Source organism: Anaerococcus porci, from assembly GCF_034090325.1.
GTDB lineage: Bacteria > Bacillota > Clostridia > Tissierellales > Peptoniphilaceae > Anaerococcus > Anaerococcus porci.
Map to the genome: position 1 here is coordinate 1 of NZ_JAXDSU010000006.1, position 42,865 is coordinate 42,865.

At 31.0% G+C, this 42,865-nt stretch carries 40 protein-coding genes, 1 pseudogene and 1 CRISPR repeat array; of the genes and pseudogenes, 31 read left to right on the forward strand and 10 right to left on the reverse strand.

Annotation, left to right across the window (positions count from 1 at the left end; all coding sequences use genetic code 11):
• The first annotated feature begins 31 nt into the window (after positions 1-31).
• Positions 32-1,284: a CRISPR direct-repeat array (repeat unit 32 nt; unit sequence GTCACTCCCTTCATGGGAGTGTGGATTGAAAT).
• 281 nt (positions 1,285-1,565) lie between these two features.
• A complete protein-coding gene (locus SOR60_RS00745; RefSeq protein WP_154541897.1) occupies positions 1,566-3,527 on the reverse strand; it encodes a sodium-translocating pyrophosphatase in 1,962 nt (653 codons plus the stop codon).
• Positions 3,528-3,698: 171 nt separating this feature from the next.
• Here SOR60_RS00745 and SOR60_RS00750 point away from each other — a divergent pair, with 171 nt between their 5' ends.
• Positions 3,699-5,072, forward strand: a complete 1,374-nt coding sequence (locus tag SOR60_RS00750; RefSeq protein WP_154541895.1) for a leucyl aminopeptidase — start codon at positions 3,699-3,701, stop codon at positions 5,070-5,072.
• Positions 5,073-5,573: 501 nt separating this feature from the next.
• Here SOR60_RS00750 and SOR60_RS00755 read toward each other — a convergent pair.
• From SOR60_RS00755 to SOR60_RS00765, 3 genes are all read right to left on the reverse strand, one after another.
• Positions 5,574-5,912, reverse strand: a complete 339-nt coding sequence (locus SOR60_RS00755; protein ID WP_154541893.1) for a helix-turn-helix domain-containing protein — start codon at positions 5,910-5,912, stop codon at positions 5,574-5,576.
• 290 nt (positions 5,913-6,202) lie between these two features.
• Positions 6,203-6,592 (reverse strand): DUF5633 domain-containing protein, encoded by a 390-nt coding sequence (locus tag SOR60_RS00760; RefSeq protein ID WP_154541891.1) that lies wholly within the window; start codon positions 6,590-6,592, stop codon positions 6,203-6,205.
• 111 nt (positions 6,593-6,703) lie between these two features.
• Positions 6,704-6,844 carry a hypothetical protein gene (locus SOR60_RS00765; RefSeq protein WP_154541889.1) on the reverse strand — a complete coding sequence of 47 codons (141 nt, stop codon included), beginning with the start codon at positions 6,842-6,844 and terminating at the stop codon, positions 6,704-6,706.
• Positions 6,845-7,056: 212 nt separating this feature from the next.
• On the opposite strand from SOR60_RS00765, the pseudogene SOR60_RS00770 reads away from it, so the two are divergent.
• From SOR60_RS00770 to SOR60_RS00865, 20 genes and pseudogenes are all read left to right on the forward strand, one after another.
• A pseudogene (locus SOR60_RS00770) lies at positions 7,057-7,289 on the forward strand (transposase); the annotation flags it as partial.
• A gap of 145 nt (positions 7,290-7,434) precedes the next feature.
• Entirely contained in the window at positions 7,435-7,839 is a 405-nt protein-coding gene (gene tsaE, locus SOR60_RS00775) for a tRNA (adenosine(37)-N6)-threonylcarbamoyltransferase complex ATPase subunit type 1 TsaE (protein WP_154541887.1), read from the forward strand.
• 13 nt (positions 7,840-7,852) lie between these two features.
• A complete protein-coding gene (tsaB, locus tag SOR60_RS00780) occupies positions 7,853-8,521 on the forward strand; it encodes a tRNA (adenosine(37)-N6)-threonylcarbamoyltransferase complex dimerization subunit type 1 TsaB (RefSeq protein WP_154541885.1) in 669 nt (222 codons plus the stop codon).
• Positions 8,514-8,951, forward strand: coding sequence for a ribosomal protein S18-alanine N-acetyltransferase (gene rimI / locus SOR60_RS00785; protein WP_154541883.1), 438 nt, complete (start codon positions 8,514-8,516; stop codon positions 8,949-8,951). The genes tsaB and rimI overlap by 8 nt, the downstream gene beginning before the upstream one ends.
• Positions 8,951-9,961, forward strand: a complete 1,011-nt coding sequence (gene tsaD / locus SOR60_RS00790) for a tRNA (adenosine(37)-N6)-threonylcarbamoyltransferase complex transferase subunit TsaD (RefSeq protein WP_154541881.1) — start codon at positions 8,951-8,953, stop codon at positions 9,959-9,961. The genes rimI and tsaD overlap by 1 nt, the downstream gene beginning before the upstream one ends.
• Before the next feature lie 15 nt (positions 9,962-9,976).
• Positions 9,977-10,339: a hypothetical protein gene (locus SOR60_RS00795; RefSeq protein WP_154541879.1), complete on the forward strand. Its 363-nt coding sequence runs from the start codon at positions 9,977-9,979 to the stop codon at positions 10,337-10,339.
• Positions 10,323-11,717 (forward strand): S41 family peptidase, encoded by a 1,395-nt coding sequence (locus SOR60_RS00800; RefSeq protein WP_320594962.1) that lies wholly within the window; start codon positions 10,323-10,325, stop codon positions 11,715-11,717. The genes SOR60_RS00795 and SOR60_RS00800 overlap by 17 nt, the downstream gene beginning before the upstream one ends.
• Before the next feature lies 1 nt (position 11,718).
• The gene (locus tag SOR60_RS00805; RefSeq protein WP_154541875.1) at positions 11,719-12,570 is read left to right on the forward strand and encodes an ROK family protein; all 852 of its coding nucleotides are present in this window, start codon (positions 11,719-11,721) and stop codon (positions 12,568-12,570) included.
• 518 nt (positions 12,571-13,088) lie between these two features.
• Positions 13,089-14,315, forward strand: a complete 1,227-nt coding sequence (gene hemA, locus SOR60_RS00810; protein WP_154541873.1) for a glutamyl-tRNA reductase — start codon at positions 13,089-13,091, stop codon at positions 14,313-14,315.
• On the forward strand, positions 14,312-14,911 hold the full coding sequence (locus SOR60_RS00815; RefSeq protein WP_154541871.1) for a precorrin-2 dehydrogenase/sirohydrochlorin ferrochelatase family protein: 600 nt from the start codon (positions 14,312-14,314) through the stop codon (positions 14,909-14,911). The genes hemA and SOR60_RS00815 overlap by 4 nt, the downstream gene beginning before the upstream one ends.
• Entirely contained in the window at positions 14,904-17,246 is a 2,343-nt protein-coding gene (gene hemC / locus SOR60_RS00820) for a hydroxymethylbilane synthase (RefSeq protein WP_320594963.1), read from the forward strand. Before SOR60_RS00815 ends, hemC begins: the two co-directional genes overlap by 8 nt.
• Positions 17,243-18,208, forward strand: coding sequence for a porphobilinogen synthase (gene hemB, locus SOR60_RS00825; protein WP_154541867.1), 966 nt, complete (start codon positions 17,243-17,245; stop codon positions 18,206-18,208). Before hemC ends, hemB begins: the two co-directional genes overlap by 4 nt.
• On the forward strand, positions 18,208-19,485 hold the full coding sequence (hemL, locus tag SOR60_RS00830) for a glutamate-1-semialdehyde 2,1-aminomutase (RefSeq protein ID WP_320594964.1): 1,278 nt from the start codon (positions 18,208-18,210) through the stop codon (positions 19,483-19,485). Before hemB ends, hemL begins: the two co-directional genes overlap by 1 nt.
• A gap of 417 nt (positions 19,486-19,902) precedes the next feature.
• On the forward strand, positions 19,903-20,943 hold the full coding sequence (asrA, locus tag SOR60_RS00835) for an anaerobic sulfite reductase subunit AsrA (RefSeq protein WP_320594965.1): 1,041 nt from the start codon (positions 19,903-19,905) through the stop codon (positions 20,941-20,943).
• Positions 20,943-21,779, forward strand: coding sequence for an anaerobic sulfite reductase subunit AsrB (gene asrB / locus SOR60_RS00840; protein ID WP_320594966.1), 837 nt, complete (start codon positions 20,943-20,945; stop codon positions 21,777-21,779). Before asrA ends, asrB begins: the two co-directional genes overlap by 1 nt.
• 9 nt (positions 21,780-21,788) lie before the next feature.
• Positions 21,789-22,814 carry a sulfite reductase subunit C gene (gene asrC, locus SOR60_RS00845; RefSeq protein ID WP_320594967.1) on the forward strand — a complete coding sequence of 342 codons (1,026 nt, stop codon included), beginning with the start codon at positions 21,789-21,791 and terminating at the stop codon, positions 22,812-22,814.
• Between the two features lie 9 nt (positions 22,815-22,823).
• Entirely contained in the window at positions 22,824-23,303 is a 480-nt protein-coding gene (locus SOR60_RS00850; RefSeq protein WP_320594968.1) for a ferritin-like domain-containing protein, read from the forward strand.
• Between the two features lie 111 nt (positions 23,304-23,414).
• The gene (locus tag SOR60_RS00855; RefSeq protein WP_154541855.1) at positions 23,415-23,618 is read left to right on the forward strand and encodes a helix-turn-helix transcriptional regulator; all 204 of its coding nucleotides are present in this window, start codon (positions 23,415-23,417) and stop codon (positions 23,616-23,618) included.
• Between the two features lie 6 nt (positions 23,619-23,624).
• A complete protein-coding gene (locus tag SOR60_RS00860; RefSeq protein ID WP_154541853.1) occupies positions 23,625-24,041 on the forward strand; it encodes a histidine kinase in 417 nt (138 codons plus the stop codon).
• Positions 24,042-24,207: 166 nt separating this feature from the next.
• Positions 24,208-25,158 (forward strand): magnesium transporter CorA family protein, encoded by a 951-nt coding sequence (locus SOR60_RS00865; protein ID WP_154541851.1) that lies wholly within the window; start codon positions 24,208-24,210, stop codon positions 25,156-25,158.
• 309 nt (positions 25,159-25,467) lie between these two features.
• Here the strand turns inward: SOR60_RS00865 and SOR60_RS00870 are convergent, their stop codons facing one another.
• From SOR60_RS00870 to SOR60_RS00895, 6 genes are all read right to left on the reverse strand, one after another.
• Positions 25,468-25,728, reverse strand: a complete 261-nt coding sequence (locus SOR60_RS00870; RefSeq protein WP_154541849.1) for a kinase to dihydroxyacetone kinase — start codon at positions 25,726-25,728, stop codon at positions 25,468-25,470.
• A 15-nt stretch (positions 25,729-25,743) separates the two neighbouring features.
• Entirely contained in the window at positions 25,744-26,853 is a 1,110-nt protein-coding gene (locus SOR60_RS00875; protein WP_154541847.1) for a toxic anion resistance protein, read from the reverse strand.
• Positions 26,846-27,961 carry a 5-bromo-4-chloroindolyl phosphate hydrolysis family protein gene (locus SOR60_RS00880; protein ID WP_154541845.1) on the reverse strand — a complete coding sequence of 372 codons (1,116 nt, stop codon included), beginning with the start codon at positions 27,959-27,961 and terminating at the stop codon, positions 26,846-26,848. Before SOR60_RS00880 ends, SOR60_RS00875 begins: the two co-directional genes overlap by 8 nt.
• 128 nt (positions 27,962-28,089) lie before the next feature.
• Positions 28,090-28,602: an IS630 family transposase gene (locus SOR60_RS00885; protein WP_320594969.1), complete on the reverse strand. Its 513-nt coding sequence runs from the start codon at positions 28,600-28,602 to the stop codon at positions 28,090-28,092.
• Positions 28,603-28,607: 5 nt separating this feature from the next.
• Positions 28,608-29,141, reverse strand: coding sequence for a helix-turn-helix domain-containing protein (locus SOR60_RS00890; RefSeq protein ID WP_320594970.1), 534 nt, complete (start codon positions 29,139-29,141; stop codon positions 28,608-28,610).
• A 21-nt stretch (positions 29,142-29,162) separates the two neighbouring features.
• Positions 29,163-32,024 (reverse strand): insulinase family protein, encoded by a 2,862-nt coding sequence (locus tag SOR60_RS00895; protein ID WP_154541839.1) that lies wholly within the window; start codon positions 32,022-32,024, stop codon positions 29,163-29,165.
• A gap of 167 nt (positions 32,025-32,191) precedes the next feature.
• On the opposite strand from SOR60_RS00895, the gene SOR60_RS00900 reads away from it, so the two are divergent.
• The 10 genes from SOR60_RS00900 to SOR60_RS00945 all read left to right on the forward strand — a co-directional run bounded on the left by SOR60_RS00900 (position 32,192) and on the right by SOR60_RS00945 (position 42,631).
• The gene (locus SOR60_RS00900) at positions 32,192-33,196 is read left to right on the forward strand and encodes a PTS sugar transporter subunit IIB (RefSeq protein WP_176270255.1); all 1,005 of its coding nucleotides are present in this window, start codon (positions 32,192-32,194) and stop codon (positions 33,194-33,196) included.
• A gap of 9 nt (positions 33,197-33,205) precedes the next feature.
• Positions 33,206-34,018 (forward strand): PTS mannose/fructose/sorbose transporter subunit IIC, encoded by an 813-nt coding sequence (locus SOR60_RS00905; RefSeq protein ID WP_154541835.1) that lies wholly within the window; start codon positions 33,206-33,208, stop codon positions 34,016-34,018.
• A gap of 8 nt (positions 34,019-34,026) precedes the next feature.
• Positions 34,027-34,956 (forward strand): PTS system mannose/fructose/sorbose family transporter subunit IID, encoded by a 930-nt coding sequence (locus SOR60_RS00910; RefSeq protein ID WP_176270256.1) that lies wholly within the window; start codon positions 34,027-34,029, stop codon positions 34,954-34,956.
• A complete protein-coding gene (locus SOR60_RS00915; protein WP_154541831.1) occupies positions 34,957-35,343 on the forward strand; it encodes a DUF956 family protein in 387 nt (128 codons plus the stop codon).
• Between the two features lie 310 nt (positions 35,344-35,653).
• Positions 35,654-37,717 carry an elongation factor G gene (gene fusA, locus SOR60_RS00920; RefSeq protein ID WP_320594971.1) on the forward strand — a complete coding sequence of 688 codons (2,064 nt, stop codon included), beginning with the start codon at positions 35,654-35,656 and terminating at the stop codon, positions 37,715-37,717.
• 31 nt (positions 37,718-37,748) lie between these two features.
• On the forward strand, positions 37,749-39,740 hold the full coding sequence (locus SOR60_RS00925) for an alpha-amylase family glycosyl hydrolase (RefSeq protein WP_320594972.1): 1,992 nt from the start codon (positions 37,749-37,751) through the stop codon (positions 39,738-39,740).
• Complete coding sequence (locus tag SOR60_RS00930) at positions 39,740-40,279, forward strand: SGNH/GDSL hydrolase family protein (RefSeq protein WP_154541825.1); 540 nt, start codon at positions 39,740-39,742, stop codon at positions 40,277-40,279. Before SOR60_RS00925 ends, SOR60_RS00930 begins: the two co-directional genes overlap by 1 nt.
• Positions 40,242-41,069: a mechanosensitive ion channel family protein gene (locus SOR60_RS00935; RefSeq protein WP_154541823.1), complete on the forward strand. Its 828-nt coding sequence runs from the start codon at positions 40,242-40,244 to the stop codon at positions 41,067-41,069. Before SOR60_RS00930 ends, SOR60_RS00935 begins: the two co-directional genes overlap by 38 nt.
• A 1-nt stretch (position 41,070) precedes the next feature.
• Positions 41,071-41,298, forward strand: coding sequence for a DUF951 domain-containing protein (locus tag SOR60_RS00940; protein WP_154541821.1), 228 nt, complete (start codon positions 41,071-41,073; stop codon positions 41,296-41,298).
• A 13-nt stretch (positions 41,299-41,311) separates the two neighbouring features.
• Positions 41,312-42,631, forward strand: coding sequence for a glutathionylspermidine synthase family protein (locus tag SOR60_RS00945; protein ID WP_320594973.1), 1,320 nt, complete (start codon positions 41,312-41,314; stop codon positions 42,629-42,631).
• Positions 42,632-42,865 lie beyond the last annotated feature (234 nt).

Genomic DNA, 42,865 nt, shown 5'->3' on the forward strand with positions numbered 1-42,865 from the left:
AATGTGTTCAAGTTCGTTATATAAAATATGGGTCACTCCCTTCATGGGAGTGTGGATTGAAATTAAGTGGAGATAGTTTGAGAAAAAAATTATAAAAGTCACTCCCTTCATGGGAGTGTGGATTGAAATTTGCTTTTGACTACTTGTTAAATCATAAATAATAGGTCACTCCCTTCATGGGAGTGTGGATTGAAATTTAGTATTATATAATTATCTTGGTAAATACATTATATAGTCACTCCCTTCATGGGAGTGTGGATTGAAATTATACTATAGCCGTATTTTTCTATTGCTTCATTTAGTCACTCCCTTCATGGGAGTGTGGATTGAAATATAATTTTTAGTCAAAGCTATAAGATACATTTCTGTCACTCCCTTCATGGGAGTGTGGATTGAAATATTCTCCTTCTAGGGTTTTGATGAACCTAGGTTCGTCACTCCCTTCATGGGAGTGTGGATTGAAATTTTGCTCAGCATCGCAAATTGGGTTATGAGATTATTTTGTCACTCCCTTCATGGGAGTGTGGATTGAAATGTCAAGGGCTTTAGTACCTTCTAAAACTGTATCGGTGTCACTCCCTTCATGGGAGTGTGGATTGAAATACTTCCTTTCTATTTTATAGTAGAAACATAATGTGTCACTCCCTTCATGGGAGTGTGGATTGAAATTAATGGAAATTGAAGTATTAGGGACTGGATCAAGTGGTCACTCCCTTCATGGGAGTGTGGATTGAAAGACGGGGATGGATTGTATAAAATTTGATGATTTTAGTATGTCACTCCCTTCATGGGAGTGTGGATTGAAATTTTTTTTTGTCTCCTTTTATCCAATTTATCATATAGTCACTCCCTTCATGGGAGTGTGGATTGAAATTCCTAACTCGAAATACTCTATTAATGTTATTAGTTTATGTCACTCCCTTCATGGGAGTGTGGATTGAAATACTTGCAAAAAATTCACTTTTACCATTAATTTTATGTCACTCCCTTCATGGGAGTGTGGATTGAAATTCCTTTGTTTTTGTCTTACCTAATAGGCTATCAGTTAGTCACTCCCTTCATGGGAGTGTGGATTGAAATCAAAAAGAAAAGTCCCGGTTGTTGTTATTAAATTGTCACTCCCTTCATGGGAGTGTGGATTGAAATACTTGCATGACTAACAGGCATTAAAACAAAACCTAAGTGTCACTCCCTTCATGGGAGTGTGGATTGAAATAAATTTGGAGCATGTAAAATTGGATAATGGTAACTTGTCACTCCCTTCATGGGAGTGTGGATTGAAATTTTTTGTTTGTTGTATGATATTTTTTAAAAAATCATCTATATTTAATAAGAAACATATGATATATAAGAAAAGTATTATACTATATAGTGAAAGATAAAATATTTAGTCTTAGCTTTAAACTGTAAAGAATAGTATTAGGTAATTAGTAAGCTAATTTTGTATAAAAATAATTTTAATCATCAAATTAAAGGCAAATGAAAAGATATTTAAATGACTTATTTCTCCTTTTTTTCTTATAATAGGCTAAAAAAAGAAAGCCCTAGGGCTTTCTTTAATATAATTAGATAAATAATCCTGCACAGACTACAGATACTACTGTAATAAGTTTTATAAGGATATTTAATGATGGACCTGAAGTATCTTTGAATGGATCACCTACTGTATCACCTACTACTGCTGCGTGGTGAGCTGGTGAGTTTTTACCACCTTCTTCTCCAGATTCTATGAATTTCTTAGCATTATCCCAAGCACCACCAGCATTTGACATGAATATTGCCATTAGTACACCAGTTACAAGGGATCCTGCTAGAAGACCTCCTAATGTTTCTGGTCCGAATACTTTTCCTACAAATAGTGGAACTATTATTGCAAGAGCTCCAGGGATAATCATTTCTTTTAGTGATGCTTTTGTAGAAATATCAACACATGAAGCATAGTCTGGGTGCTCAATTCCTTCAAGGATACCTGGTTTTTCTCTAAATTGTCTTCTTACTTCATTTATCATTTCTGTTGCAGCTTTTCCAACTGAATTCATTGTTAAAGCTGAAAATAAGAAAGGAAGCATACCACCGATAAACATTCCTGCTACTACTTTTGAGTCAAGTAGGGAAAGTGTGTCAAGATTTACTGTTTCTGTATATGTTACGAATAGTGAAAGTGCAGTTAAAGCTGCAGATCCTATTGCAAATCCTTTACCAATAGCTGCTGTTGTATTTCCTACTGAGTCAAGTTCATCTGTAATTTCTCTTACTGATTCATCAAGTCCACTCATTTCAGCAATACCACCAGCGTTATCTGAGATTGGACCATAAGCATCTACTGTTACTGTTGTTGCTGTAATTGAAAGCATACCTACTGCTGCAAGTGCTATACCATACATTTGCATTGTGTGATATGAAACAAGTATTCCTATGGATATAAGGATAATTGGTCCTACTGTTGAAAGCATACCACTTGAAAGACCTGCTATGATGTTTGTGGCAGCTCCTGTTTGGCTTTCTTCTGCTATTCTTTTGACTTGGTTGAATTTTTCAGATGTAAAGACCTCTGATAAAAATCCTATTAATATTCCTACAAGTATTCCGACAACTACACATATAGCTGCTTTCATATTACCAAAATACATACTTGAAAGTATAAATGATGCTATTAGTACAATTGCCCCTGATATATAGATTGTAAACATAAGGGCAGATTGTGGTGAATTTTGTCTTTTTCTTAAGAAAATGAAAGCTGCCAAAATTGATGAAAATATGCCTATAGATGATAGTACAAGTGGAAATTTGATACCATTATCTCCAAATAAGGCAAAACCTAATACCATAGCTGAAAGAATTGCTCCAGCGTATGATTCAAAAAGGTCAGCCCCCATTCCAGCTACATCTCCTACATTATCTCCTACGTTATCAGCGATTACAGCTGGATTTCTTGGGTCATCTTCTGGGATTCCCTCTTCTACTTTTCCTACAAGATCAGCTCCAACATCTGCAGCTTTAGTATAAATTCCTCCGCCTACTCTTGCAAAGAGTGCTACAGAACTTGCACCAAATGAGTATCCCATAAGTGTTGCAGGATCTCTAAAGATTAGATAAACCAAACCTACTCCAAAAAGTCCAAATCCTGTTACTGCAAATCCCATTACAGAACCTCCAGCAAAAGCAACTTTCAAAGCGTCAGGAAGTCCCTTACTCATTGCTTCGTTTGTACATCTAGCGTTTGATGCGGTTGATATTCTCATACCTACGTATCCTGCTAGCATTGATAATAAAGAACCAAAGATATAGCAAATCATAGTGTTTATATCAATAAAAACAGCTATAAGAATTGCAACTATGACTACAAATAAGATTACATATTTATATTCACGAGATATAAAAGCCATGGCTCCTTCTTTGATATTTCCTGATATAGCCTTCATTCTTTCATTGCCTTCGCTTACTGGAAGAATATTTGATTTAATTTGAAATAACATAAATAAAACTGCAATGATTGCTGCTATAACAGGTAAAAATTCTGAAAACATAAACTCCTCCTATTATTTAATAAGTTTTACTTATCTATTATATAACATATTAATAGTGAAAACAATTTATTTTAAAAAAATTCACATAATAAAATTAAAAAAGCAAATAAGCAAGGTAATAATAACTTAAAAATTTCTAAAATTGGCGTATGATAAAAAAGGGAGGATATTATGAATTATAAATACAATGATAGTAATAGAAATCTAATAGAATTTGTTTTCGAAAATGAAAAAGGAAATCCATTTTTTAAGGGAAATATGGGAGAAATCTTTCCAAATATTGGAGAAGATAAAATTCTTTTAGGGCTAGGAAAAAAGAATGAATTTAGTAAAGAAGTTCTAAAAGAAGCAGTGTATAAGTTAATAAGATATATAAAATCAAAAGATATAGAAGAGATAAGCTTTATTGAAAATCAATTTAACTTTAAAGATAAGGAATATCTTTTAAGTATAGTTGAGGCGATAGAATCTGGTATTTATGAATTTGACCATTACAAAAAAGAAAAAAGTCTAGTAAAGCTTGAGAATATAAATCTTCCTAAAAACTTAGAAGAATATAAGGAAGACTTAGATGAACTTTTAAATGTACTTTTAGGACAAAAACTTGCTAAGGATTTAGTAAATTTAAGATCTAATGATATTTACCCAGAAACTTTAGCAAATTACGCTAAAAAAGAGCTAGAAGATCTTGGTGTTGATGTAAAAATATATCAAAAAGATGAGATTCTTAATATGGGTCTTACTGCCTACTACAATGTTGCTAAAGGCTCAGATAATGAACCAAGATTTATAGTAATGGAATACCTACATGGAAAAGATGATGAAAGACCTTATGTATATGTAGGAAAGGGTCTAACTTATGATTCAGGTGGATATTCTATAAAAACAAGTGATGGAATGAAAACAATGAATTCTGATATGGGTGGATCTGGTACAGTTATTGGAGCAATGAAGGCCATATCGAAAAATAAACTTAAGAAGAATATAGTTGGCATAGTTGCAGCTTGTGAAAATTCGATTTCTGGAAGATCCTATAAGCCTGGTGATATAATAAAGGCAAGAAATGGGATGACCATAGAGGTTGACAATACAGATGCTGAAGGAAGAATAACTCTTGCTGATGCGGTAAACTATGGTGCTACAGAATATAATCCAGAGCTAATGATTGACCTTGCAACCCTTACAGGAGCAGTTTTAGTAGCTCTTGCAGAAACCTATACAGGAGCTATAACAAACAATGATGAAGCCTTTGCTAAGGTTATAGAAGCAAGTAAAGTTAGTGATGAAAAAGTTTGGCAACTTCCAAATGATCCATTTATTAGAAAATACAATGAATCAGAAAATGCCGACATCAAAAACACAGGCGGAAGGATGGCAGGTTCAATTACTGCTGGACAATTTATAGAAAACTTTGTGGAAAACACTCCTTGGGTTCACTTAGATATAGCAGGAACAGCTTATCTTTCAGCTCCACAAGGTCTAAATCAAAAAGGAGCAACAGGAGTTCTTGTAAAAACTCTTTATAATCTAGCAAAAAATAAATAATCATAGAAAAAAGCTTGTTGCAAGGACTAATTATCCTGCAACAGCTTTTTTACGTTCATGAATAAGCGGAATCAGACTACTTACTTCGAACGCAGTGAGATAAAACCCCTATCACAATTGAGGAATTGAATTGATGAAGGTGTTATGTAGTAGCAGTCTTTGTATAGTTAGACTGAGGTTTTGTCTAGGAAAGTAGATTAGGTTAATACAGCTATTCACTAAATATAAAAGCTAAACATATAGGTATTATAAAAATCACGGAGACTTCTCCTTACAGTCGAAGTAAGGGGTGTGACCATAGCTTATTTCAATATAAATAAGCCATAGACTCTCTAAGACAACCCCAAAAAGTTGTACCAAATACCAGATTGAGTTTTTACTTACTCTGGTATTTATTTGCCTTTCCTACCCCTAGGGGTAGGAAAATTTTCATGCTGAATTCTTCTTTCTAAACTCTACTGGACTTAAATATCCTAATTTTTCTATTATTCTTTTAATTCTTCATATGAATAGAATTTTCTTCCATAATATATTTCTTGTTTTAAAATTCCAAATTAAAGTTGGATTATTGAATTTAAGTTCATTTGCTAGGCTTTGATAGGACATTCCTCCTATTATATACAAGTTTACTACTTTTAGTTTAAATTCTAAAGTATATTTGTTATTTTTTCTTGATACTTTTAGCCCTTTATAGCCTTGTGTTTGATAAGAGTTTACCCATCTTCTAACAATAGATTCTTGTGGTATTTTATATTTTTTAGCTAATTGATTGTATCCTATTGTGTTTTTTAGATACTCTTTTACGACCATCACTTTAAATTCTGTACTGTATTTTGCCATTAAAAAACTGACCTACTTAAGTTGGTTTTTAGATCCAACTTTTGGGGGTCAGTTCACAAATGGGAGATCTTCTTTTTTTGATTATGGTAAATTTACGAGCAGTAAGAATTAAGTTTAATTCTAAAGTATATTCGATAATTGACACTATTAGTATAACAAAAACAATAAACTTTTTCACAGTAAATACTTACCTATATGAAATAATAAAAAAATGATACTACAAAGAAATAGGGAATTTGTAGCATCATTTTCTTTTTTTATTCTCGAATGTGAAAGATTATATAAGGCAATTATTTATTTTTCTTTTTTGTAGCTAAAAATTCAGCTAAGCTTAGGCCTAACATACCACCAATACCAGCTATAGAGCCAACACCTGTTCTTACATTGTTAGATCTATTAGTAGGATTGTTTACTTTTTTAACTTCATTTTCGTTTTCTACTCTTCTAACTTTTTTATCATCTTTATTATGATCATCTTCGGTTTTTTGAACGATTTTAGTATCTTTACTGTGATATTTTTCCTTATTTTCCTTATCTTCTTCTACAGCTTCAACTGGAGAAAGGGCTACATAATATTTACCATCTTTTTCTTTAGATATAGAATAAGACTTATTAATTTCATCATTTTCTAAAACTTTCTTAGCAGCATTTTCAGCTTCCTTTTTAGTAGCAAAGCCCATATCTGTAAGATCAGCTGCAGTTAAAGGTTTATTTTCTTCTTCCTTTTTACCATCTTGAGGATTTTTAGGATTTACTTTAGTACCATCATCCTTTTTACCATCACTAGGGTTTTATGGATTTACTTCAGTATTATCACCCTTTTTATCATCGCTAGGATTTTCAGGATTTGCTTCAGTTTTATCGTCTTTTTTATCTTCTTTAGGTTTTTCAGGATTAGCTACAGCTTCACCTTCTTCATTTATTTTATACATAACAACTGTTACATTATCTAAATTGTTATAACCTACTACTGGAACATCAAATACTCCCTCAACGAAATACTTTGAGCCTCTTTCGGATGTAGGTTTTATTTTAAAAGTAACTGTTGTCCCTCTTTTAGCTTCATAATCTACAACACTATGTGGATTAAAAGATTGGTCTACTCCATTTACACTTACAACAAGGTTCTCATTATTCTTTAGACACCTTAGATGAAGGCTTTGAAGATGCTTTTTCCTATTTATTAATGGAGTAATTCATAGTAGACTTAAATCAACCAATTGCTTAGAAAGACTAAACGAAGAAGTTAGAAGGCGTGAAAAAGTGATTAGAATATTTCCAAATCAAGAATCGGCTATTAGACTAATAGGAGCAATCCTCATTGATATCAATGAGGATTGGATAACTTCTTCTAAATTGTATATTAGAATGAAATAGTAAATATTGGACTAGTAATTTTTACACAATATTATGGACTTGACTGTAAATTTTTCTTGATTTTTTAATCTACTTGTATAATAATATATTACTATTAAGCTTTAATTTGAACTTCTTGTAGTATAATGAAAGTTAAGGAGTAAGTATGAGAATTAATTCTTTAAATGAAATGAGAGATTTTGCCTTTGATTTTGCTAAAAAGCTTAGGCCAGGTCAGGTTATAAATTTAGTTGGAGATATGGGAGCAGGTAAGACTACTTTTGTATCTTTTGTAGGTGAATATTTAGAAGTTTCTGATACTTCATCACCTACTTTTGCTATTGTAAATATTTACAATGTCAAGGATTTTGATATATACCATCTAGATCTTTATAGGTTTGAAAATGAGGATGATATTTTGGATATAGATTTTGAGACTTATTTTTATCCGGAAGATGCCATTACATTTATTGAATGGGCCGATAGGGCTAAGTCTTATCTACCAGATGATATGATTGAAGTTAGAATTGAAAAAATCAACGAGAACACAAGAGATATTAGTATAATTTAGTATAGGAGATAAAATGCGAGTTTTAGCCATTGATACATCTACTATGATTTCTACTGTAAGTATTAGTGAAGATGGTAAAATTATAGGAGATTTTAATGTAAATCAAGAAAAAACTCATTCCGAATCCCTTGTTCCTATGATTGAAAGTTTACTTTCATTTTTAGGACTTAGGCTTTCAGATATAGATATATTTGCTGTTGCAAAGGGACCTGGATCTTTTACAGGTCTTAGGATTGGGATGACTATAGCAAAGACATTTGCCCAAGTAAGGAATAAAAAGTTGATTCCTATTTCAACTCTTAAGGCACTAGCTTTAAATTCTTCAAGTAAGTACAAGGCAAGCATGTTAGATGCTAGGGGAAATAGGGTTTATGGAGCACTTTACGGTGAAAATTTAGAAGAAATTGTTAAGGAAGATCTATATAATATAGATGATTTTTCAAATTTTTGTAATGATTCAGGACTTTCTTTTGATCTAGTTTCAGAAATATCTATCAAGTATAAGGATAAGTTTAAAAGAGCTAATATCTTAGATTTTTCTTATACCTCGTGTATAGGTAGGAACTTATGTAAGCTTGCCATAGATATGAAAGATGAGGAATTTGAATTATTTAAACTTGTTCCTAATTATATGAGAAAGTCCCAAGCTGAAATAGATAGAAAGAAGAAGTTGAATGATTAGAAATATGACTTTGGCTGATTGTGATAATGTTTATAGGATAGAAAATGACTCATTCTACGAGCCTTGGAGTAAAAAAGACCTTATAAAAGATTTACAAATGAATAAACACAAAAGACACTTTGTCTACGATAAGGGTGGAGAAGCTGTTGGTTTTTACATAGTATCTGTAATTTTGGACGAGGCTGAAATATATACTATAGCTGTAGATGAGGCTTTTAGAGGTCAAAATATAGGTTCTTTTATGCTTGAAAGACTTATAAATGATTCTATAAGAACCGGAGTAAAAAAGATTTGGCTTGAGGTTTCTACTGAAAATGTCCCTGCCTTAAATCTTTATGAAAAATTTGGCTTTGAGAAGATAAGACTTAGGAAAAATTATTATTCTAAGATAAATGAAGATGCTTATATAATGTTAAAGGAATTAAAGTAATGAAAGACTTTTATACAATGGGAATCGAAACTTCTTGTGATGATTCTTCTGTAGCTATTTTAAAAAATGATAGGGAAGTTTTATGTAATTTAATATCTTCCCAAATTGATATACACAAGATATTTGGAGGGGTTGTTCCAGAGATTGCATCAAGAAAGCACCTTGAGGCTATAAATCCACTTATAGAAAAGGCCCTTATGGATACTGGACTTTCTTATGATGATATAGATTTAATATCAGTAACCAAAGGTCCAGGTCTTATAGGTTCACTTTTGGTTGGAATTTCTGCAGCCAAGGCCCTTTCTCTTTCAACCAATACTCCAATGATTGGAACAAATCATATGCAAGGTCATATTTGTGCAAACTATCTTTCAAATAAAAAATTAAAACCTCCTTTTATATCTTTAGTTGTAAGTGGAGGACATACTTATCTTGTAAGAGTTGATGATTATACAGATTATGAAATAATAGGACAAACTAGAGATGATGCCGCTGGAGAGTCTTATGATAAGGTGGCAAGGGCAATAGGTCTTGGATATCCAGGTGGACCAAAGATTGATAAACTTTCCAAAGAAGGAGATAAGGAAGCTATAGACTTTCCAAGGGTAATGCTTGAAAAAGACTCCTATGATTTTTCGTTTTCAGGACTTAAGACTTCAGTTTTAAATTATTTAAACCAAAAAAGCCAAAAAAATGAAGAAATAAATAAGGCGGATGTCGCTGCAAGCTTCCAAGAAGCTGTAGTAGATGTTTTAGTAGCAAAATCTATGAGATTGCTTGATGAAACAGGTCTTAAAACTTTGGCTGTTTCAGGTGGAGTTGCTGCAAACTCAAGACTTAAGGAAAGACTTAAAGAAGAATGTGACAAAAGAGATATCAGATTTTATAATCCAGATATAATCCTTTGTACAGATAATGCAGCCATGATTGCCATGGCAGGATATTTAAATTACAAGGCAGGGGAAAGATCTGACTCTTATTTGAAAGTATATCCAAACCTTGGTTTATAATGTTATAATATAGATATGAAAAAAGATGAGAAAAAACTAGTTTCACAAAAACTGAGAAATTATAATAAAAAAAATAAAATAATGTACTTTCTTTACTTTTTATCATCTATATCAGTTTTTGCTTTTGGTCTTTATTATAGAGAAGTTCTCGAACTTGTAGGAGGTGTATTTTTGGCCTTAAGATGTATTTATTTAATGAACAGGCACAGGGCCAATACAAGCTCTCTTATAAGGTTTGAAAGAAGGAAATTGTCATTTTTATTACTTATGATAATAATTTTTTCTCTCATTAATCCTATAGGTATTCTTCCATTTATAATGGAGATAGGAAAAAGAGATTGGGTTATAAATGGAGGATTAAATGAAGAAAAGAAGTAAACTAAGTCTTTTAGTCTTAAGCTTTTTAATTATTTTTTCATCTTGTGCCCAAAGAAGGATATCCTATCTTGAAAATAGAAGAGAAACATTTATCCAAAAAGAAAATAAGGATAAAAATGAGATAGTTAATTTTAATCCAGATGATTTAAATAAATTTAAAAATATGGAAGATTATTTATCTTGGTATAGGAAACTTAAAGGACCAGCAAAATTAAGCTTTGAAGATAAAAAGGAGAAAAAAGCCTTAAGTCAAGAGGAAATGGTAGAAGACTTTAATTATTTTTTTAAGCAAATTAAGGAAAATTATCCTTTTTTTGGTGTAATTAAAAGACAATATGGTATCGATTTTTTAGCAAATTACTCTTCCTACTTAAATGAGATAAAGTTTTGTAAAAATGACGATGAATTTATAAAAATCATGCAAAAAATAGTTAAAGACTTGAAAAATGACCATGCAAACATAGCAGACAAGAACTATGTAGAAGATAGCCTTGACTACTACTCTCATTTTTGGAAAGATCCTTCCATGTACTATGAATTCTTGGCTATGAACCAAGAATCTGTAAGAGATAGGTACAATATAAAAGGACTTCAGTCAAGTGAGTTAAGTGATGGAAATAGGAAAAGAAGTGATGGAAATTTAATATATGAAAATGACAATATAAGAATTGAAAATATAGCAAATGGCATAGGAATGATAAGGATAAAAGAGATGCTTGCAGAATATGAGCTAGATGATGATATGAATGCAATTGATAAATACCTCAATGATAATCCAGACCTCAAAGCTATTGTCATAGATATAAGAGATAATTCTGGTGGAAATATAGAATATTGGAAAAACTATCTTCTCCCAAGACTTATAAATAAAAAAGTAAGCTTAGACAATCATATGTTCTTTAAAGATGGAATGAGATCTAGAATGCTTTTAGAAAGTGAAGGAGTAGTATTTGAAAATATTTCAAATATAAATCTTGAAAAAATGAATATTAAACATAAGGAAGATTTAAAAGACTTTACTTACTATAGCAAAGATAGGGTGGAAGTTATACCATTAGAGGGAGTTAAATTTAAGGGAAAATTATATCTTTTGGTAAATAAGGGAGTATATTCGGCAGCAGAAGGGCTTGCAAATTTTTGCAAAAATACTCATATAGCAAGTATTATTGGAGAAAAAACAGGTGGAGATGGAATAACCTTAGGGATTATAAATGATGTCATGCCAAACTCAGGTCTTGTATTTACCTACACAAATACTTTAGGATATGCCCCAGATGGAAGCATAAATGAAGAAAGTAAGACTGAGCCTGATATAAAAGCAGAAAGTTTCAATGAGTCATTAGAATTTATAAAGAAGGAAGAAAATATAGGTAACTAATATGTATGGATCAATAGAATTTGGTGGAACCAAGATAAAGTGTGCTGCATTTGATGAGAATGGAAAGATGACTTCTGATATTTGGATTGATACAGGAAATCCTACTAATAATCTTAAAAAAATAGGAGAATTTTTTAAGAAAAATCCAGTAGAAAAAGCAGGAGTTGGAGCATTTGGACCAATAGACTTAAATGAGAAATCAAAAACTTATGGCCATATACAAAATACCCCAAAAAAACTATGGGTTGACTTTAATCTTTTAGAAAATCTCAAAAAAGAAGTATGTGAGAAGATAGGACTAGTAACAGATGTAGGACTATCTTTGATAGGAGAAAGTCAAAAGGGAGCTGGATTAGATACTAACTCAAGTTTATATCTTACCGTTGGTACAGGAATAGGAGGAGCATATGTCCAAGACGGAAAACTTTTAAATGGATACTCTCATCCAGAAATGGGACATATAAGTGTAGAAAGATTAAAAGATGATGATTTCAAATCAAGCTGTACCTACCATAAAAATTGCCTAGAAGGACTTGCATCAGGGCCAAGCATAAACAAGAGACTAGGTAAAAACCCAAAAGATGCAGACCTTAAAGAAAAACCATTTAAAATAGCAGCAAACTACATAGCCAAAGCAATCTACACCTATACTTTAGTACTTAGACCAGAAGTTGTAATAATAGGTGGTGGACTTATAAACAAAGAAGGCTTTATAGAGCTAATAAGAGAAGAATTTGACAAAATAAAAGGCGATTACGTAGAAGTAAAGACAAGCGAAAAATATATAGTAAAGCCAAAGCTTGGAAATGATTCAGCCCTTATAGGTGGGTATTTATTGGCGAAGTCTTTGTAGATAAGGCTTAAAAATTAAGGTGTTATGCCGATTTCATAATATTGATAAGATTGATTAATTGTTAGTTTTTCAATGCTTTAAAAACTTTGCTTTAAACTTCAATAAAAAGCACAATCATTATTAATAAACGCAGGTATTACTGGGATAATATGCTCAATAAGTTTTTCTGCTTTAATAATAAGTTATTTTAATTTTAGTGAAACTTTTTGGATTGATGCTATTTTTTGATGATTGATTTGTTAAAATTTATTAAGATTTTATTTTAAAAAAAATTATTAAAGTTATTTACTTTTTTACTTTGCTATGATAGAATTTATAGCAAGAAGTACTTTTATTTATTGTACTTTTTGAAAAGGGCCTTTCTTTAGTTAATCCCCGAAATTATTAAAATTATATCTTTATATTGGCTCTTTCCTAGCTCGCTTACGGCGGGCTTTTTTTGTTTATCATTTTTAATGCTATAATAATAATATCAGTAATAATGCTGATAATAATATCAGTAATAAGGAGGGATTTTATTGTTTTTTTATTCTTTTGGTCTAAATCACCACAAAGCAGATATAGAAATTCGTGAGAAGGTTCACTTTAGGGACTCTGAGATTATTGATGCAAGTGAAATTTTAGAAAATAAGGGTATGGAGGAGGTCTTGATTCTTTCAACCTGCAATAGGTCAGAGATTTTTCTTGTAAGTCAGAGAAATATTGTTGACAGGAACTTTGCTATAAGCTTTTTTGAAGACTTTTTTAAGCTTAGAGGACTTTCTGAATTTATTACTTTCAGGAAAGATTTTGTAGCTATAAATCATTTATTTAGACTTGCAGCAGGTCTTGATTCGTTAATTGTAGGAGAAGACCAAATTCTAGGTCAAATTTCTGATTCATTTGAAACTTCTCTTTCTTTAGGATATGCAAAAAAAATTTTAAGTGAGATTTTTAGAAGAGCTATCAATCTTTCAAAAAACATTAAAACTGATTCAAATATTTCTCATATACCCTTGTCTTTACCATATATAGCTGTAAAAAAGGCTGGGGAGATTATGGACCTATCTAATAAAAATGCCCTTGTTGTTGGTATTGGATCAATTGGAGAGCTTACTATTAAAAACCTTTTAGAAACTGGGGCAAATATTTATATTTCAAATTGGCATATGGAGAAGTCTTTTGAGTTTAAAAGAAAGTATCCTGAGATTTCTATAATTGATTATGAAAAAAGAGTAGATTCTATAAAGGATATGGATTTTATTTTTTCATCAACTGCATCACCCCACCTTGTTTTTAAGAAAAATCAATTTAAGGACATAGATAAGAAAGTTTACATATTTGACTTGGCCCTACCTCGTGACTGTGAGCCGAGTATTGGAGATTTAGAAAATGTATTTTTAAAAGACATAGACTCTATTAAGGATATATCGAAGAAAAATTTGAACAAAAGAAGGGATATTTTAAATTCTTATATTCCAGAGATAGAAGACAAGGCAAAGGATACTTTGAAGTGGATGAAAGAAGTTAAGATTGACTATATTTTAAAATCTTTAAATGAAAGGTGCGATGAATTGGCAGATAAGACCTTAGACTATATTTTTAGAAAGACCGATATGACTACTGCTCAAAAGATTAAGGTTGATAAGGCTGTAAGAAATGCCTTAAAAAAGGTCGCAAGAGAGCCTATTTTAAGTCTTAAGGAAAACTATTATGAAGATTTTGATAGTGCTTTAAAAATTTTGACAAAGGTGTATAAAAAATGAGATATTTTCCAATTTCTATTGATTCTAAGGATAAGATATGCCTATTTTTAGGAGCAGGTAAGATTGCCTTTAGAAAGATTAGGTCTCTTTTAAAGGGAAACTTTGACTTTCTTGTTTTTGCTAAGGATATAAATGAGAATATTAAGCTCTTAAGTGAAACATACCCAGAAAGATTTGTAATAAATATAGGAGAATTTGATGAAAATTTCATCTTTCCTTCATGTGATTTTGTATTTTTGGCAAGTGGAGATGAAGTTTTGAACAAAAAACTTTTTAAAAAAGCCCAAGATAGAAATCTTTGGGTCCTAGATTTAACAAATTCTTCTGATAGCGACTTTTATTTAAGAAATAATATTAAAAAAGATTTTATAGATATTTCTATTTCAACCAATGGAAAGCTACCATTTTTATCAAAGATGATTGGAGATGATATAAAAAAGTACCTTGACGGGCTTGATATGGAAAAAATTTCTCTAATTATTAATATTAGGGATAAACTTAAGGTTAAGGGAGTCAATAGTAGGGGATTTTTACAAGATCTTTATAGAAAAGATAGAAAATTCTTGGATAAGTATTTGGAGAGTTTAGATGAATAGAGTAATAAAGATTGGGACTAGGGCAAGTAATCTTGCTATAAAACAGACCAACATTATTAAGGAGATTTTAGATTTGGAAGGAATCTCCACTAAAATTGTAAAGATTTCAACCAAGGGAGATAGGATTCAAGATAGAAGAATAGATGAGATTAATTCTAAGGGAGTTTTTGTAAAAGAGATTGAAAAGGCTCTTCTTGAAAAAGAAATTGACATAGCAGTTCATTCTCTAAAAGATATGCCATCTAGAATTGATGATAGGCTGATTTTTGCTCCACCTTTAAAGGCAGAAGATCCAAGGGATTCTTTTGTAGGTCGTGACTTTATTAAAAGTATGGATGATATGGAAAATACTCTGGTTGGGACAGGATCAAATAGGAGAACATGTCAGGGGATAAATTATTTTTCTAACATAGATTTTAAGCCAATAAGGGGGAATGTAGAAACAAGGATAAAAAAGATAGAAGATGAAAATCTTGATGGGATAATCCTTGCAAAAGCTGGTCTTATTAGGTCAAATTTAACTCATCTTATAAATTTTGACCTTGACCCTAAAATTTTTACTCCCTCAGTCTGCCAAGGTATTTTGGGTATTGAGATTAGAAAAGAAGATAGGGATATTTTTCAAATATTTAAAAAGCACTCAGACTTTAATACTCTTGTAAGGATGGAGACTGAAAGAGCATTTCAAGAGGAGCTTGGTGCAGATTGTTCAACCCCTATGGGGATTTTTACTGAAATTGATGGTGACAATATAAAACTTACTGGATCTATGGCCTATGATAGAGAAGGTAAAATATTTTATAGGGAAATTTCCGGAAAAATTGATCAAAGAATTAATCTTGGGAAAAAACTTGCAAGAAATTTGAAAAAGGCCCACTATAAAAAAATCATTATTGCAGGAGCTGGAATTGGCTCAAGAGATAATATTACTATAGCTTGTAAAAAGGCTTTAGATGATTCTGATGTCATAATATATGATAGGTTATTAAATCAAACAATTCTTGACCCTTATAGAAATAAAGAACTTTACTATGTTGGAAAGTCTATGGGAGAGCATATATTAAGTCAAGATAAGATAAATGAACTTATGGTGGCTAAGGCAAAGGAAGGAAAAAAAGTAGTAAGACTTAAGGGAGGAGATCCTTATGTTTTTGCAAGAGGGTCAGAAGAGGCAATCTTCATTAAAGAAAATGGACTTGAATTTGAAACTATACCTGGTCTTACATCAGGTATAGTTTGCCTTAATACTGCAGGAATCCCAGCAAGTCATAGAAATATATCAACATCTATATCTTTTATAACAGGACATAGGCAAAATGATAGTTCAGAAGATTTCAAGAAATTTGCTAAACTTCCAGGGACTCTTGTTTTTTATATGGGACTTAAAAATCTTCCAAACATTTTAGGTGAGCTTAAAAAAGGTGGTATTGATATGAAAAAAAAGCTTGCTATAATATCAATGGGCTCATCAAATCAGCAAAAAACCTATGTATCAACAATAGGAAATTGCCTTGATAAGATAGACTTAGGAAAAATAAAAAGACCAGCCCTTATAGTAATTTCAGATACAGTTGGACTTAGGGAGAGTTTAAATTACTTTGAAAAAAAAGTTCATTTTGGTAAAAAAATCGCCCTAACTCGTGACTATGAATCAGGGATAAAAGATAGGGAAATGTTTGAAAAACTAGGTTTTAGAACAATCATAATTCCAACTATAAAGATAAAACCTATAAACTTAGATAAGCTTGATGAGAAAATAAACGAGTTTTCCTATGACTATTTGCTATTTACATCTGTAAATGCTGTAAAAATATTTTTTAAAAGATTAACTTGTAAACATGATATAAGAAGACTCGGTCAAGTTAAGATTTGTGCAATAGGTGAAAAAACTAAAAAAGAGATAGAAAACTACCATCTTAAAGTAGAAATTATTCCGAAATCTTTTCTTGGAGAAAATTTAGTAGAAGAGATGAAAAAAAGGGTGAATAAAGATGATAGGATATTTTTTCCACACTCAAACCTATCTAGAGCAAAGATTATAGATAAGCTGAGAGAAATAGCTGATTTGGACGAGATGGTAATTTATGATAACCTAGTAGCAAAAAAAATAAAAGATGTTGATCTTGATTTTGATGCCATAATTTTTACATCATCATCAACTGTCAACAATTTTATAAAACTCTATGGAAAAGATTCACTTAAGGATACAAAGATATTTTCTATAGGAGAGATTACAAGTAGGACCATAAGAAATTACGGACTTGAAGTGTTTAAAGAAAGTAAAAAACAAACTGTAGACTCTCTTGTAGAAACGATAGGAGAAAGCAAAATATGAGAATGAGAAGAATAAGAGAAAAAAAGTTACTAAGAGAGATGACAAGAGAAACCACTCTATCAATTTCTGATTTTATATATCCGCTTTTTGTAGTTGAAGGTGAGAATATTAAAAAGGAAATTCCATCTATGCCAGACTGTTTCCATTTCTCAATTGATATGCTTGAAGATGAGATAAATGAGATAGTTAACTTGGGTATAAGGGCAGTTATTTTATTTGGAATTCCAGGACATAAAGATGCTTGTGGAAGCGGGGCTTATGCTGATGATGGGATAATACAAAAGGCTATAAGAAAGATAAAAGAGATAAATAAAGATCTTATAGTTATAACAGATGTTTGTATGTGTGAGTACACAGATCATGGTCATTGTGGAATTCTTGATGATGAAGGTCATGTTAAAAACGATGAGACAGTAAAATATATTGCAAAAATTGCCCTATCACATGCAAAGGCAGGGGCTGATGTTATAGCACCATCAGATATGATGGACTTTAGGATAAGGGCAATAAGAGAAATACTAGATAAAAATTGCTTTAAAAATATACCGATAATGGCTTATTCTGCAAAATATGCATCAAACTTTTATGGACCATTTAGGGAGGCGGCGGATTCTGCTCCAAGCTTTGGAGATAGAAAATCTTATCAAATGGATTATCATAATTCTGATGAAGCAATGAGAGAAATTGCTTTGGATATAGATGAAGATGCAGATTTCATAATAGTAAAACCTGCTCTATCATTTTTAGATATAATCCAAAGAACTAAAGAAAATTTCAACACTAATGTTGTAGCTTACAATGTAAGTGGCGAATATTCTATGGTTAAAAATGCTATAAAAATTGGCCTTGTAAATGAAGAGATAATATATGAAATCTTAATTTCTATTAAAAGAGCAGGTGCCAAGATGATAATAACATATCACGCAAAGGAAATGGCAAAATTTTTAAGGGAGATGAAATAATGACTTTATTTGATGAGGCTAAAAAATATATACCTGGAGGGGTAAATTCACCAGTCAGGGCTTTTGCTGCAGTTGGTGGTCATCCGATTTTTGCTAAATATGGAAAGGGTCACAATATAGTAGATGAAAACAATGATGCTTATATTGACTTTATCTCATCATGGGGACCCATGATTCTAGGACATGGAAAGGATGAGTTGATAGAAAAAGCCAAGGGATACCTTGAAGAAGGGTTAACTTTTGGACTTCCTACAAAAGTAGAAGTTGAAATAGCAGAGTTTCTAAGTAAAGCTTTTGATACAGATATGGTAAGGATGGTAAACTCTGGAACAGAGGCAACCATGTCTGCTATAAGGCTTGCAAGAGGATTTACCAATAAGTCAAAGATTATTAAGTTTGAAGGTTGCTATCATGGACACTCTGATGGACTTTTGGTAAAATCAGGATCTGGTAGTCTCACCTTTAATGTGCCAACATCAGCTGGAGTGCCGGAAAATGTTATAAAAGATACTCTAATCTGTAAATACAATGATATAGAATCGGTAAAAAAAACAATTAAAGAGAATAAAGACGATGTAGCTGCAATAATCTTAGAACCTATAGCAGGGAATATGGGTGTTGTTCCAATTGATATTGACTTTGTTAAAGCTTTGAGAAAAATAAGTGATGAAAATGGTATAATTTTAATTTTTGATGAGGTAATAACAGCATTTAGACTTAAATTTGGATCAATCTCAACAGAGCTTGGAGTAAAACCAGATATGTTCTGTTTTGGGAAAATTGTAGGAGGAGGAATGCCAGTAGGAGGTTTTGCAGGAAGGCGTGAAATAATGGAAAAATTATCACCAATGGGACCAGTCTACCAAGCAGGGACCCTATCAGGCTCACCTTTTATAATGAAAATGGGTCTTGATGTTTTAAGAATTCTTAAAGAAAATCCAGATATATACCAAAGACTTGAAAAATATGCACAAATGCTTGAAGAGGGTTTTAACGACAATCTAAAAGCCACAGGTGTAAAGGCTTGTGTCACAAGATATAAGTCAATGATGAGTCTATTTTTTGGAGATTTTGATGAAATTAGATCTTTTGATGATGTAAGCAAAGCAGACCTTGATAATTATTCTAAGTACTTTAACTTTATGAAAAATAGTAAAATCCTAATGCCACCATCACAATTTGAGGCCGTATTTATGTCAGATGCCTTGGATGAGTCAGTCATAAATTATACAATAGAAGAAAATAAAAAAGCTTTAGAATATATAAAGGAAAATTAAAAATAAGTCTATCCTAATATTAAAACTAGGGTAGGCTTTTATTATTTTTACATAATTTTCTTATATCAATTAAAATTAATGATATTCAAAATAATAGTTACCTTAAAATATAAGATCAAAAAGAAAGCAGATAAGCTAATATTATAAGCAATAATAATCTAATTAAAGCATTAATTTTAATTGCATATATTTCAGAAATACTAATAAAAACACTTTTTTTATTTGTATAGATATGATATCTTAAAATAGAAATCGAATTCATATGAATTATAAGAAAAAGAGTCGCTAACAAAATGAATTAAATCCAATATCTTACATATCAAGGATAAAATTCATAACTTTGTGAGGACGCTTTTTTAGGTTGGAGAATAATCTGAAAAAGATTATCAATACTATAACAAATTATTAGGAGGTTATATGACTTATAATGATTTCCTCATCAAAAAAGATGAGGTATGCGATTTTTTTGATCTTCTTAAGTCAAAGTACGCAATATTTGCACCAAAGAGAATCCCTAGGGGTGGAAGATACTGTGACACAGATGCGATAATGTATGAGAATATCGAAAGTTTTGATGAACTAGAATACAAGGAAAAATCTACATATTCACCAAAAGAAGCTTTATTACCAATGACAGAAAATCTTTTCTATTTTACAGAAGATGATTATACAGAAACTAAAAACCCTTATAAAAAAGAAGTTTTAGTATTTGCAAGAGCTTGTGATATAAATGCAATAAAACATTTAGATGATATGTTCATCAAAAATGGACCTTTTGAAGACTTCTTTTACTTAAGACGTAAAAACATGGTTCACTATGCACTTATGGAATGTGATGGGGACTTAGATAGAAATTGTTTCTGCTGTTCTACTGATTCTAATAAGACTGATGGCTATAAATATGCATTTAGATTTAATGGAGACGGTTCAATGAATGTTAAGACAGATGATAATCTTGATTTTGGAGATTTTGAAAAGATTGATTTTGATTTAAAGTTTCCAGAAGAAAATGAACTAAAGGTTACATTTCCTGATATAAGGGACAATGAGGAAGCAAATCTTATTGCAAATTCAGATATTTGGGATGAATATAATTCAAGATGTATAGGATGTGGTTCTTGTACAACTTCTTGTTCTACCTGTACTTGTTTTACAACCAAGGATATTACTTACAATGTTAATAGACGTGTAGGTGAAAGAAGAAGGACTAATGCATCTTGTATGACAAAAGATTTTGATCTTGTAGCAGGAGGTGCTCATTTTAGAACATCATTTAAGGAAAGATATAGGTATAAGGTAATGCATAAAATCTATGCTCATAATAAGAGATTTGGAGATGGTCCGATGTGTGTAGGTTGCGGTAGATGTTCGGCCCACTGCCCAGAATTAATTTCTTATCCAGAATCTATCAATAAAGTAAATAAAGAATTAGAGAGAATAAGAAGTGAGGTAAAATAATGGAAGCTAAGAATAATATAAAAAGAGCAAATGAAGATTATTTAAATTATGTTTTACCAAAATCTTATGAAATTTTGGATATATTAAAACATACTGATCTTGAATGGACTTTCAAGGTTAAATTTGATAAGGAAGTTAAGCCAGGACAATTCTTACAAGTTTCTCTTGCAAAGATAGGTGAAGCGCCTATTTCTGTATCTGGAATGGGTGATGGCTTTGTAGAAATGACTATAAGAAATGTTGGAGAAGTTACCTCAAAGCTTTTTAAGTCAAAAGCAGGTGATTATATCTTTTTAAGAGGACCTTATGGAAATGGGTGGCCACTTAGCGAGCTTAAAGGCAAAAATGTAGTAGTTATTGCTGGGGGAACCGGAGTAAGTCCAGTCAGGGGACTTATAGAATACATAAGAGATAATCCAGATGAATTCGGAAGTCTTTACCTAATATTAGGTTTTAAAAACCATGAGTCAGTGCTTTTTAAAGATGATCTCGAAAAATGGAGAAAAAGCGAAAAGATTAATACGATATATTCACTGGATAACGAAGAGATTGAAGGTTTTAGAAAAGGAATGGTAACAGCCTTTATACCAGAATTACCATTTGACTCATTTGATGGAAACTATTCAGTAGTTATGGTAGGACCTCCTATAATGATGCGTTTTACATCACTCGGGCTACTAAAAGAAGGAGTACTGGAAGATAAAATTTGGACAAGTTTTGAAAGAAAAATGTCTTGTGCTGTTGGGAAATGTGGTCACTGTAGGATAAATGAAACATATGTATGCTTAGACGGACCAGTTTTTCCCTATACAGTTGCTAAAGACTTATTAGACTAAGGAGATTTTATGACATTAGATATAAATGTAGGAAAGGTTAGAAATAATTGTTTTCGTCAATCAAAAATACCTGGAGAATTTTTGCTTCAATTAAGATCACCTGGAGGTCTAGTTGATGCTAAGTGGCTAGAAATGATCCAAATGCTTTGCCAAGAATATGGAGATGGAAACTTCCATTTTGGGACAAGACAAACATTTAACATTACAGGTATTAAATACGAAGATATACCAAAGATAAATGAAATAATTAGACCATATATTGAAGAGATAGAAGGTTCTCGTGGGGTAGATATAGAATACAATGATGAAGGATACCCATATATAGGGCCTAGAAATATTATGGCATGTATTGGGGGAAGACATTGCATAAAAGCTGCCCAAAATACACAAAGACTAGCTGACAAGCTTGAACCAATAATCTATGGCTCACCATATCAAATAAAAACTGCAATAGCAGGTTGTCCAAATGACTGTGTTAAGGCTCACTTTACAGATTTTGGTTTTATAGGAGTTACAATACCAGAATATGACATAGATCGTTGTATAGGTTGTGGGGCCTGCGTAGATAGGTGTAAGGCTGTTGCCACAAGAGTACTTGAATTAAATGATCAAGGAAAAGTAGATAAGGATTTATGTTGTTGTGTAGGTTGTGGAGAGTGTGTAACAAGATGTCCAAACTCCGCTTGGAGAAGACCAAACAGAAGAATGTGGAATGTAATTATAGGTGGACGTACAGGAAAACAAAATCCAAGAATGGGACAAATGTTCGCAAGATGGATGGATGAAGATGTCGTTATAAAAATGATGAGAAATTGGAAAGAATTTTCAGCATATGTTCTTGACAACAAACCAGTATATCTTCATGGAGGTCATTTAATAGATAGGGTAGGATTCCCAACATTTAAAAAAATGATGTTAAAAGACGTTGAACTTAACGAAGAATGTTTAATAGCCGATAGAATCAATTGGACAGAAAAAGAATATCGTTCATCAATAAATGTAATGAAGCTTGAAGATCATAAAACTGTAAAATAAGGAGATAATATGAGATCACAATTTCAACCAAAAGATTTATTAGAATCTTTAGTAAGACTTGAACAAAATGGTGAAACATTTTACAGAGAAATGGCTAAAAAATTCTCAACTGATAAGGAAAGTGCTGACTTTTTTACCTTCCTAGCAGACCAAGAAACACACCACGAAGCCCTATACAAAAAATTATCATCTCAAATCGACAATAATCAAGCAATCGATAAAGAATTTGATGATGAATATAAGGCTTATATTCAAAACCTAATAGAGCAAATCTTTAATCTAGACTCATCAAAAGTTGGAGATGATACAATTGACATCTATAGATTTGCAATAGGACTCGAAAAAGATACCATACTTTTCATAAAAGAAGTTAAATCAATAGTACCAAATTTCGAACCAGAACTACTCGATAAGGTAGAGGCTGAAGAAAGAGGACACATCAAACTTATCCAACAATGGTATGATAGCCATATTAATGATATAAAATAATAATATCGACTTTAAAGAGAGTCTAGGCTCTCTTTTTTTGACTTTTTTTATTTTATATAGTACTATAAATGTAACAAAAAATGTACTAAAAATGTAACATAAGGATAATTTATGGAAGTTGAAATTGAAAATAAAATAAGAATTTTTAGGAAAGAAAAAGGATTATCTCAACATAGACTTGCAAAGCTTGTTGGGCTTAAAAGAAGGTCTATTATGGCCTATGAAAATAATACAATAAGTCCAACGCTTGAGACTGCCTATAAGATATGTAAGGTATTGGATAAGGATATTAAGGAAGTATTTATATTTAAGTGAGGAATTATGGGATTTTTATTTAATGACAATAAAGAGATAGAAGATAAGGTTTTCGAAAGTTTTGATGATAGGGAAAATTATTTGCTTACTATAAAAAATGATAGCAATGCGAAATCTTTTGCTAAACTTCTTTTAAGTAATATTTTTAATACCTTTGATTCTAATAGGACTTTTATCTTGTATTTTTCTAGTAAGGGGATTTATGAAAAGGAAATAAGTTCTTCTATTAAAGGAGATTTTACCTTAATCCCTTGGCATGAGGTAGAATCATTTCGTATAGAGAAAAAAGATAAGCAAGCTTTTATTTATTTTAATCACATAGGTAAGAAAATGAGCTATGAAGCTCCTTTTGATGGGAAATTATTTAAAAAAAATAAAGATAAATTTAAAATTTTAGAAGATAGAAATTGGAATAAAATATAAGAAATTTTAAGTGAAACTTGTTAGATAAGCTAGCAAGTTTTTATCGGTAAATTACTTTATTATTAATTAGATTAATGATTAATTTATTGACTTTCCCCTTGCCAATTCATATAGTTATAATAATTGAAATTTAAAGAAGATGAGTTGCCTAATTTAAGGAGAAGATATGGATTATATATATAAATTTGATACTGATAATGGTTTTGAACAAACTGATATATCTAGTTTCTATGATGTAATTGAAGATGATGACTTTTATTTGATGTATTTGGGCAAGACAAGCTTTATTGAATTTGCTAATACTTATGACCTAGACAATGCAATCATTGATCTTCTTTTAACTGATACAGGTAAAAAATCTTATATAGCAGTGGAGGATAATTACACATTTATTATCCTTGAAATGCTTGATATTATGGGAAATCTTGACACATCGGACCTTATAGGCTTCTATATAGAAAATAACAGACTAATAATTGTAGATATGTACGATAGGGATCAATCTACATCAGAGGCTTTTAGGGAAATTCTTAGAAAGAGGATTTATGCAAGATCTCCAGGAAGACTATTAAAATATTTTATAACAGCCCTTATTAACAATCATACAAAAATTTTTGACCAAATCAAAAATTCTACTGCTGAGATAGAGGATTCTATAGTTAGAAATAGAAAACAAAGTAATAGTATTGAAATAATTTCAGATAATAGGCATAAGGCACTCAATTTATATACTTCTTATGAAAGACTTCTTGATACTTTAGAAGTTCTTGCTGAGAATGAAAATGAAATTTTTGATGATGATGATATAAAACACTTAAAGTCGGTGGCTTTTAGGGTTGAAAGATATTCATCGAATATATCTTATCTTAGTGATTATATAACTAATGTCAAGGATTCCTATACTTCTAAAATGGACCTATCTACGAATAATACTATGAAAATTTTAACTGTCGTAACAACTATTTTCACACCAATTACGGTTCTTACAGGTTGGTATGGGATGAACTTTGAAAATATGCCAGAATTAAGGTGGGATTTTGGATATTTGTATGTGATAATTTTATCTATATTAAGCGTTTTTATTTGCTTTTATTTATTTAAAAAAATTGATAAGTAATAGTAAGATTTCAAGAAATCTTGGATTTAGTTTTGATAATTCTAACATCTTAATATTTATTTTTAGTTGAGAGCTTAAAATTTTATACTAACTTATTCTTATATAAACTCAATTGTTATTATTGTATATTAAAAGGGGCTGTTGCAGAATGAATTAATCGTTTCAAAATCATTACAAGCTCTTTCATGACAATTCGCCTCCATGAGTGGCAGGCTATTTTCAAATTGCCTATGAGAAGCTTGTAAGATTGTGATGTTAGAAATTCATAATTTTACAACAGCTCCTAAAATTAACTTTATTTGAAGTATTTTATCCTTGTAGTCCATCAGCTTGTCTTTGCATATTTTCTACTACAACATCAAATATATCCCCAATTGATTGACCATATTCTAAGATTTCCCATGGTTTATTTGTGTGGAAGTGGATTTTTATAAGGTCTTCATCACCTACTGCAAGAAGACTGTCTCCTTCAAAATTTTCTGTTATATAATCGAATATTTCATCTTCATCTAAGTCTTCACCAGCTATTAAAAGTTGAGTATCAAATTTAAATTCTATTTTTTCTGTCATTTTTATCTCCTAACATTAATCTCTTTTTAGTAGATTTTTCTTTAGCTCACTTTCAAGTCTTTTAAGTTCATCCTTAGCTTGAGCTCTGTTTGCTCTACCTTCTATTTGGATATTTCTTACTTCTTCTATTGCAGAAATAAGGCTATCGTTTGTGTGCTTGATTGTATCCAAATCTATTATACCACGCTCGGTTGCCCTTGCTGTATCAATAGTGTTTTGTTTTAGCTTATCAGCATTTGACTTAAGTAGATCATTGGTGAGATTTGTTACTGCTTCTTGAGCTCTTATGGCACTTTCAGTATGTTTCATACCTAGGGCTAAAACCATTTGATTTTTCCAAAGAGGTATTGTGTTTACTATAGTAGTTTGGATTTTTTCAGCCATAATTGAGTTGGATGATTGCACCATCCTTATTTGTGGAGCCATTTGCATGGAGACCATTCTTGTAAGATCCAAATCATGGAGTTTTTTCTCAAATCTGTTTGCCATTGATTTCATATCATTTACTTTTTGAGCATCCATTGGTAGGTTCGACTCAGCGGCCTTTCTTTCAAGCTCTGGTATTTGTTCGTTATAGGTTTTTTGAAGTTTTCTATTTCCAGCTTCTATATACATAGAAAGCTCTTTATAATAGTCTTCATTTAAATCATACATTTGATCTAGCATAGAAATATCCTTAAGTAGGGTTATTTGATGGTTGTCCAAGGCCTTTGCTATTTCATCTATGTTTTTTTCAGTTGATTGGTACCTAAGTTTTAAACTTTCCATCTTAGATTTTTGTTTTTTGAAAAAGCCAAATACTCCACCTTCATCATCTTCATCCATGGACTTTATCTCACTTACAACATTATCTAAAAGATTTCCTATTTCTCCAAGGTCCTTATTTCTTACAGTATCAAGAGTTTTTTCTGAGAAGTTTGATATCTTTTTTTGGGCCCCAACACCATATTGTAAGATGATATTTGAGTCTGTAAGGTCAATTTTTTCTGAAAATTCTTCTATCTGTTTTAGCTCATCATCAGAGAAATTGATGGCTTTATCAATTTTAATTTCGTCTTTTTTCTCAATTTGGTCAAATCTTGGATCTTTGTCAGATCCATCTAGACTTAATTTAATATCACTCATTTTTACTCCAATCTTTTTTTAGGTAACCTTCTTGATTTAGTAGAAGTTTCATAGTATCTATGTCTGTTTTAATATCCATAGTCCTATCTTCCAATAATTCCAGTTGTATTTTTTCAAAAGCTTCGTTTATAGTAAATATAGATGAATCAATTTCTTTCATAGCAGAAAGTATATCTTTTTCATCACTTCCCATTATTTCATATTCTGTATAGGCATCTATTAGCTTTACAGTTGTAGGAAGATAGTAATTCATAAATTTATCAAGAGCTTGAGCTTTTTCTGGATATCTTTTTACAATATTTATTATATTTTGTATGGTCTTTTTTAATTCTATTACTTTTTCTAAAAAGGCTCTATTTTCTATTCTCGATATAGAAAGTTTTATTGAAGATAAGTATTGGTTAGAAGATTTAACCAAGTCTTCAGCTTTCTCTATGGTCACATCATCATGGGCGCTTTCAGCTATAAGCTTTTCCTTTTCATAAATATTTTCTTTTGGTAGTTTCATATTTTGGTTTTTATAAAGATTAAAGGTTGGTATATCAAGTAAAAATAAGGAATCATTTTCTACTATTCTTGCTTGTTTGAAATATCCCTTATCCATCATATATAAAAGCTCTTTTATAGTATCTTTTTCACTTTTCTGTACAGCTGATGCCAAATCTCTTATACTTATTACAGTATTATTGCCAAGTTCCTTTATAAATCTTTCATAGTCTTTTGATATAATATCTATTCTTTTAGCAAATCTATAAAGTCCTATTCCTACAACTGTAAAAAGCACAAAGAGATTAAAATCTGAAAAGCTAAAATCATCTAAGATAGATATAAGCATACCAAAGGATGTGAAGGCTGATATGCCGGAAAAAGTCTTGAAAAATGAAGACTTTGATTTTTCTGGTGGTTTTTGCACACATACCATAGGATCTTTTATGGGGATGACTGGCTTTCTCTCGCTTTTTTTATTTACAAAATTGATAGTATTTTCTATAAAATTATCAAGGCTATTCTTGACTTTTTCGCTTATATTTGAAAAATCCATATCAGCTATAGCTTTATTTAGGCTATTTTCCAAGGATTTTTCGTTATCTTCATTTAAATTATTCATAAATATCTCCTTAATTAAACTATACCCGAATATCAAATGAGTTTTATAAATCTAACATAAAAATTGATATTTCAAATATACTTTTTAAATCATCTTAAATCTAGAATTAAGATTGTTGATAGTTAATACTAATACCTATTTAACTCCATATATTGTATCCAATCTCTATGAGTTATACTTTTAACCATTTCTTTAGTAAGGTTATTTATAGTTTCACATAATCTATTTACAACATCTGTTAATGAATGAAAAAACTCATTTCTAAATCCCATTGACCTTATTTGTTTCCAAATTTGTTCTATGGGGTTCATTTCTGGAGTATAGGGTGGTATATGTATTATTTCTATGTTTTCTGGGATTTTAAGTCCATTTGATTTATGCCATGTTGCACCATCACAAACTAGTAGTATTTTATCTTCCTTATAATCTTTTGATAACTCTTCTAAAAACACGTTCATGCAATCTGTGTTGCAATAAGGAAGTACTAAAAAGAAATTTTCGCCAGTAATTGGCTCTACTGCACCATATGCATATCTATATTCCCTTATGTGGTGGCATGGGACTTGTGGTCTTATCTTTTTATTGCACCAGCAATATTTTGGCTTGTTTATGCGTCCAAATCCTGCTTCGTCTTGAAACATGATTCTTACTCTTTTATTCGGGTTAACGTTTCTAATTTCTCCTGTTTTGGATTTAATTTTTTTGAGGCTTCTATAGCCTCTTCGTTTGCTTTTTTGGGATGTCTACTCCTTGGCATTATTTTTCTGAATCCGTGTCTTTTTAGAACATAATATATTTGTCCATTACCTATAGAGTGACCAACTAGTTCTCGGTAAGCTTTTTCTATTTCTTTGGCTGTTATTATTTGACCTTTTTCTGCTCTTTCTTCGAATTGTCTTAAAAATTCTTTTTCCTCTTCGAATGTCAAATTTCTATTATTACCAATTCTTTTTTTATTTTTGAGTCCATCAATAGAACTTTTTTTATATTTTCTTAACCATTCAAAGATTGTAGACATTGCAACATCAAGCTTTTCAGAAATTTCTCGTGTTGTTACCCCTTGAAGTTTTAAAATCATTGCTTTTAGTCTAACTTCTTCTTTTTTATTGTTTGTATTTTTTCTGGCTTTTTCAAGCTCATAAATTTCTTTTTTTGTTTTTTCATCTATTATCTTTTTCATATTCTTATTATACGCTTTTAATTAGGTTTTAGTATAAGAGTCTATGTCTATTATATCATCAAATAAGTCTTTATTTTCTTCTATCATCCCCCTATTTCCAAACACACTTATATTATCTTGGTCAAAAATATATTTAAAATCATCTTTTAAAGCCTTTATATCAGAGATACTAGCATTTTTTATATCATCAAGCTTTTCTTCTATTTCTTTTATATCAACTTCTTGAATATATCTTATAAAGTCTGTTGAACCTTTTTCACTTAAAGACTTTGGCTTAAGATATGAACCCATTTTTGAGATTTTTTGATTAGTAAAGTCTCTTTGGTCAAGGTTCAAGTTTTCTAGAATTTCTGGGATTTTTTTGTAATTATCTATGGTTTTTTCTATATTAGGATCCCTATATGAGTAAGCTCCTATATTTCCATACTTATCAATCATAATTCCTGCACCATATGCTCCACCTTTGGCACGGATTAAATCATGGAGATATGGATTTGATAGGATTTGGCATGCAAAAGTTATATGATTTAATTTCTTTTGATCATTTTCTTTAAGTCTTGCTCCAATAGAAACATAGTTTACGTTGGCATCAGACTTTATGGCTTCTTTAAAATATTTATCATTAAAATCTATTTCTAAATCATTATAAGTTTTATCTTTAAATCCCTTAAACTTGTCATCAATAAGATTTTTTGAAAGCTCATAATCCTTATCATCTGATGTGATATTTAAAATATAATCCTTTGTGATAGCTTTTTTATATACAGATTCAAGCTTTTTTCTAAAAGTGTCAAAACTATTATTTGATAAATTTTCTATATCTTTTAAGAAGTAATAGTGGCCTATACCACTTAAGTTTTCTTTTATATAAGAAAGCTTATCAAAGTGAGCAAAGTTTCTGGTAAGGGCAAGCATATGTCCTGAATCATACATAGTCATTTCAAAAGAAGCCTTAATTTGCTTTATTAAATCTGTAAGTCTTTTTTTATCATCAAAGATTGAATTTTCTAAAATCTCCATAATTATATTAAGGGATGACTCATACCTATCACTAGTTGTCTTAAAATCTACTTTTAAAAGATTTGTAATTTTTCCATCTTTTTTCTTAAGGCTTACTATATTAAGATTAAATCCAGACATATTTATAGGGATTATATCATCTAATTTTTGGTAGGAATAGGATTTTGTATCTATTGATCCTAAATAGTCACTTATAAGACTTAAAATCTTTATTTCTTCAAGATTTAAATGATTTATATCAAAATAGATAGATGTATAAATCATTCCAGCTGTATCATAGGAGTGGTGAATGAATTTACCTTCTATATATCTTGGTATATTTTCGACTTTTGTATCAAGGTCTTCTATATCAAGTTTTGGGATAGTATCTTTTTCTTCTTTAGTGTCAGGTCTATTTTGAAAATCTTCTAAAATTTTTTCTTTTTTCTTAAGTTCTTTTATCCCATTTTCATCTAAACTTTTCTTTAAATTTTTAAGCTCTAAATTGATTTTCTCTTCAATTTTATTAAAGTAGTCTTTTTTAGGCTTTGCTACAAGGATAAGCTTGGTCTTGTTATTTAAGAAATATTTATTAAGAAATTTTTCATAATAGTCAGTTTCTATTAAATCACCTAGTTCATTTATAATGTCAATTAATTCAAGTGTTTCAAATATTTCATTATCAAGATTATGCATTAAGATATATTCAATTCCCTTGCTAGCTGAATTTATTTGATCTCTTTGAGAAAAGTCAAAAAGTGAGTGGGCAGCTTTTAGAGAGTCTTTTGGAATCTCCTTACTATAAGATTTAAGCTCTTCTTCGATTATTGCTATAAACTTATCCAGTTTTTTATCGCTTGCCCCTTGGGCTGTAATTTGGATAGATGAACGAGAGCCATATCCCAATCTTGCATAAAAAGCTTCTGGCTCAATTTCATTGTAGATTCTTTGGCTTATTCTTGAAGAATCAGAATTGATAAGGGCAATTGATAAAATTCCATTTGTAAGACTTTCTTTTATATTAGAGGACTCATTTGTAAGGAACGAATAGGTAAGGTATGACTTGTTAGGATCTTCCTTATTTGATTGGAAATCCTCATAAATAACCTTATCATAGGAATTTTCTTTAACACTTAAATCCACATCAATTTTCTTATATTCATATTTTGATAAGTATTCCTCATCTAGATTTTTTAAATATTTATCTATATCCATATCCCCATAGTAGAAAATATTGGAATTTGTTGGATGGTAAAATCTCTTATAGTAGTCTACAAACTCATCATATGTAAGCTTTGCAATATCATAAGGATTACCACCAGAGATATACTCATAACAGGAGTCTTTATAAAGGTATTTATTGATGTGGTTTACAATAATTGTATCAGGATTTGTCATAGCTCCTTTCATTTCATTATAAACCACGCCCGATACTTCAAGTTCTCTATCTTCATTAAACCTATAATTTCTTCCTTCTTGTAAAAATATTTCTTCTTTTTCTAATACCCTTGGATTAAATACTGCATCAAGGTAGACATCTTGAAGGTTAAAAAAGTCTTTCTCATTCTCGCTTGCTACAGGATAGACTGTTTTATCTGGAAAAGTCATAGCATTTAGGAAAGTTTGAAGACTTGAAGCTATCATATCCATAAAAGGTTCTTTAGTTCTATATTTTTTGGATCCATTTAAGACTGAATGCTCTAAGATATGGGATATTCCTTTAGAGCTTTCAGGAGGGGTCTTAAAGCTTATAGCGAAAGTCTTGTTCTTATCATCTGTCTTTATATAATTAATCTTAGCCTTGGTTTTCTTGTGTTCGTAAAGGTAGACATCAAGGCCAAGTTTTTCGTATTTTTTATTTTTTAATAATGTGTATTTTTCCATTGATTAACCCTTTCTTTATATTAATATGACTATACTCTCTTTTATATTTTATCTCATTAATAAGTGCTTTTTATATATCTTTAAAAATTATAGAAAAATTTAGCTTGCTAAGGTTTAAGCATATGGTGTAAACTGATAATGATATATCAATCAAAAGGAGGTATAAGATGATAGGTATTATACTAGCAAGTCATGGAGAATTTGCCGAAGGTATAAGACAATCAGGTGAGATGATTTTTGGTGAGCAAGAAAAGCTTGAAACAGCAGTACTTTTGCCATCTATGGGTCCAGATGATCTAAGGGCTGAGCTTGAAGAAAAAATCAAAAGGCTTGATTGCGAGGAAATTATTTTCTTAGTTGACCTATGGGGTGGAACACCATTTAATCAAGTTTCAGCCTTATTAAATGGTCACGAAGAAAACTGGGCCATACTAACAGGTCTTAATTTACCAATGCTTATAGAAGCCTTAGGCTCAAGACTTATGGAAGAAAAATCCCATGATCTTGCAAAAGTTTTACTAGAACCTGCCAAGGAAGGAGTAAGGACAAAGCCTGAAAGTTTGATGGATGACTATAATAATAAAAATATTTCATCAGAGAAACCAAGCAAAGATTCTGCTATAAGTCAAGGCTCAATTCCTGAAGGGACTGTATTAGGAGATGGAAAAATCAATATAGTTCTTGCAAGAATTGATACAAGACTTCTTCATGGTCAAGTTGCTACAAGTTGGACAAAATCTACAAATCCTGACAGGATTATTGTTGTAAGTGATAATGTAAGCAAAGATAATCTTCGTAAGTCTATGATTATGGAGGCAGCTCCTCCAGGAGTTAAGGCGCACGTTGTTCCAATTTGGAAAATGGCTGAAATATTTAAGGATACTCGATTTGGCAAAACTAGGGCAATGCTTTTATTTGAAAACCCAGAAGATGCTCTAGAGCTTATAGAAAAAGGGATTGATCTTAAGGAATTAAACCTAGGTTCTATGTCACATTCTCAAGGAAAGGCCTATGTTACAAGTACAGTTTCTATGGGCAAAGAAGATGTAAAAACCTTTGAAAAACTTCTAGATTTAGGTGTAAATATAGACGTTAGAAAGGTTCCATCAGACCAAAGAGATAATTTTACTAATATTATGAGAAAAGCAAAATCAGAACTTGGTTTGGCTTAAGGAGGAATTATGTCAACAATTACAGTTATTTTAATTGTTATAGTTGCCCTACTTGCAGGTATGGAAGGAATACTCGATCAGTTTCAGTTCCATCAACCAATAGTAGCTTGTACTTTGATTGGACTTGTAAGTGGACACTTAAAAGAAGGGATTATGCTTGGAGGAGCCCTTCAAATGATAGCCCTAGGATGGGCAAATGTAGGAGCGGCAGTTGCACCAGATGCAGCACTAGCTTCAGTAGCAAGTGCTATAATTATGGTTATAGCCCTACAAGATGGGACAGGAAATGTAAACAATGCTATAAATACATCTATAGCTATAGCAGTTCCACTTTCAGTAGCAGGATTATTCTTAACAATGATAGCAAGAACACTTGCTATTCCTATAGTTCACGGAATGGATTCAGCAGCAGAAAAAGGAAACTTTAGAAAGATTGAAATACTTCAAATATTAGCTATCCTAATGCAAGGTTTAAGAATAGCTATACCAGCTTTTGCCCTTTGCTTTGTATCTCCAAAGGTTGTTACGTCAGTATTAAATTCTATGCCTGATTGGCTAAATCATGGTATGGAAGTTGGTGGAGGTATGGTTGCAGCAGTAGGTTATGCCATGGTAATAAATATGATGAGCACTAAGGAAACCTGGCCATTTTTTGCCATTGGTTTTGTATTTGCAGCAATACCACAACTTACCTTAATAGGACTTGGTGTTATAGGCTTTGCCATAGCTCTAATTTATTTGAAACTTAAAGAATCATCTTCATCAAATGGAGCCTCTTCAAATACAGGAGACCCACTTGGTGATATTATCAATGATTATTAGGAGGAAATATGACTGAAGCAAATGAAAAAAGAATACAATTATCAAGATCTGATAGAATAAAGGTATTTAACCGTCATCAATTTCTTCAAGGATCTTGGAACTACGAACGTATGCAAAATGGTGGTTGGTGCTATTCTATAATTCCAGCTATTAAGAAACTATACAAAAGTCCAGAAGATAGAAAAGCTGCTCTAAAAAGACACATGGAGTTTTATAATACTCATCCATACTTATCAAGTCCAGTTATGGGAGTAACTCTTGCTATGGAAGAAGAAAGGGCAAATGGAGCAGCTATAGAAGATAAGACTATAAACTCTGTAAAGGTTGGTATGATGGGACCTTTAGCAGGAGTTGGAGATCCTGTATTTTGGTTTACAGCAAGGCCTATTATAGGAGCTTTGGGAGCAAGCTTTGCCTTATCAGGTTCAGCTCTTGGACCACTTATCTTTTTTGTGGTATGGAATATCATAAGAATGGTATTCGAATGGAAGACTCAAGAATTTGGTTATAAGGTAGGAAATGAAATAACAAAAGACCTTTCTGGTGGACTTTTGGGCAAAATTAATTTAGTTGCCTCAATTGTAGGTATGTTTATAGTAGGAGCTTTGGTACAAAGATGGGTAAATGTAACATTTACAGTAAATGTATCAGAAGTAAGCCAACAAGCAGGCTCCTTTATAGATTGGAACTCAATCTCACAAGGTACTGAAGGAATAAAAGAAGCTTTGAAACTCTACTCTTCGCTTGGATCAGATGGACTTGAGCAAGTTAAGGTTACAACCTTACAAGAGAACCTAAATTCACTCATACCAGGGCTTGTACCAGTGCTTTTAACCCTAGGTATATGTAAGCTTTTAAAGAAAAATGTATCACCAATTACTATAATAGTTGCTCTATTTATAATAGGAATTGTTTCAAGCTTTTTTGGAATAATGTAGATGGTAGAAAGTAAAAATAAAAGTGTTGATTTGACCATTAAGGGAAGATTTCTTAATGGTCTAACATCAGATGGTAATATCATGGTAGGTGATAAGGCCTTTGAATATTATAATGAAAAAAATATAAAAGATTATATTCAAATCCCATATAAAGAAATTTCTTATATAAGTGCAAGTGTGATTTTCAAGAAAAAAATCACTCGTTTTGCAATCCACACCAGAAGTAGTGGATACTTTATCTTCACTACTACAGATAATAAAAAGACCTTGAGAGCAATAAATAAATACCTAGACTCAGACAAATTAAGAAGGTCTCTATCATTTTTTGAAGTTATAAAAAGAGGAATAAAAAATTTAATAAATAAAAGAGAAACTGTTGTAAAATAATGAATTTTTATCTTTGTATTATTACAAGTTACTCATAGATGATTTGAACACAAACTTACTGTTTGTCGATTTTAAGTTATTGTAGAGGAACTTGTAATAATTTTGCAAAGATTAATTATTATGCAGCAGTCTTTTTTTATAAGGAATGTTATTTAAATGGAAATACTTCAAGTGTTTTTTGCAAAAACATTTGCAAAGCTCTATATTATGAAAATAAATGAAAATATATTAGTAAATTTTAGGAAAATGGGTATAAATTATTTAGAAGACTAAAAAATGTTTTCATCGACAAAACGGAGGTTATTTTATTATGAAAGACTATAAAACAAACAAATTAAGAAATTTGAGCTTGGTTGGCCATTCAGGGGCCGGAAAGACCAGCCTAACAGAGGCTTTGCTTTTATCTACAAAGGCAATTAATAGGGCTGGGAAGGTAAGTGAAGGAAACACAGTTTCTGACTATGAAAAACAAGAAATCAAAAGAGGTATTTCTATTCAAACTTCGATAATACCTGTTGAGTACGGAGATTATAAAGTTAATTTTATAGATGCTCCTGGGTTTTTTGACTTTGAGGGAGAAGTTTTAAACGCTCTTAGAGCAAGTGAATCTAGTTTGTTTGTAATAGATGGAGAAAATGGAATAGAAGTAGGAACAGAAAAATATTGGAAATATACAGAAAATATTTCTCTACCAAGAATTATCTTTGTAAATAAGTTAGACAAAGAAAATGCTAACTTTAACAAAGTAGTAAGTGACCTACACATTGAATTTTCGAAAAAAATAATCCCACTAACCTTGACCCTTGGTGAGGGTGAAGAATTTGAAGGTTTAATCGATGTTATAGATAAAAAGGCTTTCAAATACACTAATGGTGTAGCTGAAGAAGTTGAAATTCCAGAATTAAGGAAAGAAGAAGTAGATACTGTTTATGAAGAAATCCTTGAAGTTGTAGCAGAAAGTGATGATACTCTTATGGATAAGTATTTCTCAGGAGAGAAATTCACTAAAGAGGAGTTCAAAGAAGGATTTAGAAAAGCAATAATAGATGGTAGTGCAGTTCCTCTTTTAGCTGGAAGTGTCGAAAAATCTATAGGTCTTGATCTTTTGCTTGATATTATCACAAGATTTATGCCATCTCCTGACCATGCTGATGCAAATATAGGTTTTAGAGTTAAAGATGGATATGAAGGATTTGAAGTCAGTGAAGATAGTCCTTTTTCAGCTGTAGTATTTAAGACGATAGCAGATCCATTTTTAGGTAAGATTTCAATATTTAAGGTCCTATCAGGTATAATAAATAAGGATGATAATTTCTATAATATCAGCAAAGAAAAGGAAGCAAAAGCGTCAAATATTTTCTTCTTAAGAGGAAAAGAACAAATTAAAACAGATAAGGTTATAGCAGGAGATATAGGAGCATTTTCAAAACAAGAAAGTTTACAAACTGGGGATAGTTTATGTACTAAGGATAATCCTATAGAATATAAGAAGATAAAATATCCAACACCTGTCCTATCTTATGCAATAGAGGCCGAAAGTAAAAATGACGAAGATAAGATTTCGTCTGCTCTTAAAAAATTAGCAGAAGAAGATCCAACCTTTAGAGATGAAAGAAATGCAGAAACACATCAAGAAGTCTTATCAGGACTTGGTAATGTGCAACTTGAAGTTTTAATGGATAAATTAAGAGATAACTATTCAGTAAATACCAAGGTAGTAGAACTTAAGATTCCTTATAGAGAAACTATAAAAGGTAAATCTGATGTTCAAGGAAAGCACAAAAAACAATCTGGTGGAGCTGGACAATATGGAGATGTATTTATAAGATTTGAACCATGTGATGAAGAGTTTGTCTTTGAAGAAGAAGTATTTGGTGGAGCAGTTCCTAAAAACTATTTTCCAGCTGTAGAAAAAGGACTTTTGGAGTCAATGGATGAAGGTCCTCTAGCAGGTTATAAGGTGGTTGGAATTAAGGCGACTTTATATGATGGATCTTACCACCCAGTTGATTCTAATGAACAAGCCTTTAAATCAGCTGCAAGAATTGCTTTTAAAAAAGGGATTGAAGAGGCAAAACCTATTATTCTTGAACCTATAATGAAACTTGAAATCAAAGTTGATGAACAATATATGGGTGATGTTATGGGAGATATGAATAAAAGACGTGGTAGGATATTAGGTATGCAATCACAAGAAGATGGTAGCCAAGTAATTTCTGCCTTAGCACCACAAAGTGAAGTTTTGACCTATTCAATTGACTTAAGGTCAATGACTCAAGCTCGTGGCTCATTTTCAATGGAGTTTGAAAAATATGAAGAAGTTCCAAAGGAATTGACTGATAAGATAATAGAAAAGAGCAAAGAGGAAAAATAAAAATAATATTATAGAAAAAGAGGCAAAGAAAATGAAGGACTGGAAGATTTTGGAGATAGATCCTTGGATTAAGGATTATAAAAGTGATATAGATCTTAGGATGGAAGAATTTAAAAAGCAAAAGTCAAAACTTTTAAAAAAGGGAGAGAAACTTAAGGACTTTGCTAATGCCCATAACTATTATGGAATCCACAAAACAAGAACTGGTTGGGTTTACAGAGAATGGGCCCCAAATGCTAAGGGACTTTATTTGATTGGAGACTTCAATAATTGGGATAGGTATTCTCATCCTTTAGAAAAAATAAATAATGAAGATTGGGAAATAAACATAAAGGGAATTAGAACTATTCCTCATAAGTCAAGAATTAAGGTTATGATTGACTATGGGGATAGGACTCAAGATAGGATTCCTTTATATGCAAGAAGGGTTGAAAGAGATGAGAATCTAGATTTTTCTGCAGTGGTTTTAAATCCTAGAAAGAAATTTGAATGGACAGATGAGAAATTTAAGACTAAAAAGGATAATCTTTTAATCTATGAAACCCACATAGGTATGGCTCAAGAAAAAGAAGGCATAGGTACTTACAAAGAGTTTGAGAAAAACATACTCCCAAGAATAAAAGACGAAGGATATAATACAGTACAATTTATGGCCATAGCAGAGCATCCATACTATGGATCTTTTGGCTATCAAGTTTCAAACTTCTTTTCACCATCTTCTTGGTATGGTGAAAATGATGAATTAAAATCTCTAATAAATAAGGCTCATGAAATGGGTCTTAACGTAATAATGGATTTAGTTCATTCTCATGCTGTTAAAAACACTAATGAAGGTATAAATGAGTTTGATGGAACAGACTACCAATTCTTCCACAAAGGTGAAGAAGGTAATCACCCTGATTGGGATTCTAAATTGTTTGACTATGCTAAACCTGGAGTTTGCCACTTTTTACTATCAAATATAAAATATTGGCTTGAAGAATATCACTTCGATGGTTTTAGATTTGATGGTGTTACATCAATGATTTATAAAAATCATGGAAGAGGAGTAAGCTTTGATAATTACTCAAAGTACTTTTCTATGAATACAGATATAGAGGCTATAAATTACTTGCAAATGGCCAATGAGCTTATAAGAGAGATAAAAAAAGATGCTATAACCATAGCCGAAGATATGTCAGCTATGCCAGGGATGTGTCTTCCTATTAAATATGGTGGCATAGGCTTTGATTATAGATTATCAATGGGAATGCCGGATTTTTGGGAAAAAACTCTCTCAATACGAGATGAAGATTGGGATATGGGCAAGATGTGGTATGAGTTATCAACCTACAGACCAGAAGAAAAAAGAATAGCCTATGTAGAAAGCCATGACCAAGCCTTAGTAGGTTCAAAAACTACTATTTTTAGACTTGCAGATTCTGCAATGTATTGGGATATGGAAAAAGATAAACACTCTATAGTAATTGACAGAGCCATAGCTCTTCATAAGATGATAAGGTGGATTACCATATCTATGGGAGCTGATGCTTATCTTAATTTTATGGGCAATGAATTTGGTCATCCTGAATGGATTGATTTTCCAAGAGAGGGAAACAATTACTCCTACCACTATGCAAGAAGGTTGTGGTCTTTGGCTGATAATGGATTATTAAAATATGAATGGCTTTTAAATTGGGATAAGAGAATGCTTGAAAATATCAAGGATAATAATCAATTAGGAAATGATATATTTAGATTATGGCTTGATAATGATAGAAAAGTTATAGCCTATAGAAATAATGACTTGGTCTATATTTTTAACTTCCACCCACAAAACTCTTATGATTCATTTCAAGTTCCAATCCACGATAAGGGAGAGTTTAAGGTGGTTCTAGATACAGATGATATAGAATTTGGAGGACTTGGAAGGATTTCTAAAGACTATGTATATGAGTCTAAGAATCTTGAACATACTGATTATGATGGAATTGAAATATATCTACCATCAAGAACAGCCCTTGCCTTAAAGAAGGTAAAATAATGAAAGTAACAATAGTTGGAGATTCCTTTTCTAAGGGATACTTAATCAACAACTCTTATGCCCGCCTTTTATCAAAGGCGGGTTTTAGTGTTTTAAATATATCAAAAAATGGAGCGACAAGTTCAGACTGCTTTAAGATGTTTAAAGAAAGAAGAGAATATGAATCAGATGTTTTAATTGTTTTTGTTGGTGTCAATGACTTTTATCAGGGGATAAGTGCGAAATTTGCATATAATAATGTCAAAAGTATATTAGAATTAAGTCTAGCTAAGAAAAAAATTTTAATTCTTCCTCCTTTTATAGAAGAGGAAACTTGCTTTAGTCCATATGAAACCATAAATAATAAGATTGATTCTTATGATGAAAGCTTGAAAGAACTTGGCGACTATCATATAGATGGTAGGAATATTCCCGGAAGATATCTAGATGGACTTCATATGGCTGAGGATTTTCATGAAAATCTTAGCAAAGAAATTATTAAAATATTAAAAGAGGTAGAGGATGCTAAAAAAAACACTAGAAAAATTCATAGAAAATGAGATAATCCTTGATATAGTTTCTATCTTAATAGTTATAATAGTGGCTAAAATATTTTTAGCTATTTTAAGTTCAATAATACAAAAGACCTTAGATTCTAAAAAAAGAATCTCCGTTTTGAATTCAAATAAATTTGAAACCCTATCAAAATCTTTGCATTCATTTGCAAGATTTGTGGTTATATTCTTTGCAATAACTATGATTTTAAACATAATAGGAATAAATACAAGGTCAATTTTAGCAACTGCTGGTATAGGAGGTATTGCAATAGCCTTCGGTGCCCAAAGCATAGTTCAAGATTTTATTAAAGGCATGTTTATAATTTTGGATGATACAATAAGAGTTGGAGATTGGGTTAAGGTAGCTGGAATTGAAGGAGAAGTTGAAAGTGTTGAACTTAGAAATACAAAAATCAGAGATTATGATGGCTCATTACATGTCATACCAAATTCTCAAATATCTAGTGTAAAAAACTATAATAGAGGATTTCAAAAAGCTGATGCTTATTTTAATGTCTCATATGATACAAAAATTGATGAGGTAATGGATCTAATAAATACAGTATCTCAAAAGCTTTTAAGCGATAAGGAATATAAGAACTATTTTATAAAAAAACTTCAGTTTTTTGAAATAAATGAATTTTCGGAACTTTCTTATAGGATAAGGGTAACTAGCACAGTTAAGGCGGGAAGCCAATGGATGGTGGCTAGAAAAATAAGACTTCTCCTAAAAGAAGAGATTGAAAAGAGAAATGTTAAAGCATCTGAACTTGATATTAAAAGTGGAGATTAATATGAAAAAATATAAGTTAAATGATATAGTAAGCCTAAAAAAAGGTCACCCATGTGGAGAAAATAAGTGGAAAATTGAAAGAATGGGTGCTGATATGAAACTTAGGTGTTTAGGTTGTGATAAGATAGTATGGATGAAACGAATTGACTTTGATAAGAGGATTAGAAAAATCAAGGATAAAAATGATAAATTTGTTTCAATAGTAAATTACAACCCAGAAGAAGATTAGGTGATAAGAATTAATGATAAATAATAAGATAAAAGAATATTTACTTGATGAAATCAATAAAGACTTTAAAAAATATAAAAAAGATTATAAAAAACTATTAGATAATAGGAAATCCTACGGAGCAACTTACAAAGAAGAAGTATTACCAACCTTGTATGATGCTTACTTTTATAGTGACGAGGATTTTAATAGATATAAGAAAATGATTGATATCTTAATGTCTATAGTAGAAAAAGTCACCAAAGAATATGTAAGAAATGAAGAATATAGAAAGTTATTTTCCCTAGATTCCTTAAGTGAGAAACTTATATTAAAAGATCCAGGTTATGACATATCAACACCGATAGCAAGGTTTGACGTGATGTATGATGGTCGTGATGAGTATAAATTTTGTGAACTAAACACAGATGGGTCTTCTGCAATGCTTGAAGATAAGTCCTTACAAAATTTAATAAAAGATAGCGAAATTTATAAGAAACTTTTAGAAAAATACAAAATAAGCTATTCTGACTTACTCCAAACTTTAGTAGATTCTATAGAAAGTTTATATAAATCTATAAAGGGAGATAGAAAGATAAATATCGCAATAGTAGATATAGTAGAATTTGATAATATTGAATTTAGAACTATAAGGGATTTATTTATAAAAAAGGGTCATAATTGTAAAATAGCTAATCTCAAAGACTTAAAAAGAAAAGATGGTGGTCTATATATTGATGATATGAAAATCGACCTAGTATATAGAAGGCTTGTAACAAGCGATCTTATAGAAAATAAGGAGATAGGAAAGGACTTCATAGACTCCTACTTAAATGATGAGATTGTCACAATAGGTTCATTTAGGTCAACACTTTTTTATACTAAAGATATATTTAGAATACTAAGACTTGAGCAAACAAAGAAAATTCTAACAAACGAAGAAAATCTTTTTATAGAAAAACATATACCTTTTACAGAAAAACTAATATACGAAAGAGACAAAGAAAAACTACTTGAAAATAAAGATAAGTATATATTAAAGCCAATTCAAGGTTACGCATCTCATGGGATTTATGTAGGTAAAGAAGAGGATAAAGAAAACTTTGAAAAAATCTTAACCAGTATAAAGAATAAAAACTATATTTACCAAGAATATTATGAGGTAGAACCACTAAAATTCATAGAAGTAAAAGAAGATAGGGCGATAATTACAGACTTTTCATTTGTGACAGGATTGTTTGCCTATAATAAAAAATTTATAGGACCATATATGAGAATAGGAAATGCTGCTTTAATTAGCTCACTTAGGGACTACTATGTGGTAAGTTCTATGAATGTAAAAGAAAATAAATAAATATTTGACAAAACAAAATAAAAATAATATACTAATATAGCTATCAAAAAGATAGCTATATTTTATTGATATTAAAAGCCAAATTGCGAAAAGAAAAAAGCAAAGAAGCGAAAGAGCAAGTCAAAATAAAAAAACAAAAAAAGACTTGACAAAACAAAATATCAAATGTATATTATAATAGTCGTCACTGAGAAAGAAGAGTCAAAAGAAAAGAAACTTGAAAAAAGTTAATAA

Coding starts and splice junctions, on each gene's coding strand:
- SOR60_RS00910 (WP_176270256.1), top strand. CDS start 34,027: ATGACTGAAGCAAATGAAAAAAGAATACAATTATCAAGATCTGATAGA.
- SOR60_RS00860 (WP_154541853.1), top strand. CDS start 23,625: ATGGGATTTTTATTTAATGACAATAAAGAGATAGAAGATAAGGTTTTC.
- SOR60_RS00800 (WP_320594962.1), top strand. CDS start 10,323: ATGAAGAAAAGAAGTAAACTAAGTCTTTTAGTCTTAAGCTTTTTAATT.
- SOR60_RS00805 (WP_154541875.1), top strand. CDS start 11,719: ATGTATGGATCAATAGAATTTGGTGGAACCAAGATAAAGTGTGCTGCA.
- rimI (WP_154541883.1), top strand. CDS start 8,514: ATGATTAGAAATATGACTTTGGCTGATTGTGATAATGTTTATAGGATA.
- SOR60_RS00940 (WP_154541821.1), top strand. CDS start 41,071: ATGAAAAAATATAAGTTAAATGATATAGTAAGCCTAAAAAAAGGTCAC.
- SOR60_RS00750 (WP_154541895.1), top strand. CDS start 3,699: ATGAATTATAAATACAATGATAGTAATAGAAATCTAATAGAATTTGTT.
- asrC (WP_320594967.1), top strand. CDS start 21,789: ATGACATTAGATATAAATGTAGGAAAGGTTAGAAATAATTGTTTTCGT.
- hemC (WP_320594963.1), top strand. CDS start 14,904: ATGAATAGAGTAATAAAGATTGGGACTAGGGCAAGTAATCTTGCTATA.
- SOR60_RS00875 (WP_154541847.1), bottom strand. CDS start 26,853: ATGAGTGATATTAAATTAAGTCTAGATGGATCTGACAAAGATCCAAGA.
- SOR60_RS00865 (WP_154541851.1), top strand. CDS start 24,208: ATGGATTATATATATAAATTTGATACTGATAATGGTTTTGAACAAACT.
- SOR60_RS00895 (WP_154541839.1), bottom strand. CDS start 32,024: ATGGAAAAATACACATTATTAAAAAATAAAAAATACGAAAAACTTGGC.
- asrA (WP_320594965.1), top strand. CDS start 19,903: ATGACTTATAATGATTTCCTCATCAAAAAAGATGAGGTATGCGATTTT.
- SOR60_RS00900 (WP_176270255.1), top strand. CDS start 32,192: ATGATAGGTATTATACTAGCAAGTCATGGAGAATTTGCCGAAGGTATA.
- hemB (WP_154541867.1), top strand. CDS start 17,243: ATGAGAATGAGAAGAATAAGAGAAAAAAAGTTACTAAGAGAGATGACA.
- SOR60_RS00935 (WP_154541823.1), top strand. CDS start 40,242: ATGCTAAAAAAAACACTAGAAAAATTCATAGAAAATGAGATAATCCTT.
- SOR60_RS00945 (WP_320594973.1), top strand. CDS start 41,312: ATGATAAATAATAAGATAAAAGAATATTTACTTGATGAAATCAATAAA.
- SOR60_RS00760 (WP_154541891.1), bottom strand. CDS start 6,592: ATGGGCTTTGCTACTAAAAAGGAAGCTGAAAATGCTGCTAAGAAAGTT.
- SOR60_RS00755 (WP_154541893.1), bottom strand. CDS start 5,912: ATGGCAAAATACAGTACAGAATTTAAAGTGATGGTCGTAAAAGAGTAT.
- SOR60_RS00915 (WP_154541831.1), top strand. CDS start 34,957: ATGGTAGAAAGTAAAAATAAAAGTGTTGATTTGACCATTAAGGGAAGA.
- SOR60_RS00795 (WP_154541879.1), top strand. CDS start 9,977: ATGAAAAAAGATGAGAAAAAACTAGTTTCACAAAAACTGAGAAATTAT.
- SOR60_RS00885 (WP_320594969.1), bottom strand. CDS start 28,602: ATGTTTCAAGACGAAGCAGGATTTGGACGCATAAACAAGCCAAAATAT.
- SOR60_RS00930 (WP_154541825.1), top strand. CDS start 39,740: ATGAAAGTAACAATAGTTGGAGATTCCTTTTCTAAGGGATACTTAATC.
- tsaD (WP_154541881.1), top strand. CDS start 8,951: ATGAAAGACTTTTATACAATGGGAATCGAAACTTCTTGTGATGATTCT.
- tsaB (WP_154541885.1), top strand. CDS start 7,853: ATGCGAGTTTTAGCCATTGATACATCTACTATGATTTCTACTGTAAGT.
- asrB (WP_320594966.1), top strand. CDS start 20,943: ATGGAAGCTAAGAATAATATAAAAAGAGCAAATGAAGATTATTTAAAT.
- hemL (WP_320594964.1), top strand. CDS start 18,208: ATGACTTTATTTGATGAGGCTAAAAAATATATACCTGGAGGGGTAAAT.
- tsaE (WP_154541887.1), top strand. CDS start 7,435: ATGAGAATTAATTCTTTAAATGAAATGAGAGATTTTGCCTTTGATTTT.
- SOR60_RS00925 (WP_320594972.1), top strand. CDS start 37,749: ATGAAGGACTGGAAGATTTTGGAGATAGATCCTTGGATTAAGGATTAT.
- SOR60_RS00815 (WP_154541871.1), top strand. CDS start 14,312: ATGAGATATTTTCCAATTTCTATTGATTCTAAGGATAAGATATGCCTA.
- SOR60_RS00855 (WP_154541855.1), top strand. CDS start 23,415: ATGGAAGTTGAAATTGAAAATAAAATAAGAATTTTTAGGAAAGAAAAA.
- SOR60_RS00870 (WP_154541849.1), bottom strand. CDS start 25,728: ATGACAGAAAAAATAGAATTTAAATTTGATACTCAACTTTTAATAGCT.
- SOR60_RS00745 (WP_154541897.1), bottom strand. CDS start 3,527: ATGTTTTCAGAATTTTTACCTGTTATAGCAGCAATCATTGCAGTTTTA.
- SOR60_RS00880 (WP_154541845.1), bottom strand. CDS start 27,961: ATGAATAATTTAAATGAAGATAACGAAAAATCCTTGGAAAATAGCCTA.
- SOR60_RS00905 (WP_154541835.1), top strand. CDS start 33,206: ATGTCAACAATTACAGTTATTTTAATTGTTATAGTTGCCCTACTTGCA.
- SOR60_RS00890 (WP_320594970.1), bottom strand. CDS start 29,141: ATGAAAAAGATAATAGATGAAAAAACAAAAAAAGAAATTTATGAGCTT.
- SOR60_RS00765 (WP_154541889.1), bottom strand. CDS start 6,844: ATGTATAAAATAAATGAAGAAGGTGAAGCTGTAGCTAATCCTGAAAAA.
- fusA (WP_320594971.1), top strand. CDS start 35,654: ATGAAAGACTATAAAACAAACAAATTAAGAAATTTGAGCTTGGTTGGC.
- SOR60_RS00850 (WP_320594968.1), top strand. CDS start 22,824: ATGAGATCACAATTTCAACCAAAAGATTTATTAGAATCTTTAGTAAGA.